The organism is Brevibacillus fluminis, assembly GCF_003710825.1.
Lineage (GTDB): Bacteria > Bacillota > Bacilli > Brevibacillales > Brevibacillaceae > Brevibacillus_D > Brevibacillus_D fluminis.
Genome location: NZ_RHHQ01000027.1, coordinates 1 through 57,671, shown reverse-complemented (window position 1 = coordinate 57,671; position 57,671 = coordinate 1). Strand labels below are relative to the sequence as shown.

Sequence of the window (57,671 nt, the reverse complement as noted above, 5' to 3'; positions counted from 1 at the left end):
CAGAGTCAATTTCGTCAGGCAAGAAGAAGTGCGGGTCAGGGAGATATGGTATGGGACCGTATGAATAAGGATGAAGAATGGGATACCATCATGGAACTTATGTGGGAATATCAGTGGACAAAAGCGGTCACGCCATATACAGACCAAATAAGCAGTGTCCTCTACGAGGAAAGCCAGGGGATTACAGATATAGCTGTTAAGCTTTATATGCTTGCACAGATACGGGTAATTTCGTCAAGCCTAGAGAAAATAACCCCAGACCTTATTCGAAAGGTTGGGAGGGAGAATTTGAGGCTTGTACAACCATTTCTTCAAGCATTGAGAAATGGCGATATCGAATCACTTACGAAGTTTGATGATATTCGACCAGTGGATATAGAGTCATACATTCAAAATAAACTTAGCGAGTTAGATAAAAAGTCGGTAATACGTCTCCATAAGGAAGCTCTCAAAAAGAAACAAGAGTCTGAAAGGGAGAATATACTAGAGGAATTGATTATAAGACTGATATCGATGGGTGTTTCGGATTCGGATGCAAAAAAAGCTGCAAAAGAAGCTATTAGTGAATTGGGAATTGAGGTGTCAATAAATGAACTAGCTCGAAAAGCGGGGGAAAATGCTTTTACGAATTCAAGACAGAAATCCGCGGAAATTAAAAAAAAGAAATTAAATCAAAAGGAGACCATAAAAGATGAGAACGATTTAAGATATGTGATTCTAAAAAAGAACCAAGAAATTACTGCCTACGATGCTTTGAAGGAAGCAGGTTACATTCTAGACCCGTTCCAGGAGCTGGCATAGAGGAGATTTGACTGTGCTCACCTATTTTCCAACACCGTATAGAGATGAGTTGTTATATAGCGTACTAGCTAGGTATCACGTTAGAGCTGGAAATATTTCACCCAAAGTAACAATGAGTGAGCTTTTTGGGAAGTCCAGTACGAGGTCTAGCGTTGATTTTCAAGCAAATTTAACAGCGCTTGTTAAGAGATTACCGATAGGCTCGGTCTATACGGAAGATGAATTCATTAGGAACCACTCTTTACTTCCTTTGTACCTGCCCTTTTTAGACCAAAAGAAATCACAAAAAGCTATAAGCTTAGTAATGGGCGAGGATGGAAGGGGAATTCGTGCACTAGTAGGTGTAACAGCTAGTTCGGTATCTGCTATTACGAGTTTACAATTCTGTGGTGATTGTTTCATACAAGACCGAGAACAATATGGAGAAGCTTATTGGCATCGTATACACCAGGTGTCGGGAGTGCTTGTATGTCCTGAGCATGGGAGTAGGTTGCTCAAAAGTAATCGGCTCCTCCAAGATGTCAATCAACATGAATTTATTCAAGCTGACGATGAGAATATAGAAATGTGTACTTATGTAATAGATGATTCTATCGATACTCGTGTATTACAACGAGTTGCTAATGAGATGCGTTGGTTGTTGAATGCTTCTTTAACGCCATTTCATGAAAACTATCTGCGACAACAATATACTAAAGTTCTCCAAAGTAAAGGACTTGCTTTACCATCAGGAAGAGTTCGTAAAAAGGAGCTAATAAAGGCTTTTTGTGATATTTTTCCGCAGGACATACTTCAATTGTTACAGTCAGAAATTGACGAGACGTCAGACCAAACCTGGTTAAGTGCGATTGTTCGAAAACATCGGAGAGCCTTTCACCCTATTCGTCATGTCCTCATGATGAGCTTTTTATGCGGTTCAACAGAAGACTTTTTTACTGGGAAAGGAATTAAAGAGCCCTTTGGAAACGGGCCATGGAAATGCTTTAACCCTGTAGTCAATCATTTTGAACAAGAAGTAGTCCACGCTAAAGAAATCACCTATTGCTATGACTCTAAGAAAGTAGTGGGTCAATTTACATGTTCTTGTGGCTTCAGTTACTCAGTAAGAGAGAAGATTGGGAAGGAAATTCAACGAAAAGACATCAAGATATTGTGCTATGGGGAAGTGTGGGAGCAAAAACTAAAAACGCTTATACAGGAGAGGGCAACATTAGAGGTCATGTCGACTGCTCTAAGAGCAGATACAGAAACCTTAAAAAAACAGGCAATAAAATTGGGTATAGCAGGGAAATGGAAATTGTTAAAGGGAAGAAAAAATCAACTAATAGAAAATTTCCCTAAGGAAGAAAGCGGTACTGAATACCAAGACAAATGGTTGCAACTATTAATTGATTTCCCTGACGATGGAATTAATAAATTACGTTTGAGGGCTCCGCACATATATGCATGGTTGTATCGATGTCGCAAGGAATGGTTAAAAGAAAACTCCCCTAAAGAAAAAGGAAAAATTCAGCTGAGGGCAAGAGTTGATTGGAATCAAAGAGACGAAATGTTACTATCTCTTCTTCATGAGATTCTTACAAAGTGGGATGAATCGGAAGCTGACAAGCTTTTGCAAAAGACATTTAAATCAATCACAAGAAAAACGGGTAAACAAAGTTGGTTTGAAAAAGTACCTCAGAAAATCCCACGAAGTGTAGAGTACGTGAGCACTGTTGTCGAAAGCAAAGATGAATTTCAAATAAGAAGGGTAAAAAGGGTAATAAGTAGATTAGGAACAGAATTTGATGTTGTCAGGGAATGGCAAGTATATCGTTTATCAGGTATAAACTCTAAATTAGCGTCCTCCAGAGTGAAAAAATTTATCGAAATAGCTCTTGAAAATCAAACTATGATATAGCAGAGGCGAACGGACTTAAACCGCAATGGTTTAAGTCTGTTTTAATCTATGACCTATTAAATACAATGTATTGGGAAAAAGGAATACGTGGTAAAATATGTCGAAAGAAAGCTATTTGAAAAACATAGAATAAATAGGAGTAATATCATGGTAAATAATGAATTATCCATTTTCCAAAAAACTACTGATGCTATTGCTACTAATAGAGGGTTTCTTTATCAATATTTGGTGACTCTTAATACTTGGGTCAATGCATATATTAAAAGCATTGATACTAAGATTTATTGTGAGACGGAAGATGATATTAAGGAATTAAACACTTCCACTAACACTGTGAATTTCACACAAATCAAATGTTATTCAAGTGATTTTAGTTTAAAGAGTGATGATATTCAAAAGGCATTGTTTAATTTTTTTATATTGTATTCTAAGTATGACTTCGAATATGTAGGAGAATTCTTTTTTGTTACAAATAGCTCTGTGAAGAAAAGGTCCGACCTTTTATTAGAATGGGTAGATGCATCAAATCCAATTTCAGATGATTTAATGTCAAAGATAATCCCAGTCGTACAAGAATTACTTAGTTCTGTTTTGTGTTCAGAAAAAGATTCTATTATCGCCAAATACACTAAGATGATAAAGACGAGGGAAGGCAAAAAGTCTGGGGATAAGTCGAATGATGAAGTGTTGGAAAAAGAGATTGCTGAGTTAGTAGAAAAGATGGAATTTATCGAAAGTGAATACAGTAAATCACAATCCGCAATCGTAGATGAAGAGAATATAAAAGCTTTTATTCAAAAAATTAGGTTCTCATTTGAAAATGAAGAACCTGAGGATTCTATTGAAAGTATTAGAAAAAGGAATTTAGAGTTAATAATAACGATTCCAAAGTTGAAGTGTCTCCCAAATGTAATGCAGGCACGATTATTAACAGAAGTTTATAATAAATCATCTCAATCAGACATTGAGAACAGAGTTCTCACAATTGGCTTGTTAAATCAAATTATAGATGAATCTCTTGAGGAGATTTCAAATAATGTTGATAGCACTTTAACGAATTTTTTAAATAGCCGATTTGATACCTTAGAGGGTATGGTTGCTACCCTTTTGAGTCGAGAAGTAACGGGAGATGAGAGGAAAACAGTATATGAGCTCCCTATTATTATAGATGAAGTCAGAATTAATGAGGTAACAGAACAGGATACTGAAAAGCAAAGTAACCTTGAAAGGAAGATTAGAGCTATGGGGATTGAAGATGCGGATGAGTCAGATTCTATCTTAGAGCTTGCTACTCAATCTCGATGCTCGTACTTGATACATTTAGACAAGTTACAAATAGCTGGTCTTAATCAAGAGTATCAAGATTTAAAACAGCTTGAATATAAGGTAAGAAGGTTATGCCTTACTGCTGTACAGGAAAATAAAAGGAAAAATAATTTCGACCCAGTCGATTTTTGGGTGAAGTTTCAGGATACGTTAAGTGATGCTGCAATAGACTTTGGCAAGTTAAAGTCAGTGGACATTGATGAAGAGGTTGTATATGCACAAATGTATCAGATTGCAGCTGAGTGTCCGTTAAGATGGACAAAGGAGAAAGTATAATGGAACACAAAATAAACAACAAATTTATACAAGCTTTAATGAATAGTAAAGTTCAAATGGAAGTAGAGCCTATTGAAAATCAAATATTATATGTTAAACCTGATGATGATTATGACTTTCATACGTACAGATTATTACTTTTAATAAATGTTTGTGGATTGGTTGTTGAGTCTGTTTCAACAACACCACTACTATATGGAAGAAGTAAATTTGCGTTTTATGACTTCCTAATAAGATATCCATTTTATTTAGAAAAGGTAATTAATAATAGTAAAAAGAAAAAACTAAGCGATAAACTTAATTTAAATGATTATGAAAAAGTAGACGCTTTTTCTCCAATGATAAATTATTTACGAGGTCCTTGGGACCCTCGTTACGATAGTATTTTTAATTATATGGTAAGTAAAAATTTAATCCAAATAAAGTATACGAAAATCACTCCATCAGGTGATAAACAATTTTGCATTATTCTTACTGACCTTGGCATGGAAATCTCTAATGAAGTCCATGAAATTGAAGGGAAATGGGTACATAGAATGGAGATAATAAATGAAATATTCCCTAAAAAATCAACAAATGCAAGGATAGATAAATATATTGCTGAGTTCTTTCCAGAGTTAATATTGGGTGGTGGTAATGATGTATATTGAAGCGATAAAAATAGATATCACAACCGAAAGTAAGAAAAAGTATGGATGTTATGTTAGTTTCGTAAAAGAGGACGGGGAAAAACGGCAGGTTAATCTCATTTATGGCAAAAATAATCTGGGGAAGAGTACACTTATTAAAAGTATTATTTATGCCTTAAATGGAGAAGATTTATACGGGAAGAGTACATGGAGTGATACAAATTTCCCTCCGATAATGAAAGTAATAGATGGTGAAGCAGTTATTGAAAACTTTATATACTTACAAATAATAAACCCTGAGTCTAAAAGGGTTGTTATAAGGCGTGATGCTTTAGGTAGGGAAGAAACAGTTGTTGTATTTCAAGATGTCGACATTGCAGATATTCATAAGGCAACTAAAATAGATTATTACAAGGCTAAGAAGGATACTGGAATTGAGGGTAATAAAACATTTCAAAATTTTTTATTTGAGTTTTTTAAAATACCGGAAATCCAATTTGAGGGTTCGAAGATATATTTTCAAAACATTATGCCTTTGTTTGTCGTACCTCAGACGGCATGGGATGATATTCAAGCTGCAAACCCTAACTATAATATACCCGATGTAAAACATAAGGCTTTTGAGATAATACTAAATTTGAGTAGCGTTCAAAATATCACGGAAAAATTACGACTGAAGTTATTAAAAAATGAATTGAAAGAGAAGAGGACTTCACGAGATGATGTACATGAAATTATAAGTCTTTTTAAATACAAGAGTACTGAGGAAATAAAGAGTGCCGTAAAAGTAATTGAGCAGGAGGTTGAAGAGTATCATACAAGACTTAAAGAGCTGGAGTCCGGTAATATCCAGCTGGATGGTTCAGTACAACCTTATAGGGAAGACTATCGGAAATTAAAAAATGTGATAAGACGCTATAAAGAGCAGATTAATGGGTTAAGTCGAGAAATTAATGAATATTACTATCGAATAAATAAAATTAAACTTGATATTGAAAAGATTGATAAATTAAAGACAGCGAAAAAGCTCATATCTTCTCTTCCAATAGAAAACTGTCCGCATTGCTTAAATCAAGTATTGATTGACGAAGTGTATGAAATAGATACAAATAACTGTAGCTTATGTGGTAATCAATTCAAATTAGCGAATATATCTAAAAGTGAACAACTATACGGATATTTGTTAGATGAGATGAGGGATTTTGAAAGAATAAAGAATAGAAAGGAACTGGAGAAACATGAGGTTGAAAGCAAGCTATTTTTGTTAGAACTTGATATAGAAGAAATAGAAAAAACCATTAATGAAATTAATTTTGACCTAAAGCCCAATTATCTCAAACAGTACCAAGGATATTCGAGTGAGATTGGACGATTAAATAATACCCTGATAAATCTTAAAAGGGAGAATGAAATAATAACTAAATATGAAGCGATTGAAAATCAGATAATTACTTTATCTGAAGAAATAGCAGAGTTAGACAAAAAGCTTAAAGAGACCGAAAATGATACAGTGGATTCAGAAAAGCTACAATTGTTCGAGGATACTTTTAAGGAAATTTTAAGAGGGTTTGATTTCCTTAAAGAAGGTTTTGATAATAAAAAATTAGAAGAGATAAATGAAAAAATTTTTAGGGCAATAAAAATTGATAGAGATGATTTCAAGCCTAAGATAGAGGGGAAAAACTTATACAATATTACATCTAGTAGTGGTCTTATTCGAATTCTGATTTCATATTACTTGGGCTTACTAGTTACTTGTTTAAAAAGTAAGCATCGAACTAACCATCCATTAATCCTTATTCTTGATGAACCTCGGCAACAAAATCTTGATGAAGAAACCTTTGTAAAATTTACTGAATTAGTAATGGAGCTGGTTAAAGACAAAAAATTAAACAACAATTTTCAAATAATTTTCACTTGTGGTGATAAAGGTGTACTTACTTCAAGTGAGACGGCATTAGACTTAGGTGTCGATAGACATTTGATTCAACTTATAGAAGTGGGGAAGAAGAGTAATGACCCATCTAATCCTTAGTCGACATAAAGGGGAGTTGAATTTTAGTTCAAATTAAAATGGAACGTAGTTAAGTAGTAGGTGAAGAAGGATTATTGAAAACAAACTGCAATAAGAATGTAAAGTGCAAACATAACCGTTCTTTACCGCTAGTTTACAACTTTGTTTGTACTATTCGATTTCGGAGCAAGCGAAACTCAGTTTACAACTTTGTTTGTCGTAATTTCTACGTTCCTTATAAGATGCGGGTTTTTAATGATGTTTTAGTTTACAACTTTGTTTGTTCTCTACATTTAGTTGTTGTGTTCAGTGACATTAGAGTTACTAAATTGACATTAGAGTCGTTAAATTTACATTAGAGTCGTTAAATTTCCGAAATCTAATGATCAAGGCTGTCCGGGTAATAATGCATGAACATAAATTATCACCGACTGTAATTTATGTTGGCCCTGCCTTGCTACAGTTCACTTTACTGTAGCAAGGTTTCTTTGTGTTTAAAAATGACTGAAATTTAGCTTTAAATTTATTATGGAAAATCCGTACATGTGATTATGCTATGACCACTGTTGTTCGAAACCGCTTCACGGCATCCCGATCTTGCTCAAGGACAATATTGATACAGGTGACCGCATGCATACTAGTGCCGGTTCGGTTGCTCTTGCTGAACATTTCGCTCCAAAGGATTCGGCCGTGGCCGCACAATTAAGGGCTGCGGGATGTGTATTCCTTGGTAAGGCAAACATGACGGAATGGGCTAACTTTATGTCGGGCACGATGTGGGCGGGGTATAGCTCCAGGGGCGGTCTGACGCTTAATCCTTATGGGCCCGGCGAGTTGTTTGTAGGAGGCTCCAGTTCGGGCTCTGGCGCGGCGGTTGCCGCGAATCTGTGTGCCGCTGCCATTGGCACAGAAACTTCGGGCTCGATCATCAGCCCGTCCTCACAAAACGGCATCGTCGGTATAAAACCGACTATCGGGCTCGTTAGTCGTACAGGAATCATTCCGATTACACATAGCCAAGATTCGGCCGGTCCGATGACGCGTGCGGTCAGGGACGCCGCGATCTTACTCGCGGCCATGACGGCGGCAGATCCGGAAGATGCGGCTATGCTAGAGAATAGGCGAATAGCCTATACGGATTATACGCCTTTCTTGGACGCGAACGGTTTGCAAGGCGCGAGAATTGGCGTTCCACAATATTATTATCGAGGATTGGACAAAGCCCGGGTGGTGATTATCGAGCGGGCGATCACCTTGTGCAAGGAACGCGGGGCGATCGTCGTAGACCCGGTATCGTTGCCATGCGAGAGTGCGAAGTGGGACTGGGACGTGATGCAGTTCGAATTCAAAAAAGGACTGAACGACTATCTCTCTAAAGCTGGCCCCGGCGCATTCGTTCGGTCGTTAGATGAACTCATAGCCTATAACGAAGAGAATCGCGACGTCGCGCTTAAATATGGGCAGACACGCTGATCTGGTCGAATGAAACAAGCGGCACATTGTCTGAAAAGGTGTACGCCGAGAGTTTACGCCTTAACCATGAGTTATCCCGTGACCAAGGCATCGACCACGTGATACGCGAACATCGGCTGGACGCGCTGCTGTTCCTAGGCAACGAGGAAGGGATTGAATTATCCGCGCGTGCGGGGTATCCTGCCATTACCGTACCGGGCGGGTACGCAGAGACAGGCATCATCACCGAAGGCGGCTATACGACCAAAGGGCCACAGGGAATGACTTTCGTCGGAACCGCCTACAGCGAGCCTTCGCTTTTCCGTCTCGCTTACGCCTACGAACAAGCAAGCCAATACCGTTTTGCGCCGACAGATCCGGTTTAGTCTCCAATTCCGTCCGTTAAGGAACAGTAGGCTTACATCACAATAACCTGAAGGGTACGTTTGTTGAATGACACCAGCGGCAAAATCGAAGACTTTATTTTTCAAGTCTTGGTCCGCCGCTGTTTCTTTTAATGGATCAGTCTACAACTCATTTTTCAAAAGCTAACGATTTTTATCGATCGATCTGAAAAAAATAAATATTGCGAATTTATCGAACGATTGATAAAATAATTGTAAACTTCCTAACATTTATGGACTGAAAGGTGATAGGCATGGAGATAACAGAGGATATTATTATCAAAGTCGCATTGCGTCTATTTTCAAAAAAAGGATATGCTGCCACAAGTATTCGCGATATTGCGTCTGAAACGAATTTAACTTCATCGGCTTTGTATTATTATGTCGAAAGTAAAAAACACCTGTTGCTTAAAATCATTGAAAAAGGTTTGAACAAACTGATTATGGATGCGAAAAATGGACTGATCCATTTACGTGATCCTAAAGACCAATTAAAGGAACTCATTCGGATCCATGTGATTAACCATGGCCAGGAACAGCTTGCTGCATTGGTTATTGATACAGAATATCGTTCGCTTGATGGAGAAGATCGACAAAAAATCCGGGATATGAGAAGGGAATACGAAGAGATTTGGCTGGAGGTATTACGGCAAGGGAAGAACGAAGGGGTTTTTACCTACGAGGATGTAAGGCTCGCTACCTATGCTCTTATGGAAATGTGCACAGGTGTTGCACATTGGTATGTCGAGGGTGGTCGATTTACGATTGAAGAAATTGCCAATCAGTATAAGGAATTAGGTTATCGAATGGTTGCATCACTTAAATGATAATAAGAACGTAGGGGGATAAGAATGGGGATCATTGATGTGCGTGTCCGACTGCCTGAGAATTTACGTCCAAAACTATCGTCCCACCAGGAAGTGTACGGAAGATATGATGAGGTGCTGCAAGTAATCAGCAAAGGGGCAAAGACGTTAGACGAATTAATGATGGAGATGAAAGACAATGCTGTAGAATTTGCTGTCATTCATCCAGAATACGAATATGGCGAAATGGCAGATGCCTTGAATGAAGCTGTTTATGAAGTTGTATCCACACATCCTCAGACATTTGCTGGATTCGGAACAACGTCGATGAATGATTTACGGCCGATGAAATTAGTGAAACAAGTTGAAACCATTCATCAGTTTCATTTGAAAGGAGTTAATTTACAGCCTGTATTTTTTGGTGTAGATCCACTTGATCCAAGGCTATATCCTCTTTATGCGACTGCCTCAGAGCTGAATTTGATTGTATCGTTTCATACGGGGGTGCACTATTCCAAACAACATCCAATAAGCAAGAACTCGCCGTTATTTATTGACCAAATTGCTTGCGATTTCCCTGATCTGAAAATCATAGCCTGCCATGGAGGGTGGCCGTGGATAAATGAGATGGTAGCAGTAGCTAGAAGGCATTCGAATGTTTTTATCGAATTTGGCGGCATTGCTCCTAAATATGTAGGTCGCCCTGGAACCGGGTGGGACCCATTATATCAATTAATGAATAATGTACTTGCAGATCAAATTTTGTTTGGTACAGATTGGCCCGTGATGTCTTATGAAAGGGTTTTAAAAGAATGGAATGAAATCGGTTTAAAGCAAGATGTGCTTGCAAAATTAGCGTCATTAAATGCCAGAAACCTGCTGGGAATAGGATCATGATAAAGAATGGGGATGGTGTATAACATGGCAGTTTCACAGGATGTATCAACAATGAATTTTCGTGCGTTGCTGGAGAATGCTGCTCAAAAGTGGGGTGATCGCTACGCTCTGATTTTTGATAATACAGGTGAAAAAATCACTTTCAAGGAAATGTATGAACAGACAGGTAAGATTTCTTCCGTTTTCCATCATCTTGGAATCCAGAAAAATGACAAGATTGGATTAATGCTCCCGAATATCCCAAAGTTCCCCTTAACCTGGTTATCGATTGGATCCATTGGAGCTGTTATGGTTCCCATTAACTTTACCTACCAATCGTATGATGCTGGATATATATTGGACCACTCGGAGGCCAGGTTGGTTGTAACGACTTCAGAAAAAGTTGACATGTTATACAACATTCGTCAGGAAAACCGACTTTCGTACAAAATCATGACAGTTGATGCTCCAAATGATCTGGGAGATTATTATTTTCTCGATGTTATGCAATCGCTTTCAACATACCAGTTTCCAAAGACACCTGTCTTTTCTGATTCAGTAGTTAACATTCAATATACTTCCGGAACCACAGGTCGTCCAAAGGGATGTATGCTTTCTCACTATTATTGGATGAATATCGGGATAAAGGCATCGCAAGCGTCATTTTTTGGATTAGATGAAAACGACATTTTATTAACGGCTCAGCCTTATTACTATATTGATCCTCAGTGGAATACCATTGTGTCGCTTGTTACCGGAGCTACTTTGGTTGTCTTGGAAAGATTTCGACCGTCGTTGTTTTGGGAGAAGGTCCGTGAATATCATGTAACATTTTTCTATTGTCTTGGCAGTATGCCAGCCTTGTTGCTTAAAATGCCGGAATCAGAAGTTGAGCGTAATCATAGTGTTAGATTTGTTGGGTGTTCAGCAATTCCACCAACCCTCCACCATCAATTAGAAACGAGATGGGGTGTAAAATGGTTTGAGATATTCGGAATGACGGAAACAGGCTATGATCTAACGATGACAACAGAAGAGCATGACCAGTATATTGGGACAGGGGCACTCGGAAGGCCTGCATTTGGCCGTGAAGCGCGGGTAGTTGACGATCATGATCTTTCCGTAGACAGAGGAAAAGTTGGTGAGCTCGTTATTAGAGGGATCGGAATGATGGATGGTTATTATAAAAATGAGGAAGCTACGAAGGAGGTGTTTCGAAATGGATGGTTCCATACGGGAGACCTTGTCAGGGTGGACGAGAACGGCATGTTCTATTACGTGGGACGAAAAAAAGACATGATCCGCCGCGGTGGTGAAAATATCTCCGCTGTTGAAGTGGAAGAAGCTATTATGACTCACGAATGTGTGAACCTGGCAGCATGTATTTCGGTAGACGACGAATTAAGAGGGGAAGAGGTGAAAGTATATATCGTTTCCTCTGAACCAGTACCTGATAAAGATGAGTATGTACAAAATATCATTCAGTATTGCGAACAAAAGCTCGCTTCATTCAAAATTCCAAGATACTGGGAACTGAAGGATTCATTACCGCTTACACCGTCTGAAAGAATTGCAAAACATGTATTGAAACAAGAAAAAGAAGACTTGCGGATGGAATCCTATGATCGTATTGATCAGATGTGGCGTTACTAAATGTATGGAGGAGTACTCATGGAGGAAAAGATCGACAAACTTTTTACACGATGGAAAGAAGATACAGCAGGGGGCTATGTGGCTATACGATCGAAGGGTGAATTGGTGTTCGAAAAAGCATACGGATTAGCCGACATGGAAAACAAAATTCCCGTTACGAAATCGACGCTCTTTCACATTGCCTCAACATCAAAGCAATTCACATGTTTTTGCATCCTTCTATTGGAAGAGAGTGGGCTTCTTGACATCGATGATGACGTGAAAAAATACATTCCTGGGCTAATGCCATATGAGTGTTCGATAACCATCCGGCAGCTTATGAACCACACTTCAGGCATTCGTGAATTGTACAACTTATACTCTTTCGGCGGGTTGCTTTTTGATGATATTTCCACGAATGAACACATACGGAATTACACAAAACGCCTAAGGACGTTAAGCTTTAAGCCAGGCAGCGACTTCTCCTATTGCAACACAGGGTATTTCCTGCTTAGTGAAATCGTTACAGCCGTGACGAAAGAAAGTATTCGAGAGTTCGCACGGAAGAATATCTTTGATCCTCTTGATATGAAGGACACTTTTTGGCTGGATGATTATACCGAAATAGTCCCCAATATGTCCCAATGCTATTATGACGATGGCCAGGGGAAGTGGAAAAAGGCCTTTGTCAGCAGCGAAGTGGTGGGCAGCAGTGGTATCATCAGCAACCCTGCGGACTTGCTCAAATGGACAGCACATTATCTTGCTCCTATTATATGCAAGCCGGAAACGCTGAGAAAAATGCAGGAAAGCGGAGTGCTCGACAACCGCACTGAGACTGGTTACGGCATGGGGCTTTATGTTTCAAAAACCCATAGTGGACTCCGATATTTTGAGCATAGCGGATCTACCGGAGCTTACCGGGCGGCGTTAATGGTTTTCCCTGAGGCTGAGCTTGAGCTTATTATCACGGCAAATAACGCAGCGGTTGACCTAAACCAGGCATGCTTTACAATTGCCAGCATCATTTCGGGACAAAACTGTACTCCAACAAATTATGGAGGCAATATCCCATCCCTGCCTGAGCCGAAGCTTTTGGACTATTCCGGCAATGCGGAGGGACGATATGTCATATTGGACAGCTATGTAGTTGAGCTGAAAAAGCAGGGTGACGGCTACCAGTTACTCACGCCAAGGGAGACCTTCCCGATGGAGCATGTTGAGAAAAACAAATACGTCGCTCCTCAAATGGGATACCATTTCTTTCTTTTTGACGGATATATTCTGATCAACGCCTTAGGCAAGACGATACGCAGTGATAAATTGAATACGATTACACTTGAACCTGAACGGATTCATGAACTTTGCGGCCTATATTATTGTCATGAAACAAACGGTGTGTTCGAAGTCGAGGCTACAATGGGTGGAATCCTGTTGCGTCACGCTAGATTAGGAGTTTTTACATGCATAGCAAAATCAGACAGCGAGTTCATCTGCCTTTTTGAATCTCTTTGCACGCTATCTTTCCGTAATAATAGCTTTGAACTTAGTGCTGCTCGCACCCGAGGGTTGTTATTCAGAAAAATAGGGAGCGAAAGGAATGGTAATAAAAGTGAATACCTTGAGTGTAATCCATGAAGCTCCAGAGGAGCCGACCTCCAGCTTGAAAAGTAAAATATCCTTTTCATTTTACGGTTTTGGTTATAACGCAGTGACGGTCATGCAGGGATCCTATTTCTATTTCTTTTATGAAACGGAGCTGGGACTCAGATCGGCATGGGTGTCTCTTTCAATGACCATTTTCGGCATCATCATGATATTTGGGAATTTACTGACTGGCTACATTATCAATAAATTCCGGAGAGTTACAAAATATGGGTGGGGAGGCCCCTTTTTGTTTGGCGGAATGATCATCTTTATCGTATCTTACATCCTGATGTTCACAGACTCCTTTGGACTAAGCGAGCCCATGCTATTCGCGAAACTTTTGATCGTTTCTACCCTTTATCACTTTGCGATGAGCTTTATGAACATGACGATGTCATCTGTGTTTGTAGATATTTTTCGAGGCGATAAGGATCGCCGGGCCTGTCAGTTTTTTAAGGTCATGATTGGCACTGTCGGAGTACTGATAAGTGTTGTTTTACCTCCACTCATTATTAAAACCGGGCAAGTGGGAACATACACGGAGGCTGCTATTCTTATGGCACTGATCGGGCTAATCGCCATTTTGGCTACTTTCCCTTCTCTAAGGGAATCACCTGAAAAACTCGAACGTGACAAGAGGCTCAAAGAAAATACCCATTCCTATAATATTTTTGAGTCTATTCGCTTTATGGTGGCGCAGAAGGACCTGATGCTTTATGCATTCGCATCAATTGGGCGAGCTGTCGGCGATACAATCGTACCAGCTTCCACAGTGTATTTAGTCATTTATGTATTGAAATCTGATATGGCCCTAAACTCCATGGTCGGAACGGTCTTCTTCTTAGCCACCGTTGCATTCACTCCTCTGTTCACATGGGTGGGAAACAAAATAGGTGATAATTATAAAATTACCGTCCTATCCGTTTCTGGATTGGCATTCAGTACGATGTTACTTTTCTTTGCTACCAACATCATTTCCCTTTTCGCGCTGATCATCGTTTATTCGGCAGCTCAGGCTTTTTATGACGCTAACTCGAGCAACTTCCAATCTGATGTATATGAGCAAGTAATAGCACGTACTGGCAGGCGCGATGAGCCACTTTATAGTGCGGCACTTTTTACCATAAGCGGTACCGTGCGTATTTTTGAGGCACTTATATTCTTTGTGGTGCATACGGCATTCGGTTTTGTGGCAGGCTCGGCTGCGCAATCTGAAACCGCGATATTGGGGATTCGTTTGCAAATCAGCGTATTCCCGGCCATATTTGTGATAACCTCGGTCTTGATTATCATATGGAAGCTAAGGATAACCAAAGAGAAAGCGGAACGAAACCGCGCGAAGATTCGGGAATTACAACTATAATCGGATAATTAAAAGGAGGAAGTAACATGGATGACCTGCGTTATAGCGGTCAGTATGCCGATGTATTGGTAAATGCTGCGTTAAAGATTAAAAAAGGTGACGAACTGGTTGTTATATTACCTGAATATTACAAAAGTTTTGGGGAGCTTTTGCGTTGGACTGCTCAGGATGCAGGGGCAAAAGCAGTCAATATTTTTTATGAGGATCAAGAAAAAGAAAGAGACCACTATCTTTCCGGCAGAACCGACAAGTATAGATGGTTATTTGACGAGCAATTCGATGAAATCGAAAAAAAAATTCAAAACGATGCCAGGCTTTTAGTATTGCGCTCTACCCGCTTCGGGATATTCTCCCAGCTCTCACCTGAACAGTTAAAGCTTCGCAACCAGTATTACCGGCAAGACTTCGGCAGGATATTTTATTATGTCCAGGGTAACAAGGTTGCCTATTGTTTAGGAGCACTGCCTAATTCCGAATGGGCTAGTCTTGTTTTTCCTGATGAAATGGAGGAAGTACGGATAAAACGGTTGTGGGACAAAATGAGCCGTGCTATTTATCTAGACCGGGAAAACCCCGTTCAGTTCTGGAACGACCGAATGTCGATACTGAATAAACGGAAACAGGCTCTTGACCTGGCAGGTTTTGAGAAGATCGTTGTGAGCGGCCCAGATACTTGGCTGGAGATTGAGTTGCCAGTCAATCACCTCTGGCAGGGCGGTACTCATTCCCGACCAAACGGGCGCGATTTTATCCCCAATATTCCCACAGAGGAGGTTTATACCATACCCAAACGGGACGGGGTTAACGGCCGATTAACCAACCGGCACCGGACTTATTTCATTAACCGAACAGTGGATGAGCATACTCTGTTTTTCCATAATGGAGAGTTGACAAAGGTTGAAAGTCCCGATGAAGACTTTGCTGCCGAGTTCGTAGATTGGCTGAGTTCAATGCCAGGTGCCAAAAATCTTGGGGAATTTGCACTGGTTTCCAATTCGGGAGTAAAGGACCAAGGTGTATATTTTTACGAACCTGTTTATGACGAAAATGCTTCCTGCCATTTTGCCTTCGGCTCTGGCTATCGAAGCAATATAAAAGGCGGTGAGGAAATGACCGACGAGGAGTTTTTGGCTCATGGCGGCAATCTTTCCCCCCTGCACATGGATTTTATGTACGATTCATGCAATATGGTGATATCGGGTGTCAAACATGGGGAACTCACACGCATAATCGATCAGGGGCAATGGGTTTATCAATATGATGAGGGGGAAGTATGCAATGAAGAACAAACTATATGAGCATGTACTCAATATCCAGGGGGTCAAGCACCCAATAACAAATTACGATGGGCTTACTCGTGCAAGGGACTATATCCTCGCCCAGCTTGACAACTTGTGTGATGAAGTAAATTGCGAGGAGTTTACTATAGATGGCTTTGACAAGCCTTTTTACAATATCGACGCCCGGATCGGTACTGACGAACATGGCCCCGTACTTTTGCTCGGCAGCCATTATGACACGGTCTACAACTCGCCGGGAGCGAATGACAATGGCTCAGCGGTAGCGGCGTTGCTCTGCCTTGCAGAGATTTTTGCAAAACATCGGGGTAAGGTTAACCTTCGATTGCTATTTTTCTCATTGGAGGAAGGGAATCCCGTTTTTGATGATATCCTCATAAATACATCCCAAACAATGGGAGTAAAGGACAGTAAAGGGTTTTATACTACTTTAGCCTATCAAAATGACAGCAGACTTTTTCAGGAGGCTTTTGCCAATGCAAGGAAGAAGGCCGTTTCCTTCGGTGAGAAGTTTAAAACAGCTTACGAATCTGTCAAAGAGCAAATTTCACCACAGATGCGCAGATTTTATGAGGTTTGCCTATCGGAATGCATAAAATACAAAGACCCCATGGGTTATGGAGAACGTGCTCTCAACGGTTCCAGCAGATGGGTGGAAAGGCATCGTGACGAGCTTACAGAATGCCTGGGGATTATTAACTTCGATCCGGTAGCGTATGCTTCAAGCAGGCCACACTCGCACCCGATGCCCCCTGAAATGATGTCCGGAGTCGAAACCTTTAACATTGACATGGAAAAAGAGTCAGGCAACTTTATTGTGGCGATTGGCAGTCCCGGCTCGAATCTGCTTTCTCAGTCTTATCTACATGGAGCTAAAAAGGTTGAGTTGCCCTATGCTTTTGTTAATGCTCCTTTCAACTATGAGGAAACAGCTTATGCAGCACCATACCTTTTACTATCCGACCATGCAGCTTTCTGGAAGCAGGGCATACCAGCTTTATTTTTAACGGACACAGGTGGTGAAATGCGTTACTTTTTTGAACATACACCCGCCGACACAATCGACAAGCTCGATTTTGACTTTTTTGAAAAGGTTGTTTTGTCAGCGGAGTTTGCCATTTCCCAATTATTCGGTTTAGAACGGTGAAAGGGAAATCTATGATGGATAACCGCCTTCTTGGAATAGAACCATTCATTCATAAAGAGCTTACTAAATATCATGTGCCTAGTTTAAGTTTAGCTGTGGTCAAAGAGGAGAACATCATCTACCAAGGCTGCTTCGGCTTCAGGAATTTACATCGCAGATTACCTCCAGACCCTCAGACACGCTATCCAATCGCATCACTTTCCAAATCGATGACGGCTTTATGCCTTGGCCTATTAAAAGATGAGGGTAAAATTGATTGGAATATACCGGTAGTAAATTATGTCCCCGAGTTTAACATGTATGATCCATATGCTACGTGGAATGTCACGTTAGAAGATATGTTATCTCACAGAACAGGGGTTCCATGCCATGATGCCGCTCTGATTGAAAGGCCGATCATTCGAAAGACGACAAAAGAGCTTGTTGAATGTATAGCTCATCTAAAACCGAATAAAGGGTTTCGAACGATGTATGAATACAATAATTTCATGTATATTGCAGCGAGTTATATAATCGAGCGTGTAACAGGAATGCCTTGGGCGACTTTTATCAAAAAACGTGTATTTGAGCCTTTAGGAATGGATCACACATCAGCTGTTTTGGCAGATCTTATTCAGGATGAAAATAAGGCTCTGCCATATAAAGAAATAGATGGTCAAATCGAACAGATCAGCTATGCAAATAATGATCATGCAGTTGGTGCCGGATCAGTCCATTCATCGGTGCAAGATATGGCAAAATGGCTTTCCTTTACGATTGGAAAAGGGGAATACATGGGAAGAAGGTTGGTTTCCGAACAAATCATGAAAGAGATTCATAAACCCAGGACGTTAATCCCAACACCTCTGGAAAACGCATTTAGAGAAATGCCCTTGTCTGCATACTGCTTCGGTTGGGTACTGCAACCTTACCGTGGACACCTTTGTTTTCAACACTCAGGGGGTATTGATGGCTTTTCCTCATTCCAGACGATTATGCCAAATGAAAAACTTGGGATCGTTCTATTATCAAATCTAGAAAACACATCACTGCATATCGCCATGGCGGATATGATTTATGATTTGATTCTCGGATACCCTGAAACTGACTGGCCAGCCCGATATCTAGCAAGGAAAAAAGTAATGCATGCCAATAAGAGTAATCATAATAAGCCTCTAGAAGAAAAGCGAGAGCTTGAAACCAATTCATCACGGCATCTGGAGGACTATGTAGGACAATATGAAAATAAGGGCTATGGTACATTGGAGATTGAAAGCTGTAAGGATAGGTTAATAATGAGTTTTAAAGGCGTAAGGTCAGAATTGAAACGCAATAATTGTGAAAGTTTCGAAATAACCCACTCTGGCAATCCAATAACAGTATTTTTTAAGACAACTAGTAAAGGTGAAATATCAGCTGTTTGTGTTGACTTTGAGCCTTCTGGCCAGGCTATAGAATTTAGCAGAAGGGAGATTAGTTGGCATTAAAGAGTTTTGGGTTTATATGGAATTTATCGATCGTTCGATGAAAGGGGGTGGTATGTTCGAGAAACTATATCGTTATTGAGGTAAGGAAGTGGTCAAATCTTGTGAAGAGGTGATTATTCTTGAAAAAGAAAACAGCCTTGATAGCTTCAATCATGACCGTAATGCTTGTTTGTAGTCAAGCAAAAGGAATTGCTTTGGCCAAACCTGAGCCAGAGTTACTGACTGTTAGGAAAGCACAAGAAATGGCAATAGCAAACAGTGAGGATGTAAAAATTGAAAAGCTTAATGGATCAAATGTAGCCTTAAAAAATCAACTTGCAGTTTGGAATTCTCGGTTAATAAAAGAAGAAAATGTGGAATCATTAAATATGGCTCTAGCCAAATCGGGACCAAAGAGTGCTGCTCCTATGACAGAGCAACAACAAACTCAAATGATTAATAAGGTAATCTCTTCAAAAAAAGAAGAAGTTGCAAAACGCTATTATGAGCTCTGGAATTCAGCCAAAAAATTGGAGATCGCCGAAGAAAGCGAAAACAGGCTTACGGATTTAAAAGAACTTTCTAGCCGTTTAGGGAAACGTGAGGACCAGCTTCAAGTGGAAAATCAAATCGCGCAGCAAGAGGCAAGCAAGCAAGTTTTATTGATGGAATATTCGAATAGTATTACTTTGTTTAACACCCTTATTGGGGCAGAAGTTGACAATGAATGGACGTTGACTGGAGATTTACCAGAGGATGCGAAACTTCCGGTTACCCTTGAAGAATTTATCAGGAATACGTTAGATCATACGGATGAATATGTTACGCAGAAAATTACAAACGAATATCTAAAAAAAATCCGTGATATTCATGATAAATACTCTGCTCTGTCTACCAATCAAGGAAGGATAAGTGTGAACAATGAAAAAATTGGGCAACTATATTTGGAGAAAATAAGAAAAAAAGTAAGAAATGACATCGTGATTGAATACAGAAAATACGTGGAGTTAAAAGAAGTCATAGCTAAATATAAAGAATCCGTTGCAACTTCAGAGAAGTATTATATTCATCTCAAGAAATTATACATGGACAGAGAAGTGCCGATGAATGATGTACTGTCGGCAGAAAATACTTTGACAAATTTGGAATTCCAACTAAGAAAAGGCATGAATGAATATAACCTTATCGTATCAAAATTGTATTAAGCAATGAACTTTCTATTTCATAAAGTAAGCAAGGCTTTATACATTCATTTTGCGAATCTGTAAAATATTGTGTGTAAACTCTCAACCTCTAAACTACACGTAGTCTTAGAGAGGTTGGGAGTTTTTTATGATGTCAAAAGAGTAGACTTCAATGTCCACTCCATCCTTGTTGGAGGTAAACCGCACAGTTAGTTAATAGGTTAGGTGCGAATGCCCGTCATAAACTTTCGTGATATAACCAAGCATTTCATAACGATAGGCGGGATGTTAGCATCCAGATGCTCGATCCGCTGCTTCGTTTTTGGAGCCAGTTGTACAGAGGCAATTTGGTCGGGCCATATGCAAAACCATAGTTCCACACCCGATCAATGTATTCTTTCATAATGGCAGGTGTACAGAGATAATAAAGTTTTAGACTGATTAATAAAGTATTGGACTGGATAATAAAGTTCTAGACTGGGGCCTCGTTAAAATAGCTGGCAGGATAGTATGAACAACTCACGAATTACTAGGATTGGAACCATGTCCCAAAAGAGGAGGAGCATGAATGTTTGGGTTTGAAAAAAAGAAAAATATAAAATTTCTGGAAATAAGATACGAAAATTGATTGATTATAATGAGGGCTGTATTGCTACCGACAGGATTACAGTTGATGGTTGTAAAGTTGGATTCATGTATAGAGAAAAACCTTACCAAAATAATACCACTGATAGTGGTTGGCGCTTTATTGCGGGAGATGAGGATGATGAATACATGAATAACCCAGAGAATCATGCGGTTTACCAGGTCAACACGATATGTAATTATGATTCGGAAATTATTCAATATCTTGATGCTCCACCTGGTACTGCTTTTATAAGAGATAAATCGGGGAAGTTTGTTTTAGACCATGATTGGGAAAATCCAGAGGATTAACCTAACGGGATCGTTAGGTCAATAAAACAGAGGCAGTCTAGGACTTTATTATCGTGTCCTGGACTGCCTCTAGCTCTTTTAACAAGGTTAGTCTAAAACTAATTTTACGAAGTCAGCTGATTTAGCACCGCAAGAAACTGATTAAATAAACAATGTCAGTCTAAAACTTTATTATTCAGTTTAGATCCGTGAATTGCTTCATTTTGACGTTGAGTCTAAAACTAATTTTCAAATATCTAGCGATATAGAAGACCGGAAATCCTTGCACCATAAGGGGTTCCGGTCTAATACTTTATTTCGTATTATCAGGTCAGCAAGTGATTTCTGGTTGGCCTTTTTTCTTAGGCACTATAAGATGGCGGTAGCCGGGAGAACGTATACTTTATTGGGGTCAACCCCGTAGTGAAAACAGTTCTCCCACTGCCCCCAATGACCATGTTTGGGCTGGTTGAGACAGGGATCTCGCATCACAAGCGAAGCTATGGCTTTGGAACCATCGTGGGAGTGCCGGCAATATTTTGAGTGAGGGAGAGTGTTATGGAACCAGTCGTAGGAGTAGATGTATCAAAAGGATCTAGCATCGTTCAGGGTTTTGTAGGAAGAAATGAACCCTACGGGAAGTTGGAGAGCATTTCGCACGAGGAGAGCGGTTTTGAACGATTGGGAGAATTACTTGATGAATTGAAAGTACTTTCGGGAATGGAACCAGTCGTTATTTTGGAAGCTACCGGCCATTACCATAGAGGGGTGGTCGCCTATCTTATGCGTGGGGAGTACAAACATTTTGTTATAAATCCTCTTCAATCTAAACGCGCGAGGAGCACGCAACTGCGAAAAGTAAAAACAGACGCGGCAGATGCATGGCACTTAGCCGACATGTATTATCGGGGCGATGTTACGCCACATCGTACTTGGGATGAATTGTATACCGAGCTGCAACATGTGACGAGACAACATGAATTTATAACCTCGATGTATGTTCAGGCAAAGCTAAATTCGAGAGCCCTACTGGATCAGGTATTTCCCGCGTTTGAGAAGGTATTTAGCAACTCTTTTTCCACTACGGCGCTTAAGGTTCTGAAGTGTTGTCTGAGCGACAGAGCGGAAGAGATAGAAGCGATCATTCAGGAACAAGCCGGGAAATCTCATTCGAAAGAATGGATCGAAGAGAAGACCGATCAGTTGAGACAAGCAATGCTTGAATGGTCCAACACAAAAAGAAGCAAATCGCAAAGCTTAGCCCTGGAAGAGATGGTATCCCTCTTACTTGAGTTTCAAAACCAATTAAGTAGGTTGGAAAAGCACATGGAGGAAATCTCGGCGACATTACCGGAGGTAGAACTACTGAAGACCATTCCAGGAATAGGTGACAAACTTGCGGCGACGATCATAGCGGAGATCGGGGATGCTCGTCAATTTACGAGTGCTAAGCAACTTGTTGCCTACGCAGGTCTTGATACTGGTGTCTACAGTTCGGGTAAGTTTACAGCTACTAGTAACCGGATAATGAAACGAGGATCAAAAAGACTTCGAAGAGCTCTATATTTAGCGGTTCAATGTGGACTTCGGCGCGGTATAAATAGCAGAATAAAGCATTACTACGATAAGAAAAGAAAAGAGGGCAAGTCCTACAAGGTGGTTGTGATCGCTTGCGCCAACAAGCTTCTCCATCACATCTACTCTATCCTTAATAAAGACCAACCCTACCAAGTCTAATACTAAAATTATCCATAATCCTTCACGCCAATGAAGGATTATTCGTCATGCTCAAAAAACAGTATACCAGTGTTTAAAACTTTGTCTACACTGAAAAGCTTGACAAACATTAGCTGGTTTTCATTGAACATTATAGGGTTTTTTTGTGCTCAAAAGATATTATGTTCGTATTTGAATAAAATCAAACACATTGGAGAAGGATGATGGTAATATAAAGAAACATTTTATTGTATTTTGTCATTTTCGAGAAGGGATGCCGACAAGCTGATGGCGTTCCAAGAGAAGACATATTTATTACGACAAAACTTTGGATTCAGGATGCTGGTTATGAGCGTGCAAAGATAGCATTCGCAAAAACGCTAGTTACAAGTGGAATACTTCGATTTGTATTTAATCCACCAGCCATTTGGTGACACTGTTTGGGGAGAAATAGATTTTTTAACAACTCTAATGTAATCGTATAAAAGTTGAGCTTATAAATGAAATTTATTTAATAACTCTAATGTAATCATTACTAACCTATAAGCTTAGGAAACCCTTGATGTTATGACATTTCTCATTTAGTAACTCTAATGTCATTGAACAGTTGTACATTTAAATACAACTTTTAAAAAAAGAAACGAGCTGCTGAAGCAGCTCGTTTTTTATATACATTGAATGAATCACTACGAGAAAGTTATTGATTCAATAGGTATATCAATCTAATATATTATGCATTGGGAAACTAAACCATCTTCACTTACATTGAACGGAGGATGAATCATGTCAAACGGAATTGTCGCCTTTCAAGAAAAAGATCACGATCGATTAGTGGATATTTGGTATAACGCTGTTGTCCATACCCATACATTTCTGACGGAAAAGGATATTCAGTTTTATCATGACCTTGTTAAAAATGGGGCGCTAAAAGAAGTAGAGATTTGGGTGGAATACAATGAACATGGAGAGCCGACAGGGTTTATCGGCCTTAACGAATCCAAGATCGAGATGCTGTTCGTAGACCCCGCACACCACGGAAAGGGTATCGGCAGTCGATTGATTTATCATGCGATCAAAATAAAAGGTACGAATCTTCAAGTTGATGTGAATGAGCAAAATGATGGTGCTTACGTATTTTACAAAAGGCTTGGATTTGTACAGGTTGGACGATCAGAATTAGATGGCTCGGGTCAGCCATTTCCTCTGCTCCATTTGGAGTTAAAAGGGGAAGTGAACGCTGACTACTAGTGGTAAAAAGTCCATGGGAGGATGGGCTCGGGTTAACATGAAGGGAGAATCAAGTAAAAGCGTTCGCGAGTGGATTGATCGAAATATACTAAAAAAAAAGGAGGCTGCCGCTTATTACAAGCGGGCAGCCTTTGTTTGGTTAACTGACTAGTCAGACAGGCAGGTGGGAGCGCACACGATGAGCATCGTTTGCTTTGCACCCTACATGGTCTGACCGCTATCTACCGTAATAATCTGCCCCGTCATCGCTTCTTGTTCCAACGCTGTACAGATGAGCTGTGCGATATCATCAGGAGCTGCGATACGCTGCAGCAGTAGATTTGGAGCCAGCTTTTTCATTTGTTCCTCATACCCTGCCCACCATCTCGTTGCGACGGCTCCTGGGACCACGCAGTTGACTCTGATCGTTGGAGCGAGGGCATGGGCGAGCGATTTTGTCAGGCCGTGGACAGCAGCCTTGGAAACAGCGTACGGCAGTGAAGAGCCGAGTCCGGTTTGTCCCGCGATGCTACCGAGGTTGACGATTGCGCCCTCTTTCTTTTGTTTCATGAAGGGTGCGACGGCTCGTGCGCAGTAAAACATCCCTTTGACATTCACATCATAAAGCTCATTCCATACTTCCTCGTCTGCCGCCTCCAAATCCCCAAACGGGATGTGTCGTGTCGTGCTGGCGTTATTGACAAGCAAGTCAACGCTCCCGTACTGCCGCACAATCTCATAGACCATGTCCCGCACCTCTGAGTCGCGGGAAACATCGGCCCGGATGGCGATCGCCTGCCCGCCTCTGTCCTGAATGAGTTGCACAGTTTCCTCCGCGTCGGTTTGTGAACGAGAATAGTTTACGGCAACGATGGCTCCCCGTTCTGCCAGCGCAAGGCTCGTCGCTCTGCCGATCCCTGTGCCGCCACCGGTGACGAGCGCAACTTTGTTTTTTACATCCATTTCGGTCATCTCCTTTTGTCGAACGATGGTATGGAAAAATTGTACGCCGAGAAATGAATTTTGTATAATTGAATTAAGAGAAGATCAGATTCAAAAATTTTGAATCATAGAACGGGGACGTCACGATGGATGTAAAGGTAGTTAAGACATTTCACCTGTTAGCGAAATACGGGAGTTTTATTCGGGTAGCGGAAGAAACGAATTATGCGCAGTCCACCATCACGATGCAGATCCAAAAGCTTGAGGCTGACTTGGGCGTTCAGTTGATCGAGCGCGGGAAAAAGATCCGGTTGACCGAAGCTGGGAGATTGTTTTACGAGCAAAGCTTGCATGTTATCCAGAGCATGGAGCAATTGCAGGCAAACTTGTCCGATTTTCGCTTGGGGGAGGCGGGCCATGTTCGTTTGGGGGTGACGGAGCCGACGGCCAGTTACCGGTTGCCAACAATTTTGAAGCGGTTCATCTCCCGTTATCCCAAAATTTGCGTCTCCTTAGACATTGCGAATACGCCAGCGCTCAGCGAGCGGCTTCTTAGAGGGGACATTGACGTTGCGCTTTGTTCCGCTCCGGATCTGGGAACCGAGCTTTATTTTGAACCTTTATTCAAGGAGGAGTTTGCGGTATTGCTGCCGGAGGATCATCCGCTTGCTGGAAAAGCGGCGATTTCACCGGAGGAGATTCGGGGGTACCGTCTGCTCATTACATCGGCAACTTGTCCGTACCGCAGAAAGCTGGAGGTGGTGCTGCAGGGCACCGGGGGCATTCCGATCGATACGATGGAGATCGGGAGCATGACTGCCCTGAAGTACTATGTCGCGTGTGGATTCGGGATCGCGCTCGTGCCCAAAATCGTGTTGGACCCCGCTCCCCAAGGAACGACGGTACGTGCGGTGGACGGTAATCCAATTGATATGACGTTTGGCATGTTAAGCAAAACACCCGAGTATCCGCAATCACTCGCAGCCGCGAAGCTCATGTCATTTCTCAAGGAGGAGCTGCATGCACCATCCTCGATGTTTATGTAAAGGGGAAGGGGCTAAGCTTTTGCACATAAATTCCATTGTTAGCCCTATGCAGTGATTCAATCTACATATATAATAAAAACAAACCGATCGGTCTTAAAACTAACAACGAGCGATCTTTTTCAACGGAGGCAAACAAATTCATGTCTACTCGCAAAGGAGAACAAACCAAAGCGCTGATCGTGCAAAAGGCGTCGAAGCTGTTTAACAGCCAAGGATACATGGCATCGTCCATATCCGGGATCATGCACGAAACCGGCCTGAAAAAAGGGGGGATTTACAATCATTTCGAAAGCAAGGAGGAGCTGATGCTGAGCGCTTTTTCCTACTCCATCGAGATGATGAGCCACTCTTTTTCTGAAGCGCTGGCGGGCAAAAAAGGATGCATGGAACGTCTGCTTGCGATCGCCTCGATCTTTGAACGACACGCCAAAAATGAGCTTCTGCCAGGCGGATGTCCACTGCTAAACGCGGCGATTGAGGCAGATGATGCCGATCCGGTCCTGCGGGAAAAAGTCTGTGCAGCGATGCGGGAACTTCTCGAGCTGATCGCTAGGTATGTACGCATGGGGATCGAGATGGGGGAGGTTCGGGAAGGCGCTGATCCGGAGTTCGTCGCGACCATCATGATCTCTACGCTGGAAGGAGCGCTGATGCTGAGTAAGCTTTACGGCAATCAGGTACACATGGAAAGGGCCATGCAGCATATGCAATCCTTTTTGACAGCAGAGTTAGGTTTGCCTAGTCAAGAATAGAAGGAGCCGTACACGGCTTTTTTTAAACCCAAAAAAAGACCGATCGGTCTTAAATATCTTCTTCTGGAGGGGTTACGATGAAATCTGGTAAGGATGCAGTCATTGTGGACGCTGTTCGTTCACCGATGGGGAAAAAGAATGGGACGTTGAGCCATATCCGTCCTGATGAGCTTGCCGCACAAGTGTTGCAGCGATTGGTTGAGCGCAATCGAGTGAACCCGGCGCTGGTGGAAGACGTGAAGATGGGATGTGTAACACAGGTCGAGGAACAGGGCGGAAACATAGCGCGATTGGCATTGCTGCTCGCAGGTTTTCCGGTTGAGGTTTGCGGCGTCACGTCCAACCGGGCATGTGGCTCCAGCCTGGAAACGCTCAATCAGGCTGCACATGAAATCATGGCGGGAATGAGCGATGTGGTGATTGCAGCGGGCGTTGAGAGCATGAACCGGGTCAAAATGGGCAGCGATGTCAAGGCTTGGAACCCGAAGCTTTCCGATCGATATGAGATGATCCCCCAAGGCATTTCGGCTGAACGTATTGCGCAGAGATGGGGATTGTCTCGTCTGGACTTGGATGCCTACTCCTTGAGAAGTCATGAAAAGGCGTTGAAAGCCCAGGCTGCCAACCGATTCGTCGATGAGATCGTACCCGTGCGCGTTCCATCGCCGGACGGGACGATGATTGATTTTCAGGCAGATGAAACCCCGCGCGTTACATCGCTTGAAAAAATGGCAGCGCTGCAGCCGGCTTTTCTTTCAGACGGCATCATCACAGCAGCAAATGCAAGCCCGATTAACGACGGTGCATCAGCGGTGCTCCTAATGTCCCGGCAGAAGGCGGAGCAGTTGGGTTACAAACCGCGGGCACGGGTTGTGGCCACTGCGGTTGCTGGCGTCGATCCGACCATCATGTTGACAGGCATCATTCCCGCCACGCAAAAGGTGCTACAAAAGGCAAATCTGGCGCTGCACGATATCGACCTATTTGAAGTGAATGAGGCGTTTGCGTCCGTCGTCTTGGCTTGGGAACGCGAGATCAAGCCTGATCCAGACAAGGTGAACGTCAATGGCGGGGCCATCGCGCTCGGCCATCCGTTGGGCGCGAGCGGTGCGCGTCTGATCACGACGATGCTGCATGAGCTGGAGAAACGTGAAGCGCGGTACGGTTTGGCCACTCTCTGCATCATGCACGGAATGGCCGTCGCGACGATTATTGAACGGGAAGCGTGAAACAGGAAGAAAAAGCTGGGCGAATCGCTTTAACGAATGACGATTAACAGGCCCGAAACGAACATCATCAGGCCGGCTAAACGGTCGATGAGCGTCTTGGCAGAGGAAGACGTGAATGCTTTTCGCGCCACTTCTGCCACGATGCCATAGCCGATGACGACGGCAACCATCACACCAATGATAATCGCGCACAAAAAGGAATAGCTGACCAATGTTACGCCTGCCATATCAATTGAGCTTGGAAGCAGTGCGACGTAAAAAAAGATTGCGAGTGGATTGGACAGTGTCATTGCTAGCCCGAGGCCGATCTCAGCCTTGACGCTGACGGGTTTGGCGCTCTCACCGGCCGCAATTGGCCGCCCTGCTTGCTTCCATTTTTTGAAGCCCAGCCAAAACAAATATCCGGCGCCACCATATTTCAATGCTACAAAAATTGGGCCAAGTCCATCCGCGATTGCCGAGAGACCGACGACTGCGGCAGAGAGCATGAGCAATTTGCCCAGAACGATTCCGAAGGCGAGCGGGAGGCTGGCGAGTATGCCACCTGACAACGATCTGGACAGAAGTCCCGCTATTTCGGGGCCGGGCGAAGCTGCTGAGGCGGCAAAGGCTAGAAGAAAAACGGTGTATCCAGACATGGGGTTCCTCCGATGCAGTAAAACGTAATAGTGATCTAACTTTCCCCATCATAAGCGAATGCGGATAGAACAGATGAAGAAAGGCAGAACAGCCGGAGAAAAAGACGTGCAGCATAATCACTCCCAAGCAGGCATACCCTCTGCGTGATGAGAATGTAGTAAGGGAGAACGAGGATGGGGGAGTATACCATGAGCGAGCTGAACGTGTTATTTCGCAGAAGGATCGGGTGGCCGGAAAGCGGAGAGATTGCCTTTGAACAATTGGGGGATGTATTGGAGAGGACATCCAGAAGCATTCCGTTTGAAAACATGTGCATCATCGAACAAAGAACAAATGACATCACGAAGGAAAACTTGATCCGCAAAATGCTGGAAAAGCAGGAAGGCGGGCTTTGCTACGAGTTAAACGCACTGTTTTATTTCTTTCTGCTCGAAAATGGATTCGATGCAGTTCTGACACGAGGCGTGGTGTACGAACACGCTGCTCAGCGGTTTCTTACACTGGGGCGAACGCATGTGACGATTTTGCTCACGCGTCAGAATCAAACTTATGTTATCGATACCGGTTTCGGAGGAAATCTACCGCTCAAGCCTGTTCCATTGAGCGGGGAGGAAGTCAGCTCGGCGAATGGCGCGTTTCGGATTAAGCGAGCGGACAGTGAGTTGGGCGATTATGTGTTTGAAATGAAGCTCAAGCATAAGGATATGGATTGGCGGATCGGCTATACGTTCGATTCCAAAAAGCCGATTCGCGATGTGTCCGAATTGGAGGAAGTGCGGGAGATCATCGAGCATCACGCGGGATCGCCTTTCAACAAAAATCCATTGATCACAAAGCTCACAAACAAGGGCAACGTCACACTGACCGACACGACCTTCACACAATGGGTTGACGGCGTTGTGTCGAAAGAGGCGATCGATAAAGAGAGGTTCACCGAGCTGTTGAAGAAGCATTTCGGATGATGGGGTGCCTATGGGGGGCTGCGGGCATGGCAGGCGACAGGATGGTTCGGTGGGGTAAAGCCGAATCAGTTTCTGCATTCAAGCTCCGGCTATCGGTCAGCCCCCTTGAAAATGTTTTCGCGCATCCCGTATAGTAGGACTATGTTGAAATATAATGCAGCGTCCATGATCAGTAAAATTAGAGATTCCGTCAATAAAATGATTGTGTCAGAGCTTGAAAAAAATGGCGTGGAGGGGATCGTGTCTTCACATGGCGATATTTTGTCGCTGCTTTACCGGGTAGATGGCATCTCCGTAAAAGTGCTGGCTGAAAAAATTCACCGGACTCAGCCGACCGTTTCCGTATTAGTAGACAAGCTGGAAAAGCTGGGCTATGTGGAACGACGTAAAAGCGAGGAGGACAGCAGAGTCACGCTGGTTGCACTCACAAAGAAAGGGCAGACGCTCGAGCCGATTTTCGCGAAGGTTTCGGAGGAATTGAATGAGCTTCTCTACGGCGGATTGACCGATGACGAGAAGGAGCTATTCGAATCTTTGCTAGAGCGCGTTTTCCAGCGATTTTAATTTTTTTTTGCAAGAAATACATAGACATCTATGTTAATGGAAGTTACAATCTAATCAATAGATATCTATACAAAAATATCGGAGAAAATGGAGGCTTATAAAATGGAATGCAAATTGGATTCGATTACCGTGCAATACGAGGTGTGGGGTACAGGAACGCCGATTCTCATGCTGCACGGCTTTTCCTGCGATCGGCACCTGATGATGGGTGGTATGGAGCCGGTTTTTGCAGAACGCTCGGGCTGGAAGCGGATTTACATCGATTTGCCGGGGATGGGCGCGACTAAAACGGCGGAATGGATTCAAAGCACGAACGATATGCTTACCGTAGTGGAGCAATTTGTCGATGCGGTGCTGCCGGACACTCGATTCGTTGTGGCGGGACAGTCGTATGGCGGTTATTTGGCGCAGGCGCTGCTGGCAAAACGTCCTGAGCAGATCGCGGGCATGCTGATGATCTGCCCGACAGCGGGAATGGCAAAACGGGATGTCCCTCCGTTCACTGTCCTTGCGAAGGATGAGGCGTTTTTGCGCTCATTCGATCATGAGGATGCGGAGGAGTTCACCAGCATGCATGTCGTGCAGGATCGGTATAACTGGGAGCGGTTCAGGGACGAAATTTTGGTCGGCATCAAAGCGGCGGACCAGGAGCATTTGGAGCGTCTCAGACAGCAGTACGACCTGGCGCCTGATGCCGGAGTAACGGAGCAGCCTTATGAAAAGCCGGTGCTGGTTGTGGCAGGCAGGCAGGATCATGCGGTCGGCTACCGAAATCAATGGGAGATGGCGCAGCGATATCCGCGAGCGAGCTTTGCCATGCTGGATCGGGCTGGGCATAATCTGCACATTGAGCAAAAGACACTGTTCGATGCGCTTGTCAGCGAGTGGCTGGATCGGGTGGCGGAGGAGCAAGGTCGCGCATAACTGAATGGCTCGAATGTCGGGGGGCATGTTTTGCGATACAGAACGCGGACTGAGCAATTCGTATCATGCCGATCGGGCTCAAGTCTCCCGCAACAGGAGGAGGTTATTGCGATGAATCATCTTGTCGTTTATGCGCATCCCAACGCGGAAAGCTTCAATCATGCGATTTTGGAGACGGTAGTCCGTTCGCTGCAAGCAAACGGTCATCGTGTTGTTGTGCGGGATTTGTATGCGCTTCGGTTCCAACCTGTACTCGGCCAGGACGATTTGGCTGCCCTCGATGCTGGGGATGTGCCGGCAGACATCCTAGCGGAACAGGAGCTGATCGCTCAGGCGGATGCCATCACTTTGATCTATCCGATCTGGTGGGGTGGTCAGCCTGCCATGTTGAAAGGATATATCGATCGCGTTTTCTCCCATGGTTTCGCCTATGTCGCAAACGCGCAAGGAATTGAGAGGCTTTTGGAAGGGAAAAAGGGACTGATCATTAATACACACGGTACCCCCAAAGACATCTATGATCAAACGGGGATGACTGAAGGGTTGAAGCTCACTACAGATACAGCTATTTTTTCGTTCGTCGGAATCGAGACGGTCGGGCATCTGTTATTCGGTGGGATCGGCTACGGTGAAGAAGAGACGTACAATGGAATGCTGAAGGAAGTGGAGGAAGCGGTGGTTTCCTTATTTCCGGCAAGATGATGTGAATGGATGGCGCGCTGCTGACTAGTGTTGGCGGCTTTTTATTTTTTGTGCTGGTAAAGTTTGTATTGTAATTTTACCTACCGGTAAGTAAAATACAAATAAAGCCAATTCACCAAAGGGAGCAGTCATGAGCCAAAAAGGAAAAACGCAGGAAACCATCGTGGAGGCGGCCTTTAAGCTATTTGCCGAGCATGGAATGGAGAAAACGAGCCTCTCCATGATCGCGGCTGAAGTCGGAATCACCAAGCCAGCTATCTATTATTACTTTCCTTCAAAAGAGGCGCTGATTGATTTTTTGTTTGAAGAGACGTTCCGCGAGTACCAATTTGCGCATTATTTCACGCTAAGCGCGTACACGGCTGATAATTTTGCAGAGCTTTTGATCGCCAATGGGCTGCAGATGCTGCCGGACGAGGAGGAGGAGGAGCCGGTTGTGTTGCGGGTGTTCCATGAGTTTTTGCTCAATGTGAGCCGGAATGAAAAGTACCAGCAGCGGATCAATTCCATGCAGGAGGAGTTTTTGGACGGGTTCGCAGCCCTGGTCGCGCGTGGCATCGAACTCGGCGTCATTTCGCCGGAGGGAAGCGAGTCCAAGGCTCACATGCTGGCTCTCGTGATCGATAACATCAGCAATTACATGCTGATGGGCATCAAGCGCAATTACAAAAGCGTCTGGGTTACCGCCGTTCAAAGCGTTCTCCTGCCACGATAAAAGCAGAAGGCTTTTTCCACCACCACGCGTCTCCGTTTTATACAAGCAAAAAGAAATGGTAGAGGTGATTGTAATGTCAGCATCACAGGGAGCGGGCAGCCGCCAGACGATCGTTGGGCTATCCGCGTTAATTCGTATCTTGTTGCACGTAGGTTCGCCTGTTTTGGGACTCGGTGTCGGATATGTAATTCCACATGTCGCAAAGTGGGCTTTGAAACTGCCATGGGTGCCGTTCCAAGGGCCATTGCAGCTGATTGCCTCCTTTCATGGCGCCTGGGTAGGCATTGTTTTCGGCTTGCTTGGTGTCGTTGCGGGAATTTGGTTTGCCCATGAGGCGATTAAAGAGAGTTTGTGCGTGACTGTCACTGATCACGATGTGCAGCTGGACAAAGACGGTACGCGCCAATCGATCGCAAAGCAGGACATTCGACTTGCCTTCATCGATGGCAAGCAGCTGGTGCTTCTTGCCACATCCGGACAAGAGCTGGTGCGGGAAACACATGAGTCAACGGCTGCCGTAATAGCACAAGCGTTCAATCAGCACGGGTATCAGTGGTCGGATGTGGGAGATCCGTATAAAACGCAATACCGCCGCTGGGTTCCAGACACGCCTGATTTACCGCAAGCGGTGAACGCTTTGCTGATGGCACGCGAAAAGGCGCTCTCGAAAAACGAGAAGGCTGACGCCAAAGATTTGCACAATGAGGTAGGACGGTTCGGGTATATCGTTCGCGATGAAGGAGTGCGGCAATATTGGCGAGCGGTTGAGTCAGTTTAACATACCTTCTAAAATAGCCCCGCACACAGGAACTGCCTGTAGTGTGGGGCTTTTTCGTACAGATAAGAATTAAAAACATTCTTATCCAGTATAAGTGCAACCGCGACTCCGCCAAAAAGCATGGCGTAGCCAGGTTTTCTAATATGCGGTTCACATCCAAACGCGGTTCATTGCGTTACCGGTGTTGGTTCTTCCGCGCCTTTGGTTGTCGCAGGGGCAATTGCTTTCGCTACAAACGCCGCATAGAAAGCGGATCCGTCCGGTCGCAAATGAACCCCATCGTTGTAGAAGAACGAGTCTTTGCCGGTGCTTGCGGAATACCAGTCGACGAGCGTGGCGTTGGGGTATGCGGCTGCGACTTCTGCCAACGTTTCGTTCACGACATTTTCCCATGGGCGCGGCACGCGGGTGTTCACTAGCACGATTTGCTGTACATCTCCCAGGGAATTCAGAAGTGATTCGAGCTGCTTTTTGGTGAATGCGCCATTGGTGCCGAGCTCGATGATGATGCGGCTTCCCAATTTCCCTTCCGCTTTAAGCTGGTTGACGACCTCTTGTGCCTGCGAGAGCTGACGGCCGATTTTGCCGTCGACGACGATGCCGGGCAAGATCTTCTCCAAGTATGGCTGGATGTCGACCATCACGGAATCACCGATCGCCGTGATGCCTTTGCCGGATTGCGGTTTGACGGCCACATTTGTATCACTTGGGGTCGTGCTGCTGCCGCCTTTGCCCGGTTTGGTTTTGTCGGCCGAATTGTTAGTGGGGTGCGAGTCTTTTTTATCGCCTGAACCACCGGATGGTTGCGAATTTTTGCCGCTGCCTGTATTGGCTGTATTTCCTTTTTTGTCTGTTGCATTGTTCGGTGTGCCCGTTTTTTTACCTGTCGATCCTTTGTCGGCTGAATGGGCGTCTTTGCCAGAAGCAGCGTCGGTTTTGGGAGGCGTTGCTTTGTCAGGGCTGTTCGACCCTTTTTTGGAGGATGCGCCTGTTTTGCCGGTATCAGGGGCAGGGTTTGTTGTAGTTGTGCCAGCGATCACACCGCTGCTGCCAGCACCATTGGCTGCGTCTGTACCTTCCGAACCGCCGCCTGTGACCGTTCCTCCTTGGTGTTTGGTGCCGGTGAAGCTGTCGTGCGGAGCAGGGCTCGCGGTCGCGACGAGTGCGAACAGACTGAAAACCAGGAGTGCGCTGGTGGACGTGATCAGCAGGTTGACCCGCACGCGGCCGTGCGCAAATTCCCTGTTGCGCAGCTGCGCCCACAGCTTCTCGATCGCGCCATGGCGGATGGGCTCCTCAAGGAAGCGCCAGGACAGTGCTGCAAGGATGATGCTTGCTGCCAGTTGGAGCACGGCGCGGGTAAGATCGACTCCGTCGGTGTTGACGGCCGGACTAGTAAACACGATGACCGGATAGTGCCATAAGTAAATGCCGTAAGAGCGTACGCCAAGCCAGCGCAAAGGCTTGCAGCCAAGCCATTTGCCGATGCGGCTTGCCGGATGCGCCAAGGACGCAACCAAGAGCGCTGTCGCCACACTGAGAACGACCATTCCACCTCTATAGAGAAATTCGTCATATTCATTCGTGAAGGCGATCATGAGCAAGACGGCGAGTAGGCTGACACCGCCGACTAGATCCAGCGTGAAACGTGCTTTCGGCGATGTTTTTTCCGATGAAAGCTTGGCGCTGGGCCAAATGAGCGCTAGCGCTGCGCCAATCAGCAATGCGAATGAACGGGTATCCGTGCCATAATAGATGCGGCTCGGGTCAATTCCGGGTTCAAACAGGAGTGCCATCGCAATAGCGGAAATGGCTGCACCACCGAGGGTGAGAAGGGCCATTTTCCCGCGTTGTGGGACATAGCGGAATCCGAGTGCCAATAGCAATGGCCAGAGCAAGTAGAATTGTTCCTCTACTGCAAGCGACCAGAGGTGGCCAAGCGGAGAAGGCGGTCCGAAGCTTTCAAAATACGAGACTTGGTGGAAAATCAGCCACCAGTTGCTAACGTAAAAAATGGCTGCGAACGAGTCGCTGCGCAATGTGGGGAGCTGGGAGCGATCGGTAGCGATCGTCCAACAAACGACGACGGCGAGCATCAGGAGCATGGCCGGCAACAGCCGTCTGGCACGCCGAATCCAGAAATCCTTCAGATCAAGCTGACCGTACTTTTTCCATTGGGTAGCTAGTATGTCGGTAATGAGATAACCAGATAGAACGAAAAACACGCCGACACCCAGAAGCCCTCCGGATGCCCAGCTAAAATTGAGGTGGTAGGCGATGACTGCCAATACCGCTAGGGCACGCAGTCCATCCAAACCTGCTATGTAACGCCCGCTGCCATTGAGTGGTTTAGGCATGCCCATTTCCCCCTCTGTTAAATTGAACGAATACCTGTGATGTGTGTTTCATGTCTGCACTGCCCTTTCGCTTTTCGCTCACGACGATCCAAAAAATCTACCTGTAAAGACGAAGCACCGACTTGTTACGTTACATATTTCGACAGCCCCTATTTGATGGAAAACTTGCGTTGTTCTGCTGCAAAAAAATGGCGAATCCACGTAAATTATCCACATAATCAGTAAGATCCAAGGACAACCGTGCCCTTGGAATTCCATTGCACTTTGCCATTATAAAACGCTTTGGCACAAAGAGTGTTACAAATTAATTACGAAAATCGATATTTGTCTGTTTGTGAATGAAAAGCACGATATGAATGTCGATATGAATAAAATTGACGATGATTATTATTATCAATTAACATGGGAAGGAGATTGTATAAAGGGAGTGGTTTTGTGTTTATCGAGACGAAAACCATCATCGTGAAAGAGGGCAACTCTGACCATATCGTAAACCGATTCAGCCAAAATGGGGCGATTGAAACGATGGAAGGCCTGAATATGTAATCAGCTCCTCCCATGTCAACTATGTGGTAAAAGCAATGAAAGAACCGAGAAGTGAATAATCGATAGAGCCGTTCCCTTTCTGTAAGGGGGCGGCTTTTTTCATGCTCTTTGCAAGAAGTTTATGGAGGGGTTGGAATGAAAATGCATTTATTCAGCGTAATTGAAAACAATACCAATAGGCATGGTTGTGAGGATGGTGATTATGCTTAAAGAATTTTTGCAAAAGCGGCAAGCCCGCGTTGCGGTGAAGCTGAAGGACATGCTTTTTCACCATATCGAAGACAAAATGCAGCCATTGAATCATATCGTCGTCTCGAGAAACCTGGAAGATAATACCGAGAAGGTCCGGGAGATTCTGGGCGCCAGCGATGACCTTGTCGTGCGGGAGTTTTGCGTAGGGGCGCATGAGCAAGTGAGAGCAGCCGTTATTTATATCGATGGATTGACGAACAGCGAGGTCATCAACAACTTCATCATCAAAAGCTTGATGTTTGAAACGAGGGACTATGAACCAAATGAGCTGTTCACCGAGGAAACTTTGAATGAAAAATTCGCGCGCTTCGCCTTGACCATCGGCGAAATCGAGACCGTGGACAATCTCAGTAAAGCCATCAAAGGCTTGCTTGCGGGTGATGGCATCGTTTTGATGGATGGATCGGACAAAGCGATCATCCCCAATGTGAAAGGGTGGGAAAAGCGTGGCGTCGAGGAGCCGGAGTCCGAGCATGTTGTGCGAGGGCCGCGGGACGGCTTTTCCGAGACCCTTCGCGTCAACACCGCGCAAATTCGCCGGAGGCTCCAGGATCCTGACCTACGGGTGAAAAATTTGACGGTCGGACGGCGCACGAATACGAACGTCGCCTTGGTTTATATCGAAAGTGTGGCTGACCCGGATTTGGTCAAGGAAGTGGAACGAAGGATCAGGGAGATTGAAATCGATGGGGCGCTGGAGAGCGGCTATATCGAGCAGTTCATCGAGGACAGCCATTGGTCGCCGTTTCCCCAGCTGCAAAACACCGAGCGGCCTGACAAAGCAACCTCCAACATTTTGGAAGGGAAAGTCGTGATCATCGTCGACGGTACGCCTTTTGTCTTGATCGCACCGGCGGTGTTCACCCAGTTTTACCAAAGCCCTGAAGATTACTATGAGCGCTTCCTGATCGCAACGCTCATCCGTTTCATTCGCATCGCATCCATGATAATCGCCTTGCTGCTGCCGTCGCTCTATATCGCCTTCACGGCCTTTCATCCCGAGATGATTCCGTCGAAATTGGTCATCGCAATGGCGGCGGGGCGCGCGACAGTGCCCTTTCCTTCGATTGTCGAGGCGCTTTTGATGGAGATCACGATGGAAATTTTACGAGAGGCGAGCGTACGGCTGCCAGGGCCGATCGGTCCCACCATCGGTATCGTCGGTGCGCTGGTGGTTGGCGAGGCGGCTGTACAGGCAGGGATCGTGAGCCCGATCATGGTGATCATCGTGGCGCTCACGACCATCGGGTCGTTCGCCTCTCCGTCGTATAGCGCCGCGATTGCATTGCGTATGCTGCGATTTCCGATCATGTTCATCGCCTCGATTTTTGGTCTCTATGGGATCATGCTCGTGGTCATTTTGATTGTGATCCATCTGTGCTCGCTGAAATCGTTTGGCGTGCCGTACATCACTCCTTTTTCCCCGCGCAAATTCCTTGACATGAGAGACTCGATTATCCGTGTGCCGCTTTATTGGATGAACAGGCGCCCCAGCTTCATGAGCACGGGCGATACGATCCGCACGACCAATACGGCGGGGACGGAAAACAAGATTCCACCCAAGCTTTGAGTGAAAGGAGAAGAGGTGAGAGCGTATGAACCAAACCAGCAAAGGTACATACATCATGTCTCCGTCCCAAGTCATGTCGATGATCACCAGCACGACGATCGGCGTCGGGGTGCTGACGCTGCCGCGCACGGTCACCCAATCAGCGCATCAAGCCGGGTGGATTTCGGTATTCGTAGGAGGCCTGCTCTCGATGGCCGTGCTTTGGCTCATTGTGAAAGTGGGGCAAAAATATCCGCATGCGACCCGCATTCATAGCGGTCCCAACACCTTGCTGGCGAAAGTGATCGCGATGCCCAGTGCGGTCGTTTTCATCATGTTTTGGATTTTGACAACGGCTGGAACGGCACGAACGTTCGGTGAGGTGGTCGTGACCGCCGTTTTGGTGAAAACACCATTGGAAGTAATCGTGTGGAGCATGCTGATTGCAGGCTTCATTTTAGTGATGTACGACATCGAGGTGATGGTGCGCGTCCACGAAACGCTTCTTCCCATCCTCGTCATCCCCTTGCTGGTAATCGCGATCCTTGCCTTTCAAAGCGCCGAGTTCATCCGTTTGATGCCGCTATTTTCGTTTGACTGGAAAGGGCTTTTCATTGGAGTGATGGCTTCGTCATTTGCCTATCAGGGCTATGAACATGCTGGTTTGTATTTGGAACATATCAATTTCAGGCACAAAGAATCGAGAAGAGCCGCGATTTTGGGCTTGATCTACCCGATGATGACCTATGTGCTTATCGTCATTGCCGGGATCGCTTCTTTCGGCTATGAAGAGCTGCAGCGGCTGATGTGGCCGACCCTTGAGCTGGTAAAAACGACGGAGGTGCCGGGGCTTATTTTGGAACGGTTGGAGTCGGCTTTCCTGGGGGTATGGGTAGCAGCCGTATTCACGACGGTGGGTAGTGGCTTCTTTTCCTCATGCTACGCGTTGAAAAAATTGATGAACATACGGTCGCACCGTTATATCGCCATTGGCTTATTGCCAGTGCTTTACTTTTTAGCGATGTGGCCGGACAATGTCCACCAGTTGTTTCAGTACTTGAAGTGGGTCGCATTGCTCGGCATGATTTTAAATCTGTTGACCCCGGTGATCCTGTGGGTCCTCGGCATGGTGCAACAAGAAAGGGCGGTCAGCCAGCAAGGTGATGGCCAGCCATGAAAATGATGCGTTTGTCATGCTTGCTCGCGGCTGCTAGCCTTTTGCTCCTGTTGGCGGGCTGCTGGGACCGCGAAGAAATTGATGAGCGGACGTCCGTGGTGGCGATGGCGATCGATAAGGCTAAAGATCTGCCAGGTAGGCTACGGTTATCTATCCAGATTCCGATCTCGAAACGAATTGCCGGTGCAGGCGCGGCCAAATCATCGGGAGGTGGAAAAGAAGCGGTGATTGTGATGAGCTCCACGGGCTATACGATGGCGGAAGCGACGCGCAATTTACAAAAGCGGCTAAACCAGGAGCTTTTTTTAGGCCATACGAGGGTCGTGGCAATCAGTGAGGAAGTCGCCAGGGAAGAAGGGCTTGATACCGTAATCGATGCGCTGCGGCGAACACCACAGATTCGCCGCCTGCTCTGGCCGGTCATTGTAAAGGGCGAGGCTTTAAGTGTGCTTACCTCCAATCCGAAGCTTGAGCAAATCCCCATCATGTTTCTCATGGATCTGTTGACCAACAACTCAAAAACAGAAACGATCCCCGATGTGACGCTCGGGACGTTCTTCATCAATCTTTCCGACTCGTCGCGGGAGCCCGGAATGAACATCGTGCAGGCCACAAAGGACGAGATCAAATGGATCGGCCTTGCGGTATTCAAAGAGAGCAAGATGGTTGCGGCGCTTTCACCGCAGGAGGTCGTACCTCTTTTGCAGATCCGGGATGAAAAAAGGGGGGGCATCATATCGGTTCCCTGCGAAAAAAATTCCAAGCTCCAAGTGTCGTATCAGCCGAAATCGATCAAGACCAAAAAACAGATTGTGAACAGTCGAGGGAAGAAAACGGTGCAGGTGCAAGTGGCACTGGAAGGAGATATTACCGAATCGCAATGCCGGATCGATTTCACCAAACAGGAAAACATTAAAAAATTTCAGCAGTTGTTTGAAAAAAGCATGGAAGAGCGTGCGGTGAAGCTACTGACAAAGGTACAGAAGGAGTTCAAGCAGGATGTATTCGGTTTTGGGACGCTGGACCGGGCGCATTCTAGGCATTGGAGCCATGAAAAGTGGAAAAAGGAATTTCCATCATTGAAAACAACCGTACGCTATGAGGTTTTGATACGCCGAACCGGAATGGAAGTGTGGACCAAATGATGGAGAAGCACAGAATTACATGCATGGTTCTGCTGCTGGCCATGACCCTCCTCAGCGGCTGCTGGGACAGTCAGGAGCTAGAGCATCGGACATCTGTCGTGGCATTTGGCATTGAACGCTCACAGACCAATGGGCAGCTCATGCTCACGATCCAGGTCCCCATCGCACAAAAAATCATGGGTGGCACAGGCGGAATCAAAGGACAGGAGGCCATCCGGGTGATGAGCGCGACGGGGAAAGACTTGCGAGAGGCGACTGCCCATTTGCAGATGCGGCTAAACCAGGAGCTTTTTTTCGGCCATGCCCGTATCCTGGTGATCAGTGAGGAGATGGCGAGAGAAGGGATCGACAAAATTCTCGATCCGTACCGTCGGTCGCCACAGATCAGGCGCTTGATGTGGCCGATGGTCGTCAAAGGCTCGTCCCGCGAGTTGCTGCTGGCCAATCCCAAGATCGAACAAATTCCGACGATTTTTATCATTGACCTGCTTCGCAACGGGGCGCGCCGCGGCTTGATTCCCGATATAACGCTGGGGAAGGTATTCAACGATTATTCGGATCAAAGCATTGAAATGACTATGAATTACGTGTTGGCAAAAGACAAGGAATTCAAATGGCATGGCCTTGCGGTTTTTCGAGACGACAAGCTGAGGGGAAGATTAATAGACGACGAGGTTTGGTCGCTGCTTCAGTTGCGGGACGATAAAATCGCCGGCCAGATGGATGTTTCTTGTGAACAAAACCAAAAGGGTCCTAAAAAGCTGGCGACCTTCCGTCCGAAAGAGATTCAGGTCAAAAAGTCGATCACGCCGAAAGGAAATTCGTACCGTGCGCAGTATCATGTGAGGCTGGAGGGTGACATTATCGAATCGCGCTGCCAGGTGGATTTCAGTCAGTCCAAAAATATCGAGCGCCTGCAAAAAGAATTGAACAAAGAAGGCGAAAGGCGGGCGAAGCGCTTGTTTGCCAAGCTTCAAAACGAGTACCATTCCGATGTATTGGGGCTGGGCAAGCTGGCGAGGGCGACACAGCCGAATTGGTGGAACGCGAAAATGTGGAAGAAGACGTTTTCGGAGGGGTACATTCAGGCAACCTATGACGTGCGCATTCGTAGGACGGGCATGGAGATGCATTGATCACAGAGTGAAGGTTAAAAAAAGGCAAGCGCAAGCACTTCGACGCAGACGGCATTCTTGTTTATTGCAATAAGAGTAACTATAATTGTTACAGTAAAGATAAAGAGACCGATCAGGGAGGACGTTTGCAATGAATCCAAAATATAGCCCGTTTTTTGAATCGCTTACGCTAAAAAGCGGAATCCCGTTAAAAAACCGCATCGTGTTGGCGCCGATGACGACGCTTTCTGGGAACGAGGATGGCACGGTATCCGATGCTGAGCTGCGGTATTATGCCCGCAGATCGAAAGGCGTGGGCATAGCTGTGACAGCGTGCACGTATGTTACGCCAAATGGCAAAGGGTTTTCGGGGGAATTCGCTGCGTACAGCGATGCGTTCATCCCGAGCCTACAGCGTCTCGCTACCACGATTAAAGAGCAGGGGGCAAAAGCGATTCTGCAAATTTTTCACGGAGGCAGAGAATGTCCACCTGATTTCGTACCAAATGGCGTAGTCGTGAGCGCCAGCGCAGTGCCGAGCGAGCGGAACGCTGCAGTCGTCCCGCAAGCGCTGACGGATGATGAAGTGGCTGGAATCGTCAAAGATTTTGGCGAGACGACGCGCCGAGCAATCGAGGCAGGCTTTGATGGCGTCGAGATTCACGGTGCCAACGGCTACCTGATCCAGCAGTTCTTCTCCCCACATTCCAACCGTCGCGAGGACCGTTGGGGCGGAAGTGTCGAAGGACGCCTGGCATTCCCGCTTGCGGTCGTCGATGAAGTGAAGCGTGTGGTAGCAGAGCATGCGAAAGCGCCGTTTGCTGTCGGCTACCGCTTTTCGCCGGAGGAAGCAGAAGAGCCAGGGATCACGATGGCGGAAACGTTCGTTCTCGTTGATGCGCTAGTTGAAAAAAATCTCGATTATCTCCATGTGTCGCTCAATGACTTCTGGTCCAAGCCGCGCCGCGGGGTCGAGGACACGTCGCGCTCTCGGATCGAGTTGATTTTGGAACGGGTGGGCAACAAGGTGCCGGTGATCGGTGTCGGCTCTCTGTACACACCTGACGATGTCGCCAAAGCGATGCAAACCGGCGTACCGCTGATCGCCTTGGGACGAGAGCTTGTGGTGGAGCCTGAGTGGGTGGAAAAAGTGGCGGAAGGGCGCGAAGCAAACATAGCCACGACTTTGACGCGCGATGATCAGGAGAAGCTGTCGATTCCTGACCAAATGTGGGGGATGATCGTCCATACACCAGGTTGGTTTCCGTTGGTGTAGGGACTAAAGAAAACGAGGGCCGTCGGTTGATGCTGACGGCCCTCGTTCATTTTGTAGCCGATCGATTAATAGCGACCGGCGTCGTGTCCCATATTTTCTGCATCGCGGACGGCCTTGTCTGCAGCGGTGCTGCTTGTATGATCCTTGCCTTCCCGAGCGGCGTTGGCAAGTCCCTCCGAAACGCGGCGGCCGTAGTCGGGATCAGCCTGGGTGAAATACTCGATCATTTTTTCCTGAATGTGCGGTTTGCAGATTTTGAGGTTTCCTATGAGGTTGCTGATCAATTCCTCGCGCTCCCACTCGTCGAATTCGCGATACGTACGGCCCGCTTGGGCAAAATCGTTCGAGCGGCTGATTTTTTCGTGCACCAGTCGATCATTGTAGGCAGGCTGGTGTTCTTTGGCCGTCTGGGTCGCCTCCTGGAGTCCGCCGAGCGAAGATGGCTCGTAATTCACATGAGGGTTTTGATGCTCGCCGGCATCGACACGGTACGTCATCTGACCGTCGCGCTGGTTGGTGGCGACATGCTTTTTCGGCGAGTTGATCGGCAGCTGCAAGTAGTTGGTGCCCACCCGATAGCGCTGCGTATCCGAATAAGAGAAGGTCCGTCCTTGAAGCAGCTTGTCATCGGAGAAATCAAGTCCATCGACCAGGACGCCCGTACCGAAAGATGCTTGTTCAACCTCGGCGAAATAGTTTTCCGGGTTCCGGTTCAGCACCATTTTACCGACGCGCAGAAACGGGAATTGATCGACCGGCCACAATTTCGTCGGGTCGAGCGGATCGAATTCAAGCTCGTCGTGCGGGCCATCACTCATGATTTGCACGCACAGCTCCCATTCCGGATAGTCTCCACGCTCGATGGCTTCATAAAGGTCCTGGGTGGCATGGCTGTAATTGTTCGCCTGAATCGTGCTGGCTTCGGCCTGCTTCAAGTTTTTGATGCCTTGGGTGAGCGGTTCCCAATGGTATTTGACCAAAACCGCCTGCCCATCCTGATTGACCCATTTGTATGTATTCACGCCAGATCCCTGCATCTGCCGATAGTTAGCAGGAATGCCCCACGGGGAGAACAGGAAGGTCACCATGTGTGTCGCTTCCGGCGTTTGGGAGAGGAAGTCAAACATGCGCTCCATATTGTTCACATTGGTGACAGGATCTGGTCGAAAAGCATGAACCATGTCCGGAAACTTAAGAGGGTCGCGGATAAAAAAGATTTTCAGGTTGTTGCCGACGAGATCCCAGTTCCCGTCCTCTGTGTAAAACTTGATTGCAAACCCGCGCGGATCGCGCAATGTCTCAGGGGAGTGCGTGCCGTGTACAACCGTGGAGAAACGGACGAAAACAGGGGTTTGCTTGCCTGCCTGCTGAAACAGCTTGGCGCGTGTGTACTTGGACACCGGCTCATCGCCGACTTTTCCATACGATTCAAAATAGCCGTGCGCACCAGCGCCGCGGGCATGAACCACACGCTCCGGAATTCGCTCTCGGTCAAAATGCGTAATTTTCTCCAAAAAATGATAGTTTTCCAGAGTTGTTGGACCGCGGTTACCGACGGTTCTCACATTTTGGTTGTCCGAGATCGGGTGTCCCTGTCGGTTGGTCAGCGTGTTGTCGTTTTCCAGTTCACCCGTGGCGGAGGAAGGTTTGTTTTGATCACTCATGAATGTTGGCTCCTTTTCCTTTGGTTTCGCTCCATGGGTATTATTTCCGGGCGGGCAAACCACTATTAGTTTTTTTTGCCAACGAATGTATGCGTGTAATTTTATATACATTTTTATTGGATTAGTATATTTTATTGCGATATACTAATCCTACAGCTAGGTTTGGATGAAATTGTTACAGGTTGTTTCAAGCAAGGTCGAGCGGTTCACACGCAAGGGGTACGTCCATCTCATCTATGTGAAGGCAGATCAACACGCTTGGAACGCCTTTTTCATTTTTCTCCCATTCCTAGCACCAAAAAGGACTGGCTTCTTCGAGAAGGCGGTCCTTTTTATGCTGGAGACAAGATTTTTGATCCAACTCGATTCAAAGAGAAAACAAATCTTCAGATTAAATAATAAGCATAATTGATCGTCATAGGAGGAATGAGGATGCGTTTGCCCTTTTCAAATAAAGCTTGGTTTGCCCTTTCGATAGCAGCAACCTGCATGTTGGCCGCCACGCCCGGTTGGGCTGACAATAGTGTTGCCGTCGCGACGACATCCGGTACAACCGCTGCGGCTACGACAACCAACACGACGGCCGCCTCTGGCACTTCGGCAACCGATACGGTAAGTGACAACACCTTGACATTGGCCAAAGCGATCGAGATCGGCCTGCAATCGAACTCTAGCTTGCGTTCGCTTCGCCTGCAGATCGATTCAGCGGATACCAACGCGATTTTGGTCAATTCGCAAATCAAAAAGATTTCCGCAGACGATATCGATTCCCTCGATGCTGCCAAATCGAAATACTACAAAGACCAGCAAAACAAAATGTCTCAGCAAATTAATGATCTGTCCTATAAAGCGACGGAGAGAAAAACAAAGCTGCAAATCCAGAAGCTCTTTTACGACTGCCTGAACGCACAGGCCGAGCTGGAGCAGCAGCAGCGCAGTGCGGAGCGCATTCAGAAAAACCTGGATATGGTCAACACCAAGCTGAAAGCGGGCACGGTGCCAAAAACCGACTTGCTATCCGCACAGGTGAGCGTGACGAATGCGAAGGCGTCCTTACTCAGCGCGCAAAATGCGGTAACCGTCGCATTCCTGAACTTGAACAACTATCTGGGTGTCGATTTGGACAAAAAGTGGACATTGATCAAAGACACGCAGCTAACGAAGCCGGCAATTGGCAACTTGGATGAGGCGTTGAAGCAAGCTGCCGAAAAGCGTTACGAAATTCAGCAAAAGCAAAACGAAATCCAGCTCGCTGAATTGAACGTCGAGCTGTTCCAAAAGTATTCGGCCTTGTCGACCTACCAAGGCTCCATGGCAAAAAATGATTTGGAATCGACGAAAATCGATCTGGAGGATACGAAACGCAGCATTGAAGTAGAAGTAAAACAGGCCTATTTGAATATGGAGGCCTCTCTGTCCAGCGTCGACATGTACAAGGAGTCGCAGGCCATGGCGGAAGAGAATTTCCGCGCAGCACAGATTCGCTATGAAAACGGATTGTCCACTTCTCTGGATGTCGTGCAGGCGGAGGAAGAGCTGACCAAAACGGAAAACCAGTACAACAAGGCAGTCAACAGCGCTAACATTTCCGTTGTGACATTCCAGAATGCGATCGGGGAGTAAGAGGCAGCTTTCCTCATGGTTTCGGTCGAGCGCAGACTTCGATCGGTGAATAGAAGAATCGGATAGCGTTCTTGTTACATAATTGCCAGGGATGCAGGTGAATACTAAATCAGGTTCAATTCACCGACAGGAGGGATTATCATGGCTGCACAAATGGGTGCACATGAGGTAATGGAGTTGCATGAGGTTTTAAGTGGGACGATCAATGCGATCAATCATTTTGAGCTGTATCGTCCGTATGTGAAGGACCCGCAATTGATGGCGCTTTTGGATCGGCATCTGCAATTCATGACACAGGAGTACAATAACCTGGCTCAAGCCGTCAATCAGCAAGGGATGGGCGCCGCGATGGGCGTGCCGTATCGCGCTCCCAAAATGATGAATCCCGTCATGGGGCTGCATCAGCCAAAGCCGCAGCATCCCAATGCCTCCGCCCATGAAATGAATGATGAGGACGTGTCCTGCGCCATGCTCGGGTGCCACAAAGCATCGGCAAGCATGCAAATTGTAGCGACCCAGGAGATCGTGCATCCCCAATTGCGCCGTATGGTGCAGCAAGGAGCAGTCAACTGCTCGGAAATGTCGTATGAAGTATTCCAGTACATGAACCAAAAAGGATACTACCAGGTTCCGACTTTGGCCGATGTGACAACCAACACCGCGACCGCCATGTATCAGCCGACGACGATGGTACCGACCGGCATGCAGCCAGCCCCAATGCAGCAAATGATGCAGGCGCCAATGATGCAGCAGCCGCTCATGCAAAACCTGCAGCAGCCGTATCAAACACATATGTAAGCGTAATTGAAAAAAACGGATAATTGCCCCCGCCTCACGATGAGGCGGGGTTTTTCCTGTACAGATAAGAATTTATAAAATTCTTATCCAGTATAAGTGCAACCGCGGCTCCGCCAAAAAGCATGGCGTAGCCAGGTTTTCTAATTGTCCCTCCAAAATTATGGGTATCTGCCCTTGCACCGCCTACTGGGTGTTTGACATATAGTAAAGGGTCTAGTCGATTTCTTTGTCGAGGAGGTAATGTACGTTGCAATCGCAGGAAAGAGTCTCGCAGGAACGAGTCTGGTTCCCTTTTGTCGGCCCCTACGATCCATGCCCGCCGGAGCGCATCAAAAGCTATGTGATTCCACCCAACCTGACGATGGGATTTCAGCCGTGTGGTCTCCCCCAGTATTCGACGATGGAGGCGCTGAGCGTCGGGACGTTGTGGCCGGCCTTTTATAGTCCGTATCGAAGCAATCGGGGAAGAGGGAGGGTGACGACGTAATGTCAGACCGAATCGAGGTAGATGAGCAGTACTACCGAATGCTGGAGCAACTCCAAGCAGTCGATTTCGTATTGTGTGAATTGAATCTGTATTTGGATACGCATCCGGACGACGCAGGTGCCGTGCAGCAATATAACCAAAACGTCCAGGAGCGCTGGCGGCTCGCTCATGAGTTCGAGTCCCAATACGGCCCATTGATGAACCTGGGACACAGCTATTCTGCATGCCCATGGCAATGGGTGGATTTACCTTGGCCTTGGCAGGTATAAAGATAGAGCAGTAGGAGGAGTATATCGCGATGTGGATTTATGAGAAAAAATTACAATATCCCGTTCGAGTCAGCAAGTGCGATCCGAGAATGGCCAAATTCCTCACTGAGCAATATGGGGGCGCAGACGGAGAATTGGCCGCCGCTTTGCGTTATTTGAATCAACGCTATACCATTCCCAACAAGGTTATCGGCCTGTTGACCGATATTGGCACTGAGGAATTTGCCCACCTTGAAATGATCGCGACCATGGTTTACAAGCTCACCAAAGACGCGACGCCGGAAGACATGGAAGCAGCGGGATTGGGCGCACACTACGCCAATCATGACAAGGCGCTGTATTATGAAAATGCCGCAGGGGTGCCATGGACGGCAGCCTATATTGCGTCAAAAGGCGATCCGATCGCCGATTTGTATGAAGACATCGCCGCCGAGGAAAAAGCTCGGGCGACCTATCAATGGCTGATCGATATGACCGATGATGTCGATTTGCAGGATAGTTTGAAGTTTTTGCGCCAGCGGGAGATTATTCATGCGCAGCGGTTTAGTGAAGCTGTAGAGATTTTGAAGGAAGAGCAGGGGAGACAGAAATTTTTCTAGGAAACAAGGGGGAGCAGAAGTGCTCCCCTTCTGCGTTTTTAGTGTTTTTCCTTTCAGTTCAGAATTCGAGTAACACTTCTTCAAAGGAACGCGAGGACGTGTGTCCCCTGAGCCCATCCCCCTGGATGATCGTGTTTCGCACCTGCAGCACTTCCCCGTATCACAAGGATTTCTCTTGTCTTTTTGTCTTCTATCGAATACTCTCATTTCTCGCCAGTTCAATCGCTTCTTCCCGGTTGCTGACACCGAGCTTCGAGTAAAGGGTGGAACAGTAATTCCGAACCGTTCCCTCCGATAAATATAGTTTGGTGGCGATCGATTTGTAACGAAGCCCATCCGATAAAAGCTGTAAAATTTCCCTTTCCCGTTTCGTCAATCCATACGGATCATTCGGGCTGTACTTCTCTAACTGCTCTCGTTGGCGCTTCATCTCTTCGAATACGCGTGTGGCGATCGACTGATCAAGCCACGTTCCCCCGCTATAGATGAGCTTCATCGCTTCCATCATCTCTTTTGGACGAGTAGACTTCAGCATATATCCTTCCGCCCCATGCTCCAGTGCTGTTGCTGCCTGTACCGAATCCTCAAACGTTGTCATGATCACAATCTTCATGTTCGGCCAGCGTTCTTTCATTTGAAGGAAGGTCTTCAGTCCGTGCATCCCTTGCATGTGCACGTCCATTAACACGATATCCGGTTGGTGTCGCTCACATTGTTCTAATGCTTCTTGGCCGTCACTAGCTGTACCAACCACGATAAAGTTGTCCTGCTGGCTTAAGATTTGCTGTAAGCTGTCGGCAATCATCACCTGATCGTCAACAATAAGTAGGCGGATACTTCCCTGTCCAGCTTCTACCTGTATGGGAACATTACAAATGACAACGGTTCCTTGCCCTGATTGTGAATGAACGGACAACGTACCTTGCAGTTGCTCAAGCCGTTCCTTCATTCCCTCTAGTGCTAAGCCGAATTCGATGGATTCTATTCCGTTGCCATTATCTTCGATTTGTAAACGGAGTTGCTGACTTTCGAAATACAGATCTACAGATATCACACTTGCTTGGCCGTGACGAACCGCATTTGTGAGCGATTCTTGCAGGCAACGATATAGACAAAGGCTCATTTTTTGCATAACGAGCGTCTCACTGCCGATCACACGGAAGTTGACCGTTACACCTGTTGACTTCATAAATTCTTCTGTCAGTTCCAGTAGTGCCTCACTTAACGATTGGTTCAACCGCGCATCAGAGAGCTGATGAAAATGCTTTCTGATATCATCCAAGCTGCCTTGTGCTATTGAGACAAGTTTGTCGACTCGTTCGATTTGTGAATCAGGAACCGAGGATCGGAGTGATTCAACGCCCACAATCAGCGAGGTTAGCGAATGCCCAATTGTGTCATGCAACTCATGTGACAGCCGATTACGTTCCTCGATCAGTGTAAGCTCCTCGATTTGCTTAATATGCTGCTCCAATAATTGCTTCTGTTCTTGAATGATGCGGCCTTGCTTATGAGACTCAATTAATATGCTAAAAGCTATACCGATCGCAAAACCAAAGCTGCAACTAAACATGAACTCGTAAGGGAGACGATTGGTAATCAACCCGTTCAAAGCCGGAAAAATAATCCCACTAGAGATTCCCGTCCACATAAATGTTCTGCGACTGCTGGCCACACCAATAATGATCACCAATAAAACGAAACACCAAGTCAATGCAGGCGCTATATAGGCCACAAATAGATAAAAAAAGCCTGTCAGTAAGACTTCGACTGCCAGATACCAATTTTCTTTTCGATATTGAACGATCAATGGAATGGCATAAACCAAAAAGGCAATAAGGATGATGACTCCGAACGGAACTGCTATCATTGCTTGATACATAACATCTGCTATGACGATGATGCCTAGCCAAATCGTTCGTAAGGCAAAAATCACCCAATTGTACCAAAACCATTTTTTTATCATGGATAACATTTGTCATGTACTCCTGCTCATTTGAGTGGTAAGGAAATTCCCGAATGTTTCTGACTCATCATGCCTCACAAATTCCCGATTCGTCAAGCAGAATGCGCCATGTCATACAGCCTCTATGACATTCTATCATGTCGCAAACATGATGGTTGGCATGATGTCATCTATAGATAGAACGGTTTCGTCACTATGTGATTTTACAGCCCTGAGAATAAGGTGGATGTGTGAGACAACACATTTCAACTTACAGGAGCGATGAGAAATGAAACCATTCCACATGCAAAAAGGAGCGTCCCTTACGTTATCTGCATTATTGATAGGAACGCTGATACTACCTACTTACGGTTGTGCGGAAGCAGGTGTGGACCAGGCAATCATGCAACAACAGAAAACGGATCATGCCAAAATAAAAGAAGCGATTGATAAAGCTGCTGCCAGCGAAAACATTCCAGGTGTCCTCTTTGCAGTTAAGAAGGGAAATGATTTCTGGTCGTATGCTTCCGGCGAAGCGAATATAGAAAGTAAGAAACCGATGGAAGCTGACTTTTCATTTCGAATCGGGAGTATAACGAAATCGTTCGTCGGTGTAGTGACCCTGCAACTAGCTGAGGAAAAGAAGCTAAGCCTCGATGACTCGTTGGAAAAATGGCTGCCGGGTGTCGTCCAAGGAAACGGATATGACGGTAACAAAATTACGATTCGTCAGTTATTAAATCATTCGAGTGGAGTGGCAGACTACTTAGATGATGAGCTCAAGGAAAGTTTACTCAAGAACTCCACTCAAACGTTTACAGCAGAACAACTCATTTCTCGCGCATTAAAGCACACACCGACCACGGGTGACTATTCGAATACGAATACAGTGCTGATGAAACTCGTTATCCAAAAGGTCACAGGAGAAACGGTTGCCGAACAAATCAAGAAACGAGTGATTGAGCCGCTTCAACTAACAGAAACGTTTTTCCCGGAAAACTCTCAATCCATTCCGAAAAACAGTCCGAATGGATACTTTAACAATGCCGGTACATTAATGGATATAACTGACCTTAACCCTTCGTTTGCAGACGCAGCAGGGGCTATGATCTCGACTACGAAAGATTTAACAACGTTCTTTAGCGCTTTATTGGGCGGAAAATTGTTAACACCTGAGAAGCAGAAAGAAATGTTAACCACTGTTTCTAATCCACACGGGAAATTCGGACTCGGTATTCAGGAAGTAACATTGCCGGATGGCACTACCATATGGGGTCATCAAGGCGGCATTCCTGGATTCACCAACTTCGCAGGTGGAACAAAAGACGGCGAGCACGTGATCGCGATGAGTATCAATGCATTAGGAGATACTGTTTCTCATATGGAGAACATCCAGATGACTGAATTCTCGGGACTAGCGAAGCAACCATCTACCCCAGATCAAGCGGCTCAGAAACATGGGAAAGAAATGAAGGATTTCATTGATCAGAAAGCAAAAGTTGAGGGAGTCCCTGGAATAATTGCCGCTGGGTTAAGAGACGGAGAATACTTGTCTTATGCAGCCGGTGTAGCCAACCTCGATCATAAAAATCCGATGGAGCCAGACTTTACTTTCCGTATTGGCAGTGTCACAAAGGCGTTTGTTGCTACCCTTGTCTTACAGTTGGCTCAGGAGAAAAGGCTGAATCTGGAAGACTCGGTAGAAAAATGGCTCCCAGGTGTGGTAAAGGGCAATGGGTATGATGGCAACAAAATCACGATTCGTATGTTATTGAACCAAACGAGCGGGATTGCAAGCTATACGAATACAGACATGCGATACGCTACCTCATTCCCTCAATATACCGTTGATGACCTTGTACGTATGGGACTGGCAAAGCCGCCAGTGTTTCAACCAGGAGCAGGTTGGGACTATTCGAATACAAATACCGTACTAGCTGGGCTTGTTATTCAAAAGGTGACAGGAGAAACGTACGATGTGCAGATGAAGAAACGGATCCTCGACCCGCTTCAGATGACAAATACATCCTTTAGTGGTAGTAATCCAAAAATCCCGGGCCAGCATGCCACAGGCTATAGCATGAATCGGGCAGGGAAACTGTTTGATTTCACAGAGTTTAATCCTTCATGGGCGAATGCCGCGGGGGAAATGATTTCAACAGGGAAAGATTTGACCACCTTTTTTAGTGCGCTTTTGGGTGGGAAATTATTAAATGACGAGATGATGAAGCAGATGACAACAGGTGTGGAATCGCCTTATGGCAAATATGGACTGGGAATTTATGGGGTGACACTGCCGAACGGAAAGACCTATTGGGCTCATGGAGGCGGCATTCATGGGTTTGAAACGTTAGCGGGTGGTACCTTAGGCGGGAAGGATATTTTGGTGACGAACATCAATGCGGTCGGTCAAGAACCTGTCATCGCTAATCAAGCCATGTTCGAAAAGGAATTTAGCCGTTGAGTTAAAAAGGAAAAATGATAGAAGGCTTTTGCTTTGGGAAATCCAAGAGCAATAAGCCTTTTTCCTTTTCAGCTCTTATCCATAAACCCCTTTTTCTAAAAGTTTGTACACTTTATGCAAACTCTTATAAGTCGGGAAGGTACAACAATACACGTGGTCGCCAATTGCTATAATGGTTGTCTCGGTTTTTGTAATTTGAGCCCAATTGCATGCCCAATAGCAAAAAAGGATTGTCTCATTATCAGCTAGTTAATAATTATCACAGTCAAAAAATGGCCAGCAGAAAACTCTGTAGGAATCATTGTTTTTGGTTAGTCTCCTTTTATCCTTAGGAGGTTAGTCCTCAGCCGTCCCTTTTAATCTTGCCTTTAAATTTGTACGTTTTTACCCAATTAATTTGTCTATGCGCAGATGTAAACATCCTCATAAGTTGATAAAAATGGATAACCAAGGGGATGTGGAAATGAGTGAATTTCTTCAAGAACTAAACTTCATTACCGACATCAGCGTATTAGAGTCAATGAGAGCAAATTTAGCAGGGCAGGCCCACTCAGCTGAATTGACTTGGGAAGCACGTAATCTAATCTATAAGAAAATCCAAGCCATTGTTAATCGATTAATTCGTTTAGAACATATTTAAAGCATTTGACCCAATCCTTTGCCTAAAAGGCAAGGGATTTTGCTTTTAACTTTGTGTAACGTTTCTTTCTCAAGAATTACTTTTCATTTTCACAATTATTCCGAATCTGTTTATTAAGCTTAATTGTGAAAAACTACATTTTACAAGGAGGGTTCATCGTGAAAAAAGGAATTGCACTTTTGTCAACCTGCTTGGTGATTACTGGAATCATTTCTGCCTGTAGTGCACAAAGTACAAGCTCTTCTTCACAAGCATCATCGCCCACTACTCAAGCAGCAACTTCAAACTCCCAAACATCAACTTCTGATCAACCAACTGAGGTCAAAATTGATATGAACGAATTCTCATACTCAACGGGTGATATTAAAGTAAAAGCAGGAGAAAAAATTCACTTTGTTTTGACCAACTCCGGTAAAGTAGAACATGACATTAACAATGATGAACTAAAGCTAGATAAAGATGTTCAACCTGGTAAAACCGAAACATTAGACTGGACTGCCCCTTCGAAAACAGGTACCTATCAAATCATTTGTGACAAGCCGGGTCATAAAGAAAAAGGAATGACATTAAATTTAATCGTTGAATAACGAATTTTCTTCCTGGCAGTCTTAATAGACTGCTTTATTTATTTTCTCTTTTTTAAAATCATATATTTTGTAAGCTATGCCTCTTATGGTTGTTAACTAAAACTCCAAACATTCCCACTGTTCCAATATCGTTTTCCCATTAATTTTGGCTTTCTGAAATAGTTCTTTTGCTGCTAGAGACTTTATTTTCAGTGAACACCCCCGAGTGAAGCAGTGGATCGGGTAGGGGATACCCGTTTCACAATATAACCAAAGTAAGGTATAGCCAACAAAATGCGGATGATTTTGTGCTCTAAGCCCAGTTCGACTGAAAAACGCCGGTATCCATTACCCTAAAGGATACCGCTATTCCTGTTATCGCTACTTCATTTGTCTTCCCACTGTAGTTTGATTTAGTGCAAGTCGGAGGTCATGTGCCAAGTGGGCATTTTATCGAGATTAATTCTCATGGATACAATATTGGCGCAAAAGAATTTGCCCACCTTGAAATGATCGCGACCATGGTTTACAAGCTCACCAAAGACGCGACGCCGGAGGACATGGAAGCGGCGGGCTTGGGCGCGCACTACGCCAATCATGACAAGTCGCTGTATTATGAAAATGCCGCAGGGGTGCCATGGACGGCTGCCTACATTGCGTCAAAAGGCGATCCGATCGCCGATTTGTATGAAGACATCGCCGCCGAGGAAAAAGCGCGGGCGACCTATCAATGGCTGATCGATATGACCGATGATGTCGATTTGCAGGATAGTTTGAAGTTTTTGCGCCAGCGGGAGATTATTCATGCGCAGCGGTTTAGTGAAGCTGTTGAGATTTTGAAGGAAGAGCAGGGGAGACAGAAGTTTTTTTAACGAACATGGAAAGGGGAGCCGATGGAGACTGCTGCAAAAGTCGTCTTTTAGGTAAAACCAAAGGGGTACAACTATGTCTCCCTAAACGCGAAACGAGCCTTAGAAGCGATTCTAGAGGCTCGTTTTTCTTTGACTGTTTTGTTGTTCTGAAAAATGTCGACTTTTGTAGTGCTCTCCCGAAGGGCTCTCTTTTTTTGTTTTAGGTGTTTTTCCTCTAAGTTCAAAAGGGGGGGTCTTACCAAATAATTTTTCAACATGATATTGTGGATTTGAACGATCTTTTTGGAGTGTATCCCAATTGGCCGTTAGAGGCATATTTTTTCATCAGAGGAAAGGGGATGTATCATATAAAAATTAATATCTCATTTATTCTAGCCCTTTTTGTGAATTTTGGATTTTCACTTTTTTTACTAATCGAAAAAGAAATGAATTGGCTTTTTCACGGATTGCTTTTGAATTTCTTGCTATTTCTCTATTTTTTGTCTATTTTGTTTACGTTAATTGAATACATCAGAAGTGCTAACAAACGCTATTTATACGCGGGGCTGTTGTTAAATCTTATTGGATTAATCATGTATGTTAATTATTGGTTCAGTCTATAGGATAGAGACAGTGGACATAAAAGTTGAAAAGTAATCTTGAAATACAGGGTGTAGGCCTTTAGAAGGCTGTTTTTTTGTTAATGGGTGTTGCGCAGGTAAGCTGCTCACACCGACGCCGGAGAAGGGGAATTGCCCGATATCCAGTGGCCCTAACCGGTCCTGATTCTTCAGTGTGAAGTTGAAAGTGAAAAGGGCTTAAGTGCACCCATCTGTACTAAGATATACAAGTACCCAAATTATTGTCTGTCTCCTTCGACACAGCAGCCGATTTTAAAGTTTGTGCGTGAACGTGGTTAGAAAAAGCAAAGAGTGACGATCTTTGGCCCATGTACAATACTAACCTTTTCTGGAGGGCACTTCACATGGGCATTTAAATAGATAAGAAAGGGAGCCATTTGCTGAGACTATTTATCACCTACACAATGGTGCAACAGAAGAATTTGCCCACCTTGAAATGATCGCGACGATGGTTTACAAGCTTACTAAAGACGCGACGCCGGAAGACATGGAAGCCGGAAGACATGGAAGCCGCGGGCCTGGGTGCACACTACGCCAACCATGACAAGGCGCTGTTTTATGAAAATGCCGCAGGGGTGCCGTGAACGGCAGCCTATATTGCGGCAAAAGGCGATCCGATCTCCGATCTGTACGAAGACATCGCCGCCGAGGAAAAAGCGCGGGCTACCTATCAATGGCTGATCGACATGACGGATGACGTCGATTTGCAGGATAGTTTGAAGTTTTTGTGCGAGCGGGAGATTATTCATGCGCAGCGTTTCCACGAGGCCGTGGAGATTTTGAAGGAAGAGCAGGGGAGACAGAAGTTTTTTTAACTAACAGATACGCAAAAGGGAGCCAATGGCTCTCTTTTTCTTTGTAATATCTTCCGGTTCGGGTGCTCTCTTGTAATAGACCGCTTCATTCTAGGTTTTACGTAGTCATGTGTGAAGTATGAACAAAGGCCCCAACATATACACTCTCAAGATTGAGAGAGGAAGTAGGCATATTCCAATGGTCTACGATAAATTAGTTTTTTGTGTTTAAAACCTATAAGGTCTTTGTATATATTTTTTTGGGGATTCCCGTTAAGTTCAACAATCCAAAGTTTTCTTTGCTCGTCTAATGCAAAATCTACACTTAATTCTCCTAACGAACCCATAAGCGTTTCCGCTTCTTGCGCGGCCTTTACACTTACCTCATACAGAGAGTGGAGAATTTCATTCGCTTTTTCCTGCGAAAATAGCCTCTGAAGAATATCTGCAGCATCATAAACGGTTTCACAAATACTCGTGTTAAAGTGATTTTTATAAGCCACTCTACATGCTAGGGTGGATACTGTCCATTCCCCAAGAATACCTTTTTGAACCAGTACGCGGATATCAAAATATTGTTGATCAATTAGGCACATACGAATCCCTTGCTGAACAACGTATTTCTTTCGTCCGAGAAGTTTATCCAATTTTTTTTGAATGTCTTCATCTTTTCTGCAAATATATCTTGGAGCCAAGCTATGCAAAGAGATGTGAAAATCTCCATGCTCCGTTTTCTCAACCCGATAAACAGACCTCCCCTTGGATCCGTAAGAAGGCTTAATGTATATAAGTTTATATTCATCAAATAATTGAGATAAATTTACTTCGTTATATAAAAAGGTGTCTGGAACATAAGATTTAAGTTTTGACTGCTTTAGCCGATTATAGAGATCCCATTTATTGAAAAAATTGATATTGTTGAAACATTTTTTCTTACCAATGACCTTCTCCAGTCGTTGAATTGTTATATTTTTTTTATTAAAACACCGATTATAGACGGCATGAGGAAAAGGAAACGAACTTTGTTTCCAGATGCCATTTTTTAGGCATAGTCCAATAATACGTTGTTCCTTCCAAAGAATATCTGCTGGGGTAAAGGAATATAGTCTCAGGTTTAGATCGAGATAACGGTGATAAAGCTTCAGTATTCTTTTTCTACTACTCCTTTTCTGCACCAGAATACCAATCAATGGACGTGTATCCAATCTGATCCCCCCATGCTTCAATCTCCTTTATTATCAAATGCTAATTTAGTCGTAATGGTATGGGACAATAACATTGCTGAACTGAAATTCAGCGACTGTTTTGCTCTATCTACCTATTTTGAGCTAGATAGGTAGTTGCTGTGTGTATCTTTTTATTCTTTTAATATGATGTAGTACGTTTGATAACCGGGAGATGAGAATTATGGGAAAATTTCAGTGTCCCCCAGGCCCTCCGGGACCTGAAGGACCACGAGGGCCGCGAGGTTTTCAAGGACCACAAGGCCTCCCAGGGCCAGCAGGAGCAGCAGGAGCAACGGGTCCGACCGGCCCAGCAGGAGCAGCAGGAGCAGCCGGGGCAACGGGTTCGACCGGTCCAGCGGGAGCAGCCGGGGCAGCA

At 45.3% G+C, this 57,671-nt stretch carries 45 protein-coding genes and 7 pseudogenes (1 of these 52 running past the window's edge); 45 read left to right on the top strand and 7 right to left on the bottom strand.

Features of this window, described 5'->3' with window-relative positions; translation table 11 throughout:
- The 15 genes and pseudogenes from EDM56_RS28470 to EDM56_RS28400 form a co-directional block, all read left to right on the top strand.
- Positions 1-801: the end of an ATP-binding protein gene (locus EDM56_RS28470; protein ID WP_122921328.1), read on the top strand. Its footprint begins 870 nt before the window's first position; only the last 801 of its 1,671 coding nucleotides appear in the window; its start codon lies beyond the left edge, outside the window; the stop codon is at positions 799-801.
- 13 nt (positions 802-814) lie between these two features.
- Positions 815-2,701 carry a TnsD family Tn7-like transposition protein gene (locus EDM56_RS28465; protein ID WP_183192629.1) on the top strand — a complete coding sequence of 629 codons (1,887 nt, stop codon included), beginning with the start codon at positions 815-817 and terminating at the stop codon, positions 2,699-2,701.
- 147 nt (positions 2,702-2,848) lie between these two features.
- Positions 2,849-4,303: a dsDNA nuclease domain-containing protein gene (locus EDM56_RS28460; protein WP_122921326.1), complete on the top strand. Its 1,455-nt coding sequence runs from the start codon at positions 2,849-2,851 to the stop codon at positions 4,301-4,303.
- A complete protein-coding gene (locus EDM56_RS28455) occupies positions 4,303-4,953 on the top strand; it encodes an ABC-three component system middle component 4 (RefSeq protein ID WP_122921325.1) in 651 nt (216 codons plus the stop codon). The genes EDM56_RS28460 and EDM56_RS28455 overlap by 1 nt, the downstream gene beginning before the upstream one ends.
- Entirely contained in the window at positions 4,940-6,967 is a 2,028-nt protein-coding gene (locus EDM56_RS28450) for an AAA family ATPase (protein WP_246009574.1), read from the top strand. Before EDM56_RS28455 ends, EDM56_RS28450 begins: the two co-directional genes overlap by 14 nt.
- 558 nt (positions 6,968-7,525) lie before the next feature.
- Positions 7,526-8,784, top strand: a pseudogene (locus EDM56_RS28445) (amidase family protein); the annotation flags it as partial.
- Positions 8,785-9,056: 272 nt separating this feature from the next.
- Positions 9,057-9,629 carry a TetR/AcrR family transcriptional regulator gene (locus tag EDM56_RS28440; protein ID WP_122921323.1) on the top strand — a complete coding sequence of 191 codons (573 nt, stop codon included), beginning with the start codon at positions 9,057-9,059 and terminating at the stop codon, positions 9,627-9,629.
- Positions 9,630-9,653: 24 nt separating this feature from the next.
- Positions 9,654-10,505 (top strand): amidohydrolase family protein, encoded by an 852-nt coding sequence (locus EDM56_RS28435; RefSeq protein WP_122921322.1) that lies wholly within the window; start codon positions 9,654-9,656, stop codon positions 10,503-10,505.
- Between the two features lie 24 nt (positions 10,506-10,529).
- Complete coding sequence (locus EDM56_RS28430) at positions 10,530-12,137, top strand: AMP-binding protein (protein ID WP_122921321.1); 1,608 nt, start codon at positions 10,530-10,532, stop codon at positions 12,135-12,137.
- Between the two features lie 18 nt (positions 12,138-12,155).
- A complete protein-coding gene (locus tag EDM56_RS28425) occupies positions 12,156-13,754 on the top strand; it encodes a serine hydrolase domain-containing protein (RefSeq protein WP_183192628.1) in 1,599 nt (532 codons plus the stop codon).
- Positions 13,717-15,126: an MFS transporter gene (locus tag EDM56_RS28420; protein WP_122921319.1), complete on the top strand. Its 1,410-nt coding sequence runs from the start codon at positions 13,717-13,719 to the stop codon at positions 15,124-15,126. The genes EDM56_RS28425 and EDM56_RS28420 overlap by 38 nt, the downstream gene beginning before the upstream one ends.
- 26 nt (positions 15,127-15,152) lie before the next feature.
- The gene (locus tag EDM56_RS28415) at positions 15,153-16,424 is read left to right on the top strand and encodes an aminopeptidase (RefSeq protein ID WP_122921318.1); all 1,272 of its coding nucleotides are present in this window, start codon (positions 15,153-15,155) and stop codon (positions 16,422-16,424) included.
- On the top strand, positions 16,405-17,571 hold the full coding sequence (locus tag EDM56_RS28410; protein WP_221176012.1) for a M28 family peptidase: 1,167 nt from the start codon (positions 16,405-16,407) through the stop codon (positions 17,569-17,571). The genes EDM56_RS28415 and EDM56_RS28410 overlap by 20 nt, the downstream gene beginning before the upstream one ends.
- A gap of 11 nt (positions 17,572-17,582) precedes the next feature.
- On the top strand, positions 17,583-19,037 hold the full coding sequence (locus tag EDM56_RS28405; protein WP_122921316.1) for a serine hydrolase: 1,455 nt from the start codon (positions 17,583-17,585) through the stop codon (positions 19,035-19,037).
- 119 nt (positions 19,038-19,156) lie between these two features.
- The gene (locus tag EDM56_RS28400; protein WP_122921315.1) at positions 19,157-20,221 is read left to right on the top strand and encodes a TolC family protein; all 1,065 of its coding nucleotides are present in this window, start codon (positions 19,157-19,159) and stop codon (positions 20,219-20,221) included.
- Between the two features lie 247 nt (positions 20,222-20,468).
- Here EDM56_RS28400 and EDM56_RS28395 read toward each other — a convergent pair whose 3' ends face one another.
- Positions 20,469-20,663: an NAD(P)H-dependent oxidoreductase gene (locus EDM56_RS28395; protein ID WP_281275000.1), complete on the bottom strand. Its 195-nt coding sequence runs from the start codon at positions 20,661-20,663 to the stop codon at positions 20,469-20,471.
- A gap of 161 nt (positions 20,664-20,824) precedes the next feature.
- On the opposite strand from EDM56_RS28395, the gene EDM56_RS28390 reads away from it, so the two are divergent.
- The 4 genes and pseudogenes from EDM56_RS28390 to EDM56_RS28375 all read left to right on the top strand — a co-directional run bounded on the left by EDM56_RS28390 (position 20,825) and on the right by EDM56_RS28375 (position 24,079).
- Positions 20,825-21,136, top strand: coding sequence for a DUF2185 domain-containing protein (locus EDM56_RS28390; protein WP_221176011.1), 312 nt, complete (start codon positions 20,825-20,827; stop codon positions 21,134-21,136).
- Between the two features lie 537 nt (positions 21,137-21,673).
- On the top strand, positions 21,674-22,852 hold the full coding sequence (locus EDM56_RS28385) for an IS110 family RNA-guided transposase (RefSeq protein WP_122921312.1): 1,179 nt from the start codon (positions 21,674-21,676) through the stop codon (positions 22,850-22,852).
- Between the two features lie 269 nt (positions 22,853-23,121).
- Positions 23,122-23,266: pseudogene (locus EDM56_RS31990) on the top strand (aldo/keto reductase); the annotation flags it as partial.
- 348 nt (positions 23,267-23,614) lie between these two features.
- Complete coding sequence (locus EDM56_RS28375) at positions 23,615-24,079, top strand: acetyltransferase (RefSeq protein WP_122921311.1); 465 nt, start codon at positions 23,615-23,617, stop codon at positions 24,077-24,079.
- A gap of 201 nt (positions 24,080-24,280) precedes the next feature.
- On the opposite strand, the gene EDM56_RS28370 is transcribed toward EDM56_RS28375, so the two are convergent.
- Positions 24,281-25,021 carry an SDR family NAD(P)-dependent oxidoreductase gene (locus tag EDM56_RS28370; RefSeq protein WP_122921310.1) on the bottom strand — a complete coding sequence of 247 codons (741 nt, stop codon included), beginning with the start codon at positions 25,019-25,021 and terminating at the stop codon, positions 24,281-24,283.
- A gap of 125 nt (positions 25,022-25,146) precedes the next feature.
- Between EDM56_RS28370 and EDM56_RS28365 the strand changes: the two genes are divergently transcribed.
- The 3 genes from EDM56_RS28365 to EDM56_RS28355 all read left to right on the top strand — a co-directional run bounded on the left by EDM56_RS28365 (position 25,147) and on the right by EDM56_RS28355 (position 28,027).
- The gene (locus EDM56_RS28365; RefSeq protein WP_122921309.1) at positions 25,147-26,046 is read left to right on the top strand and encodes a LysR family transcriptional regulator; all 900 of its coding nucleotides are present in this window, start codon (positions 25,147-25,149) and stop codon (positions 26,044-26,046) included.
- 140 nt (positions 26,047-26,186) lie between these two features.
- On the top strand, positions 26,187-26,798 hold the full coding sequence (locus EDM56_RS28360; RefSeq protein ID WP_122921308.1) for a TetR/AcrR family transcriptional regulator: 612 nt from the start codon (positions 26,187-26,189) through the stop codon (positions 26,796-26,798).
- 77 nt (positions 26,799-26,875) lie between these two features.
- Complete coding sequence (locus tag EDM56_RS28355; RefSeq protein WP_122921307.1) at positions 26,876-28,027, top strand: thiolase family protein; 1,152 nt, start codon at positions 26,876-26,878, stop codon at positions 28,025-28,027.
- Positions 28,028-28,056: 29 nt separating this feature from the next.
- On the opposite strand, the gene EDM56_RS28350 is transcribed toward EDM56_RS28355, so the two are convergent.
- A complete protein-coding gene (locus tag EDM56_RS28350; RefSeq protein ID WP_122921306.1) occupies positions 28,057-28,665 on the bottom strand; it encodes a LysE family translocator in 609 nt (202 codons plus the stop codon).
- A 189-nt stretch (positions 28,666-28,854) separates the two neighbouring features.
- On the opposite strand from EDM56_RS28350, the gene EDM56_RS28345 reads away from it, so the two are divergent.
- The 6 genes from EDM56_RS28345 (at position 28,855) to EDM56_RS28320 (ending at position 33,311) form a co-directional block, all read left to right on the top strand.
- The gene (locus tag EDM56_RS28345) at positions 28,855-29,628 is read left to right on the top strand and encodes an arylamine N-acetyltransferase family protein (RefSeq protein WP_122921341.1); all 774 of its coding nucleotides are present in this window, start codon (positions 28,855-28,857) and stop codon (positions 29,626-29,628) included.
- A gap of 240 nt (positions 29,629-29,868) precedes the next feature.
- Positions 29,869-30,192, top strand: coding sequence for a MarR family winged helix-turn-helix transcriptional regulator (locus EDM56_RS28340; protein ID WP_246009573.1), 324 nt, complete (start codon positions 29,869-29,871; stop codon positions 30,190-30,192).
- Between the two features lie 102 nt (positions 30,193-30,294).
- Positions 30,295-31,116 carry an alpha/beta fold hydrolase gene (locus EDM56_RS28335; protein WP_122921304.1) on the top strand — a complete coding sequence of 274 codons (822 nt, stop codon included), beginning with the start codon at positions 30,295-30,297 and terminating at the stop codon, positions 31,114-31,116.
- Between the two features lie 111 nt (positions 31,117-31,227).
- Entirely contained in the window at positions 31,228-31,818 is a 591-nt protein-coding gene (locus EDM56_RS28330) for an NAD(P)H-dependent oxidoreductase (protein ID WP_122921303.1), read from the top strand.
- Between the two features lie 130 nt (positions 31,819-31,948).
- Complete coding sequence (locus tag EDM56_RS28325; protein WP_122921302.1) at positions 31,949-32,533, top strand: TetR/AcrR family transcriptional regulator; 585 nt, start codon at positions 31,949-31,951, stop codon at positions 32,531-32,533.
- A 73-nt stretch (positions 32,534-32,606) separates the two neighbouring features.
- Positions 32,607-33,311 (top strand): YqeB family protein, encoded by a 705-nt coding sequence (locus EDM56_RS28320; protein WP_122921301.1) that lies wholly within the window; start codon positions 32,607-32,609, stop codon positions 33,309-33,311.
- A 167-nt stretch (positions 33,312-33,478) separates the two neighbouring features.
- Here the strand turns inward: EDM56_RS28320 and EDM56_RS28315 are convergent, their stop codons facing one another.
- The gene (locus EDM56_RS28315) at positions 33,479-35,668 is read right to left on the bottom strand and encodes an acyltransferase family protein (protein WP_122921300.1); all 2,190 of its coding nucleotides are present in this window, start codon (positions 35,666-35,668) and stop codon (positions 33,479-33,481) included.
- 435 nt (positions 35,669-36,103) lie between these two features.
- Between EDM56_RS28315 and EDM56_RS28310 the strand changes: the two are divergent.
- The 6 genes and pseudogenes from EDM56_RS28310 to EDM56_RS28285 form a co-directional block, all read left to right on the top strand.
- A pseudogene (locus tag EDM56_RS28310) lies at positions 36,104-36,202 on the top strand (antibiotic biosynthesis monooxygenase); the annotation flags it as partial.
- Between the two features lie 214 nt (positions 36,203-36,416).
- Positions 36,417-38,036: a spore germination protein gene (locus EDM56_RS28305; RefSeq protein ID WP_425456373.1), complete on the top strand. Its 1,620-nt coding sequence runs from the start codon at positions 36,417-36,419 to the stop codon at positions 38,034-38,036.
- 25 nt (positions 38,037-38,061) lie between these two features.
- A complete protein-coding gene (locus EDM56_RS28300; protein WP_122921299.1) occupies positions 38,062-39,192 on the top strand; it encodes a GerAB/ArcD/ProY family transporter in 1,131 nt (376 codons plus the stop codon).
- On the top strand, positions 39,189-40,337 hold the full coding sequence (locus EDM56_RS28295; RefSeq protein WP_122921298.1) for a Ger(x)C family spore germination protein: 1,149 nt from the start codon (positions 39,189-39,191) through the stop codon (positions 40,335-40,337). The genes EDM56_RS28300 and EDM56_RS28295 overlap by 4 nt, the downstream gene beginning before the upstream one ends.
- Positions 40,334-41,473 (top strand): Ger(x)C family spore germination protein, encoded by a 1,140-nt coding sequence (locus EDM56_RS28290; protein WP_122921297.1) that lies wholly within the window; start codon positions 40,334-40,336, stop codon positions 41,471-41,473. Before EDM56_RS28295 ends, EDM56_RS28290 begins: the two co-directional genes overlap by 4 nt.
- A 130-nt stretch (positions 41,474-41,603) precedes the next feature.
- Complete coding sequence (locus EDM56_RS28285) at positions 41,604-42,728, top strand: NADH-dependent flavin oxidoreductase (RefSeq protein WP_122921296.1); 1,125 nt, start codon at positions 41,604-41,606, stop codon at positions 42,726-42,728.
- 65 nt (positions 42,729-42,793) lie between these two features.
- On the opposite strand, the pseudogene EDM56_RS28280 reads toward EDM56_RS28285, so the two are convergent.
- A pseudogene (locus EDM56_RS28280) lies at positions 42,794-44,344 on the bottom strand (catalase); the annotation flags it as partial.
- 480 nt (positions 44,345-44,824) lie between these two features.
- Between EDM56_RS28280 and EDM56_RS28270 the strand changes: the two are divergent.
- The 5 genes from EDM56_RS28270 (at position 44,825) to EDM56_RS28250 (ending at position 48,168) form a co-directional block, all read left to right on the top strand.
- Complete coding sequence (locus EDM56_RS28270) at positions 44,825-46,015, top strand: TolC family protein (protein ID WP_183192627.1); 1,191 nt, start codon at positions 44,825-44,827, stop codon at positions 46,013-46,015.
- Positions 46,016-46,156: 141 nt separating this feature from the next.
- A complete protein-coding gene (locus EDM56_RS28265) occupies positions 46,157-46,813 on the top strand; it encodes a spore coat protein (RefSeq protein WP_122921292.1) in 657 nt (218 codons plus the stop codon).
- A 247-nt stretch (positions 46,814-47,060) separates the two neighbouring features.
- On the top strand, positions 47,061-47,300 hold the full coding sequence (locus EDM56_RS28260) for a spore coat associated protein CotJA (RefSeq protein WP_122921291.1): 240 nt from the start codon (positions 47,061-47,063) through the stop codon (positions 47,298-47,300).
- Positions 47,300-47,569: a spore coat protein CotJB gene (locus tag EDM56_RS28255; protein WP_122921290.1), complete on the top strand. Its 270-nt coding sequence runs from the start codon at positions 47,300-47,302 to the stop codon at positions 47,567-47,569. Before EDM56_RS28260 ends, EDM56_RS28255 begins: the two co-directional genes overlap by 1 nt.
- Before the next feature lie 29 nt (positions 47,570-47,598).
- Positions 47,599-48,168: a manganese catalase family protein gene (locus tag EDM56_RS28250; RefSeq protein ID WP_122921289.1), complete on the top strand. Its 570-nt coding sequence runs from the start codon at positions 47,599-47,601 to the stop codon at positions 48,166-48,168.
- A gap of 190 nt (positions 48,169-48,358) precedes the next feature.
- Here EDM56_RS28250 and EDM56_RS28245 read toward each other — a convergent pair whose 3' ends face one another.
- Positions 48,359-50,143: a helix-turn-helix transcriptional regulator gene (locus EDM56_RS28245; protein WP_122921288.1), complete on the bottom strand. Its 1,785-nt coding sequence runs from the start codon at positions 50,141-50,143 to the stop codon at positions 48,359-48,361.
- Between the two features lie 259 nt (positions 50,144-50,402).
- Between EDM56_RS28245 and EDM56_RS28240 the strand changes: the two genes are divergently transcribed.
- From EDM56_RS28240 to EDM56_RS28220, 5 genes and pseudogenes are all read left to right on the top strand, one after another.
- Positions 50,403-52,577 (top strand): serine hydrolase domain-containing protein, encoded by a 2,175-nt coding sequence (locus EDM56_RS28240; protein WP_122921287.1) that lies wholly within the window; start codon positions 50,403-50,405, stop codon positions 52,575-52,577.
- 463 nt (positions 52,578-53,040) lie between these two features.
- Complete coding sequence (locus EDM56_RS31625) at positions 53,041-53,217, top strand: hypothetical protein (RefSeq protein WP_183192626.1); 177 nt, start codon at positions 53,041-53,043, stop codon at positions 53,215-53,217.
- A gap of 158 nt (positions 53,218-53,375) precedes the next feature.
- Positions 53,376-53,804 (top strand): cupredoxin domain-containing protein, encoded by a 429-nt coding sequence (locus EDM56_RS28235; protein WP_183192625.1) that lies wholly within the window; start codon positions 53,376-53,378, stop codon positions 53,802-53,804.
- A gap of 455 nt (positions 53,805-54,259) precedes the next feature.
- Positions 54,260-54,655, top strand: a pseudogene (locus tag EDM56_RS28230) (manganese catalase family protein); the annotation flags it as partial.
- A gap of 1,032 nt (positions 54,656-55,687) precedes the next feature.
- Positions 55,688-56,090 (top strand): annotated as a pseudogene (locus EDM56_RS28220) (manganese catalase family protein); the annotation flags it as partial.
- A 146-nt stretch (positions 56,091-56,236) separates the two neighbouring features.
- On the opposite strand, the gene EDM56_RS28215 reads toward EDM56_RS28220, so the two are convergent.
- On the bottom strand, positions 56,237-57,274 hold the full coding sequence (locus tag EDM56_RS28215; protein WP_122921283.1) for a YheC/YheD family endospore coat-associated protein: 1,038 nt from the start codon (positions 57,272-57,274) through the stop codon (positions 56,237-56,239).
- A gap of 202 nt (positions 57,275-57,476) precedes the next feature.
- Between EDM56_RS28215 and EDM56_RS28210 the strand changes: the two are divergent.
- Positions 57,477-57,671 (top strand): annotated as a pseudogene (locus EDM56_RS28210) (collagen-like protein); the annotation flags it as partial.

Bases quoted from the DNA above. Each gene is read 5' to 3' on its own strand.
- EDM56_RS28345 (WP_122921341.1), top strand. From the start codon at position 28,855: ATGAGCGAGCTGAACGTGTTATTTCGCAGAAGGATCGGGTGGCCGGAA.
- EDM56_RS28435 (WP_122921322.1), top strand. From the start codon at position 9,654: ATGGGGATCATTGATGTGCGTGTCCGACTGCCTGAGAATTTACGTCCA.
- EDM56_RS31625 (WP_183192626.1), top strand. From the start codon at position 53,041: ATGAGTGAATTTCTTCAAGAACTAAACTTCATTACCGACATCAGCGTA.
- EDM56_RS28365 (WP_122921309.1), top strand. From the start codon at position 25,147: ATGGATGTAAAGGTAGTTAAGACATTTCACCTGTTAGCGAAATACGGG.
- EDM56_RS28255 (WP_122921290.1), top strand. From the start codon at position 47,300: ATGTCAGACCGAATCGAGGTAGATGAGCAGTACTACCGAATGCTGGAG.
- EDM56_RS28290 (WP_122921297.1), top strand. From the start codon at position 40,334: ATGATGGAGAAGCACAGAATTACATGCATGGTTCTGCTGCTGGCCATG.
- EDM56_RS28460 (WP_122921326.1), top strand. From the start codon at position 2,849: ATGGTAAATAATGAATTATCCATTTTCCAAAAAACTACTGATGCTATT.
- EDM56_RS28300 (WP_122921299.1), top strand. From the start codon at position 38,062: ATGAACCAAACCAGCAAAGGTACATACATCATGTCTCCGTCCCAAGTC.
- EDM56_RS28375 (WP_122921311.1), top strand. From the start codon at position 23,615: ATGTCAAACGGAATTGTCGCCTTTCAAGAAAAAGATCACGATCGATTA.
- EDM56_RS28270 (WP_183192627.1), top strand. From the start codon at position 44,825: ATGCGTTTGCCCTTTTCAAATAAAGCTTGGTTTGCCCTTTCGATAGCA.
- EDM56_RS28265 (WP_122921292.1), top strand. From the start codon at position 46,157: ATGGCTGCACAAATGGGTGCACATGAGGTAATGGAGTTGCATGAGGTT.
- EDM56_RS28285 (WP_122921296.1), top strand. From the start codon at position 41,604: ATGAATCCAAAATATAGCCCGTTTTTTGAATCGCTTACGCTAAAAAGC.
- EDM56_RS28335 (WP_122921304.1), top strand. From the start codon at position 30,295: ATGGAATGCAAATTGGATTCGATTACCGTGCAATACGAGGTGTGGGGT.
- EDM56_RS28325 (WP_122921302.1), top strand. From the start codon at position 31,949: ATGAGCCAAAAAGGAAAAACGCAGGAAACCATCGTGGAGGCGGCCTTT.
- EDM56_RS28410 (WP_221176012.1), top strand. From the start codon at position 16,405: ATGAAGAACAAACTATATGAGCATGTACTCAATATCCAGGGGGTCAAG.
- EDM56_RS28440 (WP_122921323.1), top strand. From the start codon at position 9,057: ATGGAGATAACAGAGGATATTATTATCAAAGTCGCATTGCGTCTATTT.
- EDM56_RS28315 (WP_122921300.1), bottom strand. From the start codon at position 35,668: ATGCCTAAACCACTCAATGGCAGCGGGCGTTACATAGCAGGTTTGGAT.
- EDM56_RS28355 (WP_122921307.1), top strand. From the start codon at position 26,876: ATGAAATCTGGTAAGGATGCAGTCATTGTGGACGCTGTTCGTTCACCG.
- EDM56_RS28320 (WP_122921301.1), top strand. From the start codon at position 32,607: ATGTCAGCATCACAGGGAGCGGGCAGCCGCCAGACGATCGTTGGGCTA.
- EDM56_RS28305 (WP_425456373.1), top strand. From the start codon at position 36,417: ATGCTTAAAGAATTTTTGCAAAAGCGGCAAGCCCGCGTTGCGGTGAAG.
- EDM56_RS28250 (WP_122921289.1), top strand. From the start codon at position 47,599: ATGTGGATTTATGAGAAAAAATTACAATATCCCGTTCGAGTCAGCAAG.
- EDM56_RS28370 (WP_122921310.1), bottom strand. From the start codon at position 25,021: ATGGATGTAAAAAACAAAGTTGCGCTCGTCACCGGTGGCGGCACAGGG.
- EDM56_RS28430 (WP_122921321.1), top strand. From the start codon at position 10,530: ATGGCAGTTTCACAGGATGTATCAACAATGAATTTTCGTGCGTTGCTG.
- EDM56_RS28245 (WP_122921288.1), bottom strand. From the start codon at position 50,143: ATGTTATCCATGATAAAAAAATGGTTTTGGTACAATTGGGTGATTTTT.
- EDM56_RS28405 (WP_122921316.1), top strand. From the start codon at position 17,583: ATGATGGATAACCGCCTTCTTGGAATAGAACCATTCATTCATAAAGAG.
- EDM56_RS28295 (WP_122921298.1), top strand. From the start codon at position 39,189: ATGAAAATGATGCGTTTGTCATGCTTGCTCGCGGCTGCTAGCCTTTTG.
- EDM56_RS28350 (WP_122921306.1), bottom strand. From the start codon at position 28,665: ATGTCTGGATACACCGTTTTTCTTCTAGCCTTTGCCGCCTCAGCAGCT.
- EDM56_RS28415 (WP_122921318.1), top strand. From the start codon at position 15,153: ATGGATGACCTGCGTTATAGCGGTCAGTATGCCGATGTATTGGTAAAT.
- EDM56_RS28455 (WP_122921325.1), top strand. From the start codon at position 4,303: ATGGAACACAAAATAAACAACAAATTTATACAAGCTTTAATGAATAGT.
- EDM56_RS28330 (WP_122921303.1), top strand. From the start codon at position 31,228: ATGAATCATCTTGTCGTTTATGCGCATCCCAACGCGGAAAGCTTCAAT.
- EDM56_RS28420 (WP_122921319.1), top strand. From the start codon at position 13,717: ATGGTAATAAAAGTGAATACCTTGAGTGTAATCCATGAAGCTCCAGAG.
- EDM56_RS28425 (WP_183192628.1), top strand. From the start codon at position 12,156: ATGGAGGAAAAGATCGACAAACTTTTTACACGATGGAAAGAAGATACA.
- EDM56_RS28385 (WP_122921312.1), top strand. From the start codon at position 21,674: ATGGAACCAGTCGTAGGAGTAGATGTATCAAAAGGATCTAGCATCGTT.
- EDM56_RS28240 (WP_122921287.1), top strand. From the start codon at position 50,403: ATGAAACCATTCCACATGCAAAAAGGAGCGTCCCTTACGTTATCTGCA.
- EDM56_RS28360 (WP_122921308.1), top strand. From the start codon at position 26,187: ATGTCTACTCGCAAAGGAGAACAAACCAAAGCGCTGATCGTGCAAAAG.
- EDM56_RS28450 (WP_246009574.1), top strand. From the start codon at position 4,940: ATGATGTATATTGAAGCGATAAAAATAGATATCACAACCGAAAGTAAG.